This is a genomic window from Streptomyces sp. NPDC001594 (assembly GCF_042893675.1).
Taxonomy (GTDB): Bacteria; Actinomycetota; Actinomycetes; order Streptomycetales; family Streptomycetaceae; genus Streptomyces.
The window spans coordinates 1-55,998 of sequence record NZ_JBIAVB010000018.1 but is presented as its reverse complement, the minus strand read 5'-3'; the positions used below and the strand labels follow the sequence as shown (position 1 = coordinate 55,998).

Sequence of the window (55,998 nt, the reverse complement as noted above, 5' to 3'; positions counted from 1 at the left end):
GCAGGGCGAACATCATGATCGGGAAGAAGCCGGTCATGAACTGTCCGGCGCTCGGGTCGCCGGCGAGGAAGCGGGCGATGTCGCCGCTCTTGCCGTTGTACTCGCCCGCCTGGAACCACGGGAAGGAGTTGAGCAGGTGGTGCATGCCGATCGCGATCAGACCGCGGTTGGCGACGCCGAAGATGCCCGCGCCGACGGCGCCGGAACCGACGAGCCACTCACCGAGGTTGTGCAGGCCGGTGCCGAGGACGGGCCAGATGAGACCGAAGACGATGCCGATCAGCAGGCCGGCGAAGGCCGAGAGGATCGGGACGAGACGGCGGCCGCCGAAGAAGCCCGCCCACTCGGGCAGCTTGGTCCGGTAGTACTTCTGGTAGATGAGGGCCACTACGAGGCCCATCACGACGCCGCCGAGCACCTTGGCGTCCACCGGGGCCTCGACCATGACGACCTTGTCGTCGATCGCCTTGGCGACCTTGGGGAGGTTGGAGTCGGTGAAGGTGGCGAGCACGTTCTTGAAGACCAGGTAGCCGGTGACGGCGGCCAGGGCCGTCGAGCCGTCCGACTTCTTCGCGTAGCCGATCGCGATGCCCACGGCGAACAGCAGCGCCATGTTGTCCAGGATCGCGCCGCCGCCCGCGGACATGTAACCGGCGATCTTGTTGATGAACTCCGGCATCGAGGCCGAGCCCAGCATGTCCTTGTCGCCGAGACGGACCAGCAGTGCGGCGGCCGGCAGCACCGCGACGGGGAGCATGAGGCTCCGGCCGATGCGCTGCATGACGGCCATCACGCCAGCGCCCTTCTTCTTCGTCTCCGCAGCGGTCGCTGTGGACATGGGCTTCCTCCAGTGGGCAAGGCGCTGCCAGGGGACAGGGGAAAATGGGGTGGCGGCGTCCTCGGAAGAGACCTCTGGCTGCTCGGCAGCTGCATGGTCTACACCATTAGGTGGTGTAGACCAGTTGTAGCACGGTCGGGGTTAGATAAGGAACCTTCGATTTTGTGTGGCCTGGGCCACAGGACGAAGGGCCTCCGGATCCTCGGATCCGAAGGCCCTCGCCTGTGCCGAAAGGCGGTTCGCGCCCAAACCAGCGCGTTCGCTACGCCTTGGTGTTCTCCGCCTGCATCGCCGCGATCTCCTCGTCCGACTCCCGCCCCGGCGTCGGGATGTCGAACGCCGTGATGGCGAAGCGGAAGATGACGTAGTAGACGACCGCGAAACACAACCCGATCGGGATGATCAGCCACGGCTTCGTCGCCAGCCCCCAGTTGATGACGTAGTCGATCAGACCCGCCGAGAAGCTGAACCCGTCGTGCACCCCCAGCGCCCACGTCACCGCCATCGACACCCCCGTCAGCACCGCGTGCACCGCGTACAGCAGCGGCGCGACGAAGAGGAAGGAGTACTCCAGCGGCTCGGTGATCCCCGTGACGAACGAGGTCAGCCCCACCGACAGCATCAGCCCCCCGACCTCCTTGCGCCGCAGCGGCTTCGCGCAGTGCGTGATCGCCAGCGCCGCCGCCGGCAGCGCGAACATCATGATCGGGAAGAAGCCGCTCAGGAACAGGCCGGCGTGCGGGTCACCCGCCAGGAACATGTTGATGTCACCGTGCTTCACCTGCCCCTCCGGCGTCGTGAACGAACCGAACTGGAACCACACCGGCACGTTCAGGAACTGGTGCAGCCCGATCACCAGCAGTGCCCGGTTCGCCACCCCGAAGATCCCCGCACCCCACGACCCCAGACCGATCAGCCAGTCCGAGAAGTGCTCCAGCGCGTCACCCACCGGCGGCCAGACCCACAGGCACACCACCGCGAACGCGATCGCCACGAACGACATGATGATCGGCACCAGCCGGCGCCCGTTGAAGAAGCCCAGCCAGTCCACCAGCCTCACCCGGTGGTACCGCTGCCAGAACCACGCCGCCAGCAGCCCCATCACGATCCCGCCGAACACCCCCGGATTCTGGTACGTGTACCCCGCGAACGTGTCGGCCGAGGTCAGACAGCCCCCCGCGATGTCCCTCGTCCCCTGCGGACACCTCTTCGGGAACGCGTGCAGCACCCCCCGGTAGACGAGGAACCCCGCCACCGCCGCCAGCGCGGTCGACCCGTCCGCCTTCTTGGCCATCCCGATGGCCACGCCCACGCAGAACAGCAGCGGAAGCCCCAGGTCCGGGTCGAGCAGCGCCCCGCCCGCACCCGCCATCACCTTGGCCACCGACGCCCAGTCCAGCCCGTCCTTGCCGAACACGTCCGGCTGCCCCAGCCGGTTGAGGATGCCCGCCGCCGGCAGCACCGCGATCGGCAGTTGCAGACTGCGCCCCATCTTCTGCAGCCCCGGGTAGAGACCGCTCCACCACTTCGGCTGCGGTGCCGCCTCGGCACTGCTCGCGCTCATCCGCGTCCTCCCTGGACCGGCCCGTTTTGGCAGCCGCACCACGTACGGCACACTGGTGTAGACCAGTTGTGGGGCAGGGTGCTGCTGATCGTCATCATTCGGCAGGCCCCGGACCCGTGCTCGCGTAGATAGGCCAACCGTGAGCTACCGTGACGAAGCGGACGCAGCTGGCTACGGCCGCCGAGACTCGTTCTTCGCCACACTCAGGGAGAAACACATGGCCACCAAGGCTGAGAAGATCGTCGCCGGGCTCGGCGGAATCGAGAACATCGAAGAGGTCGAGGGCTGCATCACCCGCCTGCGCACCGAGGTCCTCAACCCCGACCTCGTCGACGAGGCCGCCCTCAAGGCCGCCGGCGCCCACGGCGTCGTCCGCATGGGCACCGCCGTCCAGGTCGTCATCGGCACCGACGCCGACCCGATCGCCGGCGAGATCGAAGACATGATGTGATCCGCCCCCGCGGAGCATGACCAGGACCCCGTACCGGCGCGACCGGACGGGGTCCACCCGTATCCCCCGCCCCGCCCCCTAGCCTCTCCCCGCCCGTCACCCGGCCCGCCCCGGCAGCGACTAGGCTCACAGCCATGTCTCGCATCGACGGCCGCACGCCCGAACAGCTCCGCCCGGTCACCATCGAACGCGGATGGAGCAAGCACGCCGAGGGCTCCGTCCTCATCTCCTTCGGAGACACCAAGGTCTTCTGCACCGCCTCCTTCACCGAAGGCGTCCCGCGCTGGCGCAAGGGCAGCGGCGAGGGCTGGGTCACCTCCGAGTACTCGATGCTCCCGCGCTCCACCAACACCCGCGGCGACCGCGAATCCGTCCGCGGCAAGATCGGCGGGCGGACCCACGAGATCTCCCGCCTCATCGGCCGCTCCCTGCGCGCCGTCATCGACTACAAGGCCCTCGGCGAGAACACCGTCGTCCTGGACTGCGACGTCCTCCAGGCCGACGGCGGCACCCGCACCGCCGCCATCACCGGCGCCTACGTCGCCCTCGCCGACGCCATCGCCTGGGGCCAGAAGAAGAAGCTCGTCAAGGCCGGCCGCAAGCCGCTGACCGGCACCGTCGCCGCCGTCAGCGTCGGCATCGTCGACGGCGTCCCCCTCCTCGACCTCTGCTACGAGGAGGACGTCCGCGCCGAGACCGACATGAACGTCGTCTGCACCGGCGACGGCCGCTTCGTCGAGGTCCAAGGCACCGCCGAGGGCGAGCCCTTCGACCGCAAGGAGCTCAACGCCCTCCTCGACCTCGCCGCCGGCGGCTGCGCCGACCTCGAGGCCCTCCAGCTCGGCGCCCTGGACCTCCAGCTCCCGTAGCAACCGCGCGCGGCGGGCCCGCGTCTACGCCGGTACGGGCGCACGGTCTCACGGCCGCGCGCCCGTACCCGTACCCACACCCTCGGGGGGACCGAATGAACCGCACCACCCAGCCCCGACGCCGCCTGGCCGCCGTCGCCCTCACCGCCGCCCTCGCCGTCCCGGCCCTCACCTCCTGCGACGCCATATCCACCGCGATGGACTGCGCCAACACGGCCGTCGCCATCACCAACGGCGTCAGCAACCTCCAGCAGGCCGTCTCCAACGCCGGCAACAGCGTCCAGGACACCCAGAACGCGCTGAACCAGATCGACACCGACCTGAAGAAGATCAAGGACCAGACCGGCAACGCCGACCTCGGCAAGGCCGTCGACTCCATGACCACGGCCGTCCAGAACGTCCGCACCTCCGTGGAGCAGGGCAACACCGCCCCCGACATCAAGCCGGTCGCGGACGCCGCCGCGGAGATCTCCAAGGTCTGCACCCCCGGCTGACGGCCCGCCCCGGCCGGGATAATGGCGGCATGACCCGCCTGATCCTCGCCACCCGCAACGCGGGCAAAGTCACCGAACTCCGCGCCATCCTCGCCGACGCCGGCCTGCCGCACGAGCTGGTCGGCGCCGACGCGTACCCCGAGGTCCCGGACGTCAAGGAAACCGGCGTCACCTTCGCCGAGAACGCCCTGCTCAAGGCCCACGCCCTGGCCCAGGCCACCGGCTACCCCGCCATCGCCGACGACTCCGGCCTGTGCGTCGACGTCCTGAACGGCGCCCCCGGCATCTTCTCGGCCCGCTGGGCCGGCGCCCACGGCGACGACCGCGCCAACCTGGAGCTGCTCCTCAACCAGCTCGGCGACATCGCCGACGAACACCGGGGCGCCCACTTCTTCTGCGCGGCCGCCCTGGCCCTCCCGGACGGCACCGAACGCGTGGTCGAAGGCCGCCTCCTGGGCACCCTCCGCCACACCCCGTCGGGCGGCGGCGGCTTCGGCTACGACCCGATCCTCCAGCCCCTGAACGACACCCGCACCTGCGCGGAACTCACGCCCGCGGAAAAGAACGCCATCTCCCACCGAGGCCAGGCCTTCCGCGCCCTGATCCCGATCCTCCGGGAACTGCTGGGCTGAGACCCTGCCCGCCGAACAGCCCGAAGGCCCCGCACGCGGCTGCGTGCGGGGCCTTCGGTGTGGTGCGGCCGGGGGGATTCGAACCCCCACGGGATTTCTCCCACGGCGTTCTAAGCGCCGCTCGGCTGCCTGTTACGACACGGCCGCGAGATGCTGCCATGGTAGCGGCCAACCATCCGACGCGGTGAAGGACTCCTCAGACGGACCGACGGCGTCCCCCTCTGCACCAGGTGGTGGTGATCGCGTGGCAGTTGGGGCAGAGCAGCCGAAGGTTTTCGCGGCGGTCGTCCCTCCAGTCGCCGTTGATGTGATCCACCTCGAGGGTCATGGCAAGCCCCAGCCACTCCGGGCCGGTTCCGCACTCGGCGCAGCACTCAGGCACGCCGATCGCGCGAAGGGCGCGGCGCAAGAGCTCGGTTTTCGTGCGCCGCGCTGCGGTGTGGAGCACGAGGACTTCCTCTGGGGGCTTGAGCGGAACGGTGCCGGGTTTGCCGCGTTGATGCGCCTGCCCCAGGAAATGGGAGGTCGAGAGTCCCTGCTCGTGCACCCATGCCCGCAGCCTTGCCCGTTGCCCGCCGGAGTCCGGCAGAGACAGCCGCCGCAGTGTCTCGGCCAGGGACCGGGACTCGGCGACCGCGTCGCGTATCGCCGCGGGGTCCGGCCGGGATCGGCTGCCGCGTCGGCGGGGCTGCTCGGAACGGGAGCCGTTCACGCCGTCCGCCGCTTGGCCCGGCCTCGGTACGAGTCCGTCGTGGAGTGGCAGTTCGGGCACAGCAGGCGAAGGTTCTCCAGCCGGTTGTTCCGCCAGTCGCCGTCGATGTGGTCCACCTCGAGGGGGAGCGGGTAGCCGCGCCACATCCCTTCAGTGCCGCACTTCGAGCAGCGCTCCGGCACCCCGCAGGACCCCATGGCGCGCTTGAGCCGGTCACCCGGGACGCGGCGTGCGCTGCCCGGTTCCTGCACCACCAGCAGGGTCTCCGGAGTCCGCCGGGTCTTGGGCCGACCGGCCGGCGAAGGGATGGTGAAGTGCGAGGTGTCTATGGCCTGCGCCCGCACACGCCGACTGATGTACGTATGGTGGCCACCCACGACGTCCAGGCCCAGTCGCCGCAGTACGTCGCACATGTTCGACGAGGCCGCGACCGCTTCGGCCAAGACCTCCTTGGTCCACTTCACCCCCTCCCTCTCGAAGTGGGAGATCTCGATGCCGAGCCTGCGCATGCGGTCGCGCACGTAGCGGCGGGATGTGCCGCGTGGTTCCACCCCCAGCAGTTCCAACGCCTCGCTCAGCGTCCGGGCCGCGCCCGCCGCCTCCGCGAGGCGTTCCTTCGTGTACGGACTGACCGGCATCGCCGCCACCTCCCGTTCTCGGCCACGCGTGCGGCCCTCGCATGGAGTAACGAACCGGTGGCCGGACGGTTGCGGCGGGATTCGTCCGATAAGCGGAGCGGCCCGCACCGGGAGGGTGCGGGCCGTTTCGTGGGGGTGGGGCGGGGTCAGATGGCCAGGTCCTTGATGATCTTCGCTACGTGGCCCGTCGCCTTGACGTTGTAGAAGGCGTGCTCGACCTTGCCCTCCTCGTCCACGACCACCGTGGAGCGGATGACCCCGGTCACCGTCTTGCCGTACAGCTTCTTCTCGCCGAAGGCCCCGTACGCCGCCAGGACCTCCTTCTCCGGGTCGCCGACCAGGGTGACCTTCAGGTTCTCCTGCTCGCGGAACTTCGCCAGCTTCTCCGGCTTGTCCGGGGAAACGCCGATGACGTCGTAGCCGGCCGTGGCCAGGACGTCCAGGTTGTCCGTGAAGTCGCAGGCCTGCTTCGTGCAGCCCGGGGTCAGGGCCGCCGGGTAGAAGTACACGATCACCTTGCGGCCCTTGTGGTCGGCCAGCGAGACCTCGTTGCCGTCCGCGTCGGGCAGGGTGAAGGCGGGGGCGGTGTCGCCCGGCTGGAGTCGCTCGCTCATGTCAGTGCTCTCCTCGGGAGGGGATCCGTACGGCATGAGCCTAAGCTGACTTAGCTGACAGACTGTCCATGACGGATCAAGCCCACAAGACGAGACACGACGACGGAGGCAGCGCGGTGCCGGAAGCCAGGACCCCCGCACAGATCGAGGCGGACATCGTCCGCCGCCGCGAGCAGCTCGCCGAGACGCTCGACGAGATCGGCGTGCGCATGCATCCGCAGACGATCATCGGGGACGCGAAGGCCAGGGTCGCCTCGACGGTCGACCACACCGCCGGGCGCGCCGTCGCGGCCGTCAACCGGCTGATCACCGACGTGAAGGACGGCCTGCGCCACGAGGACGGCGCCCCGCGCCTCGAGCGGATCGCCCCCGTCGCGCTGCTCGCGGTCGGCGTGGTCGGGCTGCTCGTGGTCTCCGCGCGCCGCAAGCGGTGACGTCCGCGGTGATGGCGACCCTCAGGGGTGCGCGGCGCGCGGGGGCAGGTAGGTTCGGGGCGTGAGCGAGAACACCACCCACGACAAGCTGCCCATCCGCATGCTCCACGACCGCGTGCTCGTGAAGTCCGACACCCCCGAGGGCGAGCGGCGCTCGGGCGGCGGGATCCTGATCCCGGCGACGGCCGCGGTGGGCAAGCGGCTCGCCTGGGCCGAGGTGGTCGCGGTCGGGCAGAACGTACGGAGCGTGGAGCCCGGCGACCGCGTGCTGTACGACCCCGAGGACCGTGCCGAGGTCGAGGTGCGCGGGGCGACGTACGTGCTGATGCGCGAGCGGGACCTGCACGCCGTGGCGGCGGAGCGGCTGGAGGGGTCGAAGGACTCCACCGGGCTGTACCTCTAGGGAGGGAAGGAAGGGCTGGTGACCATGGTCACCGGCCCTTTTGCCTGCCCTTTGCTACGGTGGTGGGGAACCGCCCCGACGAGACGCGCCGTACCGGGTAGCTGGACGCAAAGACGACGCACCCCGTTCGCTCTCGTTCCGGAGGTGCCGTCATGGCCTGGGTTCTTCTTCTCGTCGCCGGTCTGCTCGAGGTCGGCTGGTCGATCGGCATGAAGTTCACGGACGGCTTCACCCGGCTGTGGCCGTCCCTCTTCACCGGTGCCGGGATCGTCGCCAGCATGGTGCTGCTGTCCTACGCGGCCAAGACCCTGCCCATCGGTACGGCGTACGGGGTGTGGGTGGGCATCGGTGCGGCCGGTGCGGCGGTGCTCGGCATGGCGGTGCTGGGGGAGCCCGTCACCGCCGCCCGGATCTTCTTCATCTGCCTGCTGCTGGTCGCGGTGGTGGGGCTGAAGGCCACCTCCGGGCACTGACCGTCATTCGAGGAACACCGACGGCGGGCGGCGGCGCGGGGCGAGGCCGCCGCCGTTGGTCTGGCCGCCGGTGGTTTCGCCGCCGCCGCCCGTGGTGTCGCCGCCGTTGGTCTGGCCCCCGTTCGTCTGGCCTCCGTTGGTCTGCCCGCCGTTGGTCTGGCCCCCGTTCGTCTGGCCTCCGTTGGTCTGGCCGCCGTTCGTCTGGCCGCCCGTGTTCTGGCCGCCGTTCGTCTGGCCGCCGTTGTTCTGGCCGCCGTTCGTCTGGCCGCCGTTGTTCTGACCGCCCTGGTTCTGGCCGCCGTTGTCCTGGCCCCCGTTGGGCGGGTTGGGGCGGCCGGTCTGGTCCGGGAGCCACGGCGGGCGGCTGCCCTGGGGCTGCTGCGGGGTGGTGGGCGCGGGCGGCGGGGGCTGGGCCGCGCCCGGCTGGAGGTCCAGGTCGAAGTCGGCCGGCTCCGTCCCCTCCAGGGCCTTCTTCGTGTACGCCGCCCAGATCCGCGCCGGGTAGCCGCCGCCTCCGAGGCGCGGCTCGCCGAGGGCCCCGTAGAGGGGCTCCAGGGTGCCCGAGTCGGGGTCCTGGCCCATGATCGAGACGACCGTCACCAGGTCGGGGGTGTACGCGGCGAACCAGGCGGCGCGGTCCTGCTCGGCCGTGCCGGTCTTGCCCGCCGCCGGCCGGCCGGCCGCGAGGGCCTCGGTGCCGGTGCCGTTGTCCACCACGCTGACCAGCATGGAGGTGGTGGTGTCGGCGGCTTCGCGGCTCACGGCCTGCTGGGGGCTGCGGTCGGGCAGGTGGAGGGTGTCGTCCTCCTTGGTGATCTTCTCCACGAGGGTGTACGGGGTGCGCCGGCCGTGGTCGGCGAGGGTCGCGTACGCCTGGGTCATGTCCAGCACGCTGGCCTGCATGGTGCCGAGCGCCATGGCCGGGACGGCGTCGAAGTTCGGGGTGTCCTCGGGGAGGCCGAGGGCGATGGCCGTCTGCTTGACCTTCGCCGTGCCGACGTCGACGACCATCTGGGCGAAGACGGTGTTCACGGAGAGGTCGGTCGCTGTGTTGACGGTGATCTGGCCGTAGGACTGCTGGCCCTCGTTCTCGGGGGCGTAGGGGATGCGGGTGCCGACGACGCGGCGCCGGTTGTCCCCGTTGTAGATCGTGTTCGGGGTGATCCGGCGGCCGTCCTGGGTGCGGGAGTCGTTCTCGACGGCGGAGGCGAAGACGAACGGCTTGAAGGTGGAGGCCACCTGGTAGTCGTGCCGGGTCGCGTTGTTGACGTACTGCTTGGTGTAGTCGATGCCGCCGTACATGGCGACGACCTTGCCGGTGGCCGGGTCGATGGAGACCCCGCCGGCGCGCACCACCTTGTCGGCCGGGCGGGCCGCCGGGTCGAGCTTGTCGACCATCTGCTTCTGGACGGCGTCGACGAAGGCGTTCTCGCGGCGCTTGTCGAGGGTGGTGGTGATCCGGTAGCCGCCCTCGGCGAGGGTCTTGTCGTCGAGGATCTTGTGTTCGGTGATGTAGTCCTTGACGGCTTCGACCAGGTAGCCGCGCTGGCCGGAGAGCCCGGCGGCGGCGCGGACCTTGCCGGGCTCGGGGAAGCGGGCCGCGGCCCGTTCCCCGGGGGTCAGCCACTTCTTCTTGACCATGCCGTCGAGGACGTAGTTCCAGCGGGCGAGGGCGCGGTCGCGGCTCTGGGGGTGGGAGACGACGTCGAAGGCGCTGGGGGAGTTGAGGAGGGTGGCGAGGTAGGCGCCCTCGGGGGTGGTGAGCTTGTTGACGTCCTTGCCGTAGTAGGCCTGGGCGGCGGCCTGGATGCCGTAGGCGTTGCGGCCGAAGTAACTGGTGTTCAGATAGCCTTCGAGGATGTAGTCCTTGGACTTCTCACGACCGAGTTTGATCGCGATGAAGAACTCCTTGGCCTTCCGCTTGATGGTCTGCTCCTGGCCCAGGTAGTAGTTCTTGACGTACTGCTGGGTGATGGTGGAGCCGGACTGCGTGCCCTTGCCGGTGGCGGTGTTCCAGGCGGCGCGGATCATCGCCTTGGGGTCCACCGCCCGTTCGGAGTAGAAGTCCCGGTCCTCGGCGGCCAGTACGGCCTCCTGGACGCTGCGGGGGACCTGGGAGAGCGGCACGTTGACGCGGTTGACCTCGCCGTCGCGGGCGAGCTGGGAACCGTCGGCGTAGAGGAACACGTTGGACTGGGCGGTGGCGGCCGCGTTGGCCGGGGGGATGTCGACCAGCAGGTAGCCGGCGACGAGCGCGCCGCCGACCAGCAGCAGGAGCAGCAGGATCCCGCCCAGCACCATCCGCCAGGTGGGGACGAGGCGCCGCCATCCGGTGCGCTTGCGTTTCCCCTTGGCCTTGCCCTCGCTCGGGCCGCTGCCGCTCATCGCCGGGACTCCTCGTGACCGTGTGAAATATCCACATCCGTACCTCATGGTGTCTACCCGATGGCCGCTGGATCCGCTCCGGACGGGCGTAAAACGGTCGCGTGGCTCGCCCCTCCGCACTAAGCTCGCCCGCTTTGGCCGACGTAGGAACGACGTGGGAAACGGAGGGATACGGTGCGGCTCTATCTGGCCGTCGCGGCGGGCGGTTTCCGGCGCTTCGCGGCCTACGGCACGGCGACCGCCGCCGGGGTCTTCACCAACACCGTCTTCGGCTTCATCGTCGCGTACACGTACGTCGCCCTGTGGGACGAGCGCCCCCACCTCGGCGGCTACGACCAGGCGCAGGCCCTCACCTTCGTCTGGGTCAGCCAGTCCCTGCTGGCGGCCTGCTCGCTCATCGGGGGCGGGTTCCAGGAGGAGCTCCAAGAGCGCATCCGTACGGGTGACATCGCCGTCGATCTGTACCGCCCGGCCGACCTGCAGGCCTGGTGGCTGGCGACCGACCTCGGCCGTGCGGGCTTCCAGCTGCTGGGGCGCGGGCTGCTGCCGCTGGTGGCGGGGGCGTGCGCGTTCACCCTGGCGCTGCCGTCCGATCCGTTGCGCTGGCTGCTGTTCCTGCTGTCGGTCGCCCTCGGGCTGGTCGTCGGGTTCGGGGTGCGGTACCTGCTGGCGCTGGCGGCGTTCTGGCTGCTGGACGGGTCGGGCGTCAACATGGTGGCGACCGTCGTCACCGTCTTCTTCTCCGGGATGCTGCTGCCGCTGACCGTTTTCCCCGGCGGCTTCGGCGAGGTGGTGCGGCTGCTGCCGTGGGCGGCGATGCTCCAGGTCCCGCTGGACGTGCTGCTCGGCACCCACGCCGGGTCCGGGGGAGCGGTCCGGGCGCTGGGCTTCCAGGCCGTGTGGGCGGTGGGGCTGCTGGGTGCGGGGCGGCTGGTGCAGGCGGCGGCCACGCGGAAGGTGGTGGTCCAGGGTGGCTGAGGTGACGGTGGCGGCGCCTGCGGAGGCGGGCCGGCCCGGGCGGTACGAGCCCGCGCCGGGGCCAGCCGGCCGGCTGCGCGAGGGGCTGCGCGGCTACGGGCTGATCGTGGGGATGTGGATCCGCTCGACGATGACGTACCGGATGTCGTTCCTGCTGGCCACCTTCGGGAACGCGGCGATCACGGTGCTGGACTTCGTCGCGATCGCCGTCATGTTCTCCCACGTGGGCGCGCTCGGCGGTTTCACGCTGCCCGAGATCGCCCTGCTGTACGGGGCCTGCTCCGCCTCCCTCGGGCTGGCGGACCTGTTGCTCGGCAACACCGAGCGGGTCGGCGCCCGGATCCGCGACGGCTCCCTCGACACCATGCTGGTACGGCCCGTGCCGCTGCTCGCGCAGGTGGCCGCGGACCGGTTCGCGCTGCGGCGGCTGGGGCGGATCGCGCAGGGGCTGGGGGTGCTGGGCTGGGCGCTGGCGGTGCTCGACGTGCACTGGACGCCGGGGAAGGTGCTGCTGGTGCCGGTCATGGTGGTGGCCGGGGCGGGGATCTTCGGCGGGGTGCTGGTGGCCGGGGCGGCCTTCCAGTTCGTCGCCGGGGAGGCGGCGGAGGTGCAGAACTCCTTCACGTACGGGGGCTGCACGATGCTCCAGTACCCGCCGACGGTGTTCGCGAAGGAGCTGCTGCGCGGGGTGACCTTCGTGGTCCCGCTGGCCTTCGTCAACTGGCTGCCCGCGCTGCACGTGCTGGGGCGGCCCGATCCGCTGGGGCTGCCGGGGTGGGTCGCGTACCTGAGCCCGCTGGTGGCCTTCGCGGTGTTCCTGCCCGCGTCGCTGGCCTGGCGCGCGGGGGTCCGTTCGTACCGAAGCACGGGGAGCTAGTCGTGTCGGATGTCCTCGTCTCTCTGGAGGCGGTCGAGAAGGTCTTCGAGGTCCGGCGCCGGGTGGGGCTGATGCGCCGGGAGAAACACCAGGTCAGGGCGGTGGACGGGATCAGCTTCGAGGTCGCGCGGGGTGAGGTGGTCGGATACATCGGGCCCAACGGCGCGGGGAAGTCCACCACGATCAAGATGCTGACGGGCATCCTCACCCCGAGCGGCGGCCGGCTGCGGGTGGCGGGCATCGACCCGTCGCGGGAGCGGATGCGTCTCGCGCACCGGATCGGGGTGGTCTTCGGGCAGCGGACCACCCTGTGGTGGGACCTGCCGCTGAAGGACTCGTACGGGCTGATGCGCCGGATGTACCGGATCCCGGAGGCCCGGTTCCGGGAGAACCTGGACCGCTGCGTGGACCGGCTGGAACTCGGGGCGCTGCTGGACGTGCCGGTGCGGCAGCTGTCGCTGGGGCAGCGGATGCGCGGGGACATCGCGGCGGCGCTGCTGCACGACCCGGAGGTGCTGTACCTGGACGAGCCGACGATCGGGCTGGACGTGGTCGGCAAGGCGCGGGTGCGGAGCTTCCTGCGGCAGCTGAACGAGGAGCTCGGGACGACGGTGCTGCTGACGACGCACGACCTCCAGGACATCGAGCAGTTGTGCGAACGGGTGATGGTCATCGACCACGGCCGGCTGATGTACGACGGGGCGCTGGGCGGTCTGCACGCCCTGGGGGAGGGCGGCGAACGGACCCTGGTGGTGGACCTGGAGCGGGAGCTGCCCCCGCTGGAGGTGGCGGGGGCGCGGGTGGTGCGGGTGGAGGGGGCGCGGCAGTGGCTGGCCTTCCCGGCCCGGGAGTCGGCGGCGCCGCTGGTGGCGGCGGTGGCGGCGGAGTACCCGCTGCTGGACCTGTCGGTGCGGGAGCCGGACATCGAGGACGTCATCGCACGGATGTACGCGGGGCGGGGGTGAGGGGGGCAGGGGTCAGGGGCCCGGGGTCTGGCGCCTGGGGTCAGGGGTAAATCAGGGGCGCGGTCGGGGTCCGGCCCGGGGTCCTGCCCGTTCAACTGCCAGCCTTCTCTGCATAGTCTGACCGCATGAGTGACGAGCGCCCGGAGCAGGCGACGCCGGAGAAGACCTCCCTGGAGAAGGCCCCTCAGCAGCAGCCCCGGGCGGCGGCCGCCGCGTCCATGAGGGCGTCGGACGCCGACCGCGAGCGGGTCGTCGAACGCCTGCGGGACGCGGTCGCCGAGGGCCGGCTCGACATGGCGGAGTTCGAGGAGCGGCTGGAGGCGGCGTACAAGTCCCGTACGTACGCCGAGCTCGAACCCCTGACCGGCGACCTCCCGGCCCCCGAGTCCTCCTCGGCCTTCTCCTACGCCCCCGGAGCCGTCTCCGCCACCTCCTCGTCCTGGCAGTCCCGCATCGGCGGTACGTCGGCCTCCTCGTCGGCGGTCGCGATCATGTCGGGGTTCCAGCGCAAGGGGCACTGGACGGTGCCCGCGCAGTTCAACGCCGTGGCCTTCTGGGGCGGCGGCGAGCTCGACCTGCGCGAGGCCGACTTCGCGGCGCCCGAGGTCGTCATCACCTGCGTGGCCATCATGGGCGGCATCGAGATCACCGTCCCGCCGGGCGTCGAGGTCGACGTACGGGGTATCGGCGTCATGGGCGGCTTCGACCAGGGAAGGTCCCTGGAGAACCGCCCGGAACCGGGGGCTCCGCGGGTGATCGTCAACGGTCTCGCCTTCTGGGGCGGGGTGGCGGTCAAGGTCAAGGCGCCGAAGCCGCCGAAGCGGCCCAAGGGCGGCAAGGACCTGGACGGCGGCGAGTCCCGCAAGGAGCTCTGACGGGACCCGGACGGGACCCGGACGGGACCCGGACGGGACCCGGACGGGACCGGGCGGGACCCGGGCGGGACCCGGTCGGCGGCGCGCCGGGAACTCCCCGGCCCTCCCGGGAGTCGGATGCTATGCAGACAAAACCGGCCATCGGGGGAAGGCAGGAGCACCACATGAAGGAACCCGCACCGCCCCGACCGCCCGGAGCGACTCCGGGCCCGGCCGCCCGTGGCGCGTTCGTCTTCAACGAGGCGGACGAGGAGCGGCGGCGCGGCGTCCGGTGGATGAAGACCACCGCGACCGGTCTGCTGATCTTCGTCGCCGTGGTCTACGTCCTGGCCACATGCGCCCGGCAGGCCTGGGGCGCGGGCGGCTGGGCCGGCTACGTCGCCGCCGCGGCGGAGGCCGGCATGGTCGGCGCGCTCGCCGACTGGTTCGCGGTGACGGCCCTCTTCCGCCACCCCCTGGGCCTGCCCATCCCCCACACGGCGATCATCCCCACGAAGAAGGACCAGTTGGGGGTCTCGCTGGGGGAGTTCGTGGGCGAGAACTTCCTCTCCGCGGACGTCGTACGCGCCCGGCTGAGCGCCCTGGGCATCGGCGGCCGCCTCGGCGCCTGGCTGGCCGATCCCGAGCACGCCGACCGGGTCACGGCGGAACTGGCCACGGCGCTGCGCGGCGCCCTGACCGTCCTGCGGGACTCCGACGTCCAGGCCGTCGTCGGCGAGGCCATCACCCGCCGGGCGGAGACGGCGGAGATCGCGCCGGGCATCGGCAAGACGCTGGAACGGGTCGTCGCCGACGGCGGGCACCGCCGGGCGGTCGACCTGATCTGCGCCAAGGCCCACGACTGGCTGGTCACCCACGGGGACTCCGTCATGGACGCGGTCCAGGGCGGCGCCCCCGGCTGGACCCCGCGCTTCGTCGACCGCAAGGTCGGCGACCGGGTGTACAAGGAGCTGCTGCGGTTCGTCACGGAGATGCGCGACATGCCGGGCCACCCGGCGCGCGGAGCGGTGGACCGCTTCCTGACCGACTTCGCGGCGGACCTCCAGTCGGACACGGACACCCGGGCCCGGGTGGAACGGCTGAAGTCGGAGATCCTGGCGCGGGGCGAGGTGCAGGACGTGATCGCGTCAACGTGGACGGCGGTCCGCTCCATGATCATCTCGGCGGCGGAGGACGAACGCAGCGAACTGCGGCTGCGCGTCCGTTCCTCCCTGTTGTCCCTGGGCACCCGCCTGGCCACGGACGGCCGCCTGCAGGCGAAGGTGGAGGGCTGGATCGAGGGGGCGCTGGTCTACGTGGTCACCACGTACCGCACGGAGATCACCTCCCTGATCACGGACACGGTGGCGGCCTGGGACGCGGAACACACCTCCCGCAAGATCGAGGCCCACATCGGCCGCGACCTCCAGTTCATCCGCATCAACGGCACGGTGGTCGGCGCCTTGGCGGGCCTCCTCATCTACACGCTCTCCCGAGCCCTGGGCGGCTAGGCCGTCTCTACCGCTGGGCGGTGCCCCCAGGTGCCGTGCGTCGGCGCCTTGGCGGGGGCCGCCGTACTGGATGCCCCGCCAAGGCGGCGAGGGTCTGGGGGCCCCTCCCAGCGGTAGCTGGGGGAGCAGGCTCCGGAAGAGACGGGCTAGGCCTCGCGGGGGTGATGGCGAGCCGCAACCACCCCCCCGTCCGCCCTCAGCCCCGGTCGGACACCGCCCAGGCCGTGGCCGCGACGACGCCCGCCGCCCCGACCACCGCCGGCCACGCGCCGACCTTCTTCGCCAGCGGGTGCGCCCCCGCGAAGCCCGCGAGGTACAGCGCCCCCAGCCCGGCCGCCGCCGGGACCCCGCCGCGGCGGTGCCACTCCCGGCCGGCCACGAGCCCGGCGGCGCCCAGCACGACCCCGCCCAGGGGGCGCTTCTTCGTCCAGCGGGCGACGGCGTAGCCGCCGACCAGCCCGGCTGCCGCCACCGCGGAACTCGGTACCCGCGCCATGTCGAACTCCCTCGTCGTGTCAGATAAGTCATGTCATGCGATGAACTACTCACGAGGCTAACGCGGACGCCTAGAACCCCGGCGGACGCCCACCGCCCCGCCACCGGCAGCGGCCTGCCCACGGCTGCTCAACGCCCGGCACCGCCGCGCGACACGCGCACCCGGCGGCCGATTTGTCGGCACACGCCGGGTTCCTCCCCTCCGCGGGTTCCGCACCCCCGTCACCTACCTTCGGTCTGCCACGCCCATCCCGCCCCCCGGAGCCGCTCGTGATCTCCTACGGCCGCGCCGTCCTCGACCTCGCGGACGAACTCCTCGACGCCTACGCCGACGTCTTCTCCGCGCCGCCCTGGAACGAAGGTGAAGAAACCATTCGCCAGTTCGCGGACCGCCTCCAGGCCGACGTCCGGCGCCGCGGATTCCGTGCCGCCTTCACCCAGTCCCCGGCGGGCGTCGACGGCTTCGCCACGGCCTGGCTGACCCAGGCCCCCTTCCCCGACGGCCGCGGCTACCCCCAGGTGGCCGCGCAGCTCGGCCCGAAGCGGGTGCGCGAGCTGCTGGTCGGGGCCCTGGAGATAGACGAACTGGCCGTACGGGCCTACGCGCGCGGCACCGGCACCGGCCGGGCGCTCCTCACCGAGATCACCGCCGACGCCCCCGAGCACCGCGCGTGGCTCCTCACCTCACGCCTGGCCGAGGACACCGTCGCCACCTACCGCCGCCTCGGCTGGCACGAGGTCCCCGCCCTCCCCGGCACCGAGACGAACGTGGTCGTCTTCCTCTCCCCGAACCACCCCGGCCGCCCCCGCTGACCCACAGCCACCCGAAAGGGACGAGTGGACCCGCCCGGCCCGGGCATACCGGGGCCATGATCACCCACAAGGCAGCCGCCCCTCCCACCGCCTCCCGCCGCCGGCTGAACCTCGCCACCCGCCACCAGCTCACCACCACCGCCGGCATCCCCCACGCCACCATCACCTCCCGCACCCGCCCCGGCGGCCCCTGGCAACGCCTCCTGCCCCGCGTCTACCTCCTCCAGACGGGCCCGCCCGACCACCGCCAACGCGCCCTGGCCGCCGTCCTGTACGCCGCCGAACCCACCGCGGACCCCCTCACCGGCGACACCGCGGCCCTCACCGGCGGAGCCGCCCTCGCGCTCCTCGGGATCCGTGACGCCCCGCCGACGCCGGCCGACGTCCTGATCCGCAGCCCGCGCCGGCTGACCGCCACCCCTCAGGTCCGCCCCGTGACGACCGCCCGCTGGCCGGGCACCCTGACCGTCTCGGGCGTGCCCAGCGCCCGGCCCGTCCGTGCCGCCGCCGACTTCGCCGCCCGCTGCCCGAGCCCCGACCGGGTCCGCTCCGTGCTGGCCCAGGTCGTCCAGTCGGGCTGGTGCCACCCGCACGACCTCCACACCGAACTCCGCAGCGCCCGCCTCCTGTCCCGCCCGGCGATCCGCGCCGCCGCCGGGGAACTCCTGGCCGGGGTCCGCTCGGTCGCCGAAGCCCAGGCCCGCGACACCCTCACCGGCACGGACCTCCCGGCCCCACTGTGGAACGTCCGCCTCTACACCCCGGACGGCACTTTCCTGGCCAGCCCGGACGCCTACTGGCCCGACGAGGGCGTGGCCCTGGAGGTCGACTCGGCGGAGTACCACTACACCCGCGACGCCTGGCACGCCACCCTCCGCCGCCGCCTCCGCCTGGAGGCCCACGGCGTCCTGGTGGTCAGCGCGACCCCGTCGATGATCCGCGACACCCCGACCGAAGTCCTGAACGCCCTCCGCACCCTCCTCACCCTCACCACCCCCCGCCCCACCCCACCCACCCTCACGGCCCGCGGCCACCAACAGCTCGCACTACCCCTCTGACCGAGGGGCGGGGTGTGCGGCCGGCCCAACTTCTGGCGGCGCGGGTGATCCAGGCGGTGGCCGCCCGTCGCGGGGTCCGGGTGACCGCCCTGTAACGGGCACGGCGCGGCCGGGGTGGGTCAGGGGGCGGGGACTCCGTGGCACTCCGCGTAGGGCTTGCCTGAGGTGCACCAGCAGGGGGACGTGGGGGTGGGGGGCCAGGGGGTGGCCTTGCCTCGGGCGGCCAGGGTGGTGGCGTATTCCGCCAGGAGGGACGGGGAGGCGGGGGAGGACTTCTCCGAGGCGGCGAAGGCCTCGTACGAGGGGACGCTGGCCGTGACGATGCCGAGGTTCGTGGTGCCCGAGGCGGCCAGGGCGCGGAGGGAGGACTCGACCTTCGCCAGGTGGGCCTCGTGGGTGGGGTACTCCGCCGCGAGGGTGGGGTAGCTGGTCAGGAGCTCGGCGAGTTCGCGGGCCGGCCAGTGGAGGATGGCCACCGGGAAGGGGCGCGAGAGGGCGGCGCGGCGGTCGCCGAGTTCGGCGCGCAGGCGGGCGATCTCGGCGCGGAGCTCCGCCGGGTCGTTGGAGCCCAGGGCCCAGATGCGCTTGGGGTCGTGGAGTTCGTCCAGCGGGATCGGGCCGATGTGGCGGGTGTCGGCGACCATGTCCCAGTCGTCGTGGGGGAGCGCGAGGAGCCTGCGGACGCGGTGGCGGCCCGTCAGGAGCGCGGTCGTGGCCTGGGTGAGGGGGGTGTCCTCCGAGGTCAGGAGGGTTGCCGCCTCGGTGAAGCACTCGTGGGAGGCTTCCAGCTCGTCGTGGGCTTCCAGGGCTTCCGCGATGACCTCCCAGGGCGCCGGGTCCGTGGGCGCGGCGGCGCGGATGCCCGAGATCAGGGCGCGGGCCTCGGCCTCGTGGCCGTACTCCCACAGGTTCGCGGCCTGGCGGGCCTTGATCAGGTGGGGGTTGGCGGGGGAGGCGGACAGCAGGCGGTCGTAGAGCGCGCTCGCGCGGTCCCGGGCGTCGCCCAGTTCGAGGTGGGCCGCGGCCTGGAGGAGGAGGGGTTCCTGGTCCTCGGGGTAGCGGGTCGCCGTGCGGATGAGGCGCTCGGCTTCGGCGATGTGCTCTGCAGGCGTGTCGGGGCGCATGGTTCACACCGTACTGCCGCTGTTCAGTTGAGGGGGGAAGTCTTAGGGTGCCGGCCGTGCGGGATCGGGTGCGTGTGGTGGTGCAGGGGCGCGGCCGGCGGGCGGGGCGGGCCGGGTTCGCGCGGTTGTTGTGGGTGGGGGCCGAGGTGATCACCACGGTGGGGGTGGTGGTGGCCCTGCTGGTGGCGCACCAAGTGTGGTGGACCAATCGGCAGGCCGCGGCCGGGGCCCAGGCGCAGGTCCGGGCTCTGGAGAGGGGATGGGCGGAAGGGGGAGGAGGAGAGGGAGGGGGAGGGGGAGAGGTGGGGGAAGGGGTGGTCGGTGAGGGGGGTGCGGGCGTGTCCGGGGGTGGCGGGGAGGTTCCGGGGGTGGTCGAGGGGGGCTCGGGCGGGGGTTCGCTGGAGGGGGCCGGTGAGGGGGCCGCGCCTTCGGCGGGGGGACGGAAGCCCGTGGCGGGGGGAGGCGGCGGGCCGGCGCGGGACGAGGCGTACGGGGTGTTGCGGATCCCCCGGCTCGGGCTGGCGGTGCCCGTCGCGGAGGGGGTCGACCGGCGGGCCGTGCTGGACAAGGGGTACGTGGGGCACTACCCGGGGACGGCGCAGCCGGGGGCGGAGGGGAACTTCGCGCTGGCGGGGCACCGGAACACGCACGGGGAGCCGTTCCGCTACCTGAACCGGCTGCGGGAGGGGGACGAGGTCTCCGTCGACCTGCGGGGGCGGCGGTACACGTACGTGGTGGGGAAGGTGCTGGCGGAGACGAGCCCGGGGGACGTGGGGGTCATCGCGCCCGTGCCGCGGAGCTCGGTCAAGGCCGGGTACGGGTACCAGAGCGCCGGGTCCTACATCACGCTGACGACCTGCACGCCGGAATACACCTCCAGGTACCGGCTGGTGGTCTGGGGGACCCTCAGGAACGTTGTCAGTGCGACCCGTTAGGGTGGGGGGCAGGTGTCGATCGTGAGTTCTGGTGAGGTGGGGGGTGGTTCGCGTGGGGCGTCGTGAGGTTCGACGGTTCAGCGTGTCCTCTTTCCTGTTCCACGAGGGCTCCCGGGCCGCCCGGCTGCTCGTCGCGCTCCTGCTGCTCGGCGGGGTGCTGGGGCTGCTGTCCGGGGAGGCCGGGCTGGCGGCCGGGGTGGTCGCGCTGGCCGCGGCGGTCGCCGTGGGCGCGGCCGTGCTGGCGGCGGCGTGCCTCGTACGGTCCGTTCCGCCGCACCGCATACGTACCGCGATCCGTGATCGCGAGCAGCGCACGGCGTTCCTGCCGCAGCGCGATCCCGACGCTTCGGGCCGGTCGCGGCCCCGGGCGCCCGGCCGTCTGGTCCTGACGGCCGCGTAGGGGCGCGCAGTGTCCGCTGCTTTCCGCTTTCCTTCTGCTGATTGATCGCTGTGTCGCCCCTCGCGGGTCGTCGCGCCGAAATGCACCTTTTCGACGTTCGACGAGACCCCTCGGAGGGCCCGCGTGTCCGTTTTCACTCATCTCGTTGCCGAGCTGGGCCGGCTCCTGGAGCCGGTACTGGCCGAGTCCGCGACCGCTGCCGCGATCGTGCTGTTCACCCTGCTCGTACGGCTCGCCCTGTTCCCGCTGTCCCGTGCCGCGTCCCGTGCGGCGACCCCGGTCGCGGGGTGTCTGCCGGTGCTGCTGCAGCTGCCGGTGTTCTACCTGATGTACCGGTCCTTCTCCTCCGGCGGTGAGCTGCTGGGGCACCGGCTGTTCGCCGCGCCCCTCGGGGCCCACTGGTCGGGGGCGCTGGAGGCGGGCGGTGTGTTCGGGCCGCAGGGGCTGGTGTTCCTCGGGCTGTTCGCCGCGATCGCGGGGGTGGCGGCGTGGAGCGCGGTGCGGGGGCGGCGGGCCGCCGCGGTCGCGCCGGCCGTGGTGCCCGTGCCGCCGTCGCGGGCGAAGGGGGCGGGCGGGGCGGTGGCGCCGAGTGCCGAACAGCTGGCCGTGATGCGCAAGCTGGGTGGCGTCCTGCCCCTGCTCTCGTTCGGGACGCTGATCACGGCGGCCGTCGTGCCGCTGGCCGCCGGGCTGTACCTGCTGACCACGACGGCCTGGTCGGTCGCCGAGCGGGCCTGGCTCCAGCGGCGGGCCGCCACCGGGGTGGCGGGACCGGCGGCGGGTGGGGCGGTCGCGGGTGGAGGGGTGCGTTCCAGTCTGTGAACAGGGTCTTGCGGATTGTTCGGACATCTTGGAGGATCGGCCAATCCTCCGATGGCCGCAACCCATCGGCCGGCCCTCGGGCGCCTCTGGCATGCCCGCGGGTCGACCACCCACGACCACGGGAGAATGCCCATGAAGCTGCTGCGTGTCGGACCCGCCGGGTCGGAGCGTCCCGCGCTGCTCGACCAGGACGGGGCCCTTCGCGATCTGTCCGGCCTGATCACGGATGTGGACGGGGCACTGCTGGCCGACGACTCCGTGCTGTCCCGCGTACGGGACGCCGCCGCGGCCGGTGAGCTCCCGGCGCTGGACGCGGAGGGGCTGCGCATCGGCTCCCCGGTCGGCCGGATCGGCAAGGTCGTGGGCATCGGCCTGAACTACTTCGGGCACGCGGCCGAGATCGGCGCGGAGCCGCCGGCCGAGCCGATCCTGTTCCTGAAGGCCGCGGACACCGTCGGCGGCCCGGACGACACCGTGCTGATCCCGCGCGGCAGCGTGAAGACCGACTGGGAGGCCGAGCTCGGCGTCGTCGTCGGCAGCACCGCCCGCTACCTGGGCTCCGCCGAGGAGGGCCTCGCGCACGTCGGCGGTTACGTCCTGGTCAACGACGTGTCGGAGCGCGAGTTCCAGATCGAGCGCGGCGGCACCTGGGACAAGGGCAAGAACTGCGAGACGTTCACCCCGCTCGGCCCCTGGCTGGTCACCGCCGACGAGATCCCGGACCCGCAGGTCCTGGACGTGAAGCTGTGGGTCAACGGCGAGCTCAAGCAGGACGGCAACACCTCGGACCAGATCTTCCCGGTGGGCGAGGTCGTGCGGTACCTGAGCCAGTTCATGACGCTCCACCCCGGTGACGTGATCGTCACGGGTACCCCGGCGGGCGTGGCCATGGGCCAGCCGGAGCCGAAGCCGTACCTGCGGGCCGGTGACGTGGTGGAGCTGGAGATCGCGGGGCTCGGCCGGCAGCGCCAGGAGTTCAAGGGCGCGTAGCCGGCGGGAGGTACGGGGAGGGGGGCGGGCAGCCCGTGGGCGGCCCGCCCCCTCCCCGTACCGGTCGGCCTTCGGCCGACGCGCGGCGGCGCCGGTTGGCCCGGGCCACGTGCCGGCCGGTCGTGCCGGCCCTCGTTCAGGAACCCGGGGTACGCCTCCTGGGTCTGCTCGCGGAGGGCCTCGACCGCGGCCGCCTTCGCCGCCGCCCCGCGGACGCCGGGACCGCGGGCCGGGTCGGCCCGGATCGCCACGACCGATGTGATCCGCTGGATCACAGGGCCACGGCCACCCCCTCTCGGGACGAAACGCGCGCGGCCTCCAGCACCGCCAGGCAGTGCGCCGCCTCGTCCGCCGTGACGGGAGCCGGTCCGCCCGTGCGCAGCGCCTCCGCGACCGCCGCGTAGTAGGCCGGGTAGTCGCCCGGGACCGTCGGCACCGGGTCGCCGCCGCCGGTCAGCGGGGACTCGCCCGAGCCGAGCCGTCCCCACAGGTGCTCCGGCTCCTCTCCCCACGCCGGCCCGCCCGTACCGCCCGGCCGCAGCCCCTCGCGCAGCGCGGCCTCCTGCGGGTCCAGGCCGTACTTGACGTAGCCCGCGCGCGAGCCGAGGACGCGGAAGCGCGGGCCGAGCTGGGCGGCGGTGGCGCTGACGTAGAGGTGGGAGCGGACGCCGTTCGCGTGCGTGATCGCGATGAACGTGTCGTCGTCGGTCTGCGCGCCCGGGCGGCGGGTGTCGGTCTCCGCGTAGACCCGTACGGCCGGCCCGAACAGCACCAGCGCCTGGTCGACGACGTGGCTGCCGAGGTCGTACAGCAGGCCGCCGATCTCCTCCGGCGCGCCGGACTCGCGCCAGCCGCCCTTGAGCTGCGGGCGCCAGCGCTCGTAGCGGGACTCGAAGCGCTGGACCTCGCCGAGTTCGCCGTCGGCGAGGAGGCGGCGCACGGTGAGGAAGTCGTTGTCCCAGCGGCGGTTCTGGAAGACGGAGAGGAAGGTGCCGGTCCGCTCGGCGAGCGCGGCGAGTTCGCGGGCCTCGGCGGCGGTGGCGGCGAGCGGCTTGTCCACGACGACGGGCAGACCGGCGGTCAGGGCGGCGGTGGCCAGCGGGACGTGGGTCTTGTTGGGGGAGGCGATGACGACCAGGTCGAGCGGGTCCTCGGCGTCGCCGGCGCGCCCCCACAGCTCGTCGGCCGAGGCGGCGACGCGGACGCCGGGGTGGGCCTCGCGGGCCTGGGCCTGCCGGCCGGGGTCGGAGGTGACGACGGTGTCGAGGACGAGGCCCTCGGTCGCGGACACGAGCGGGGCGTGAAAGACGGAGCCGGCGAGTCCGTAGCCGACAAGCGCGACGCGCAGGGGGGCGTGGGGGGAGGCGTTCATGGGTCCACTTTGGCAACAGTGTTGTCTAAGTGCAAGGAGGGTGGACAATGGGCGGGTGAACAGGGCGAACGTGAACGGGTACGGGGGCGGGGACCGTGGCCGCGGCGGAGTGAACCTGCCGGCGCTGCGCGGGCACAACGAGGCCCTGCTGCTGGACCTGCTCCGTGCCGCGGGCCCGCCCGGGCTGGGGCGCGCCGAGCTCGCCGCCCGTACGGGGCTCACCCCGCAGGCCGTCAGCAAGATCACCGCCCGGCTCGCGGCCGAGGGCCTGGTGGCCGAGGCCGGTCGCGACGCCTCGACCGGCGGCAAGCCGCGCACCCGGCTGCGGCTGGTCCCCGGCGCCCGGTACGCGGTGGGGGTGCACCTGGACCGGGACGAGCTCCGGGCCGTACGGGTCGATCTGGCGGGCGGCGTCGTCGCGCGGTTGAGCGGCCCGCTGGACTTCGGGGCCGGCCCGGAGGCGGTGGCGGAGGCTGCCGTACGGGCGGTCGGGCGGGTCTCGGCCGGGGCGGCGGCGCCTCGGCTGCTCGGGGTGGGCGTGGCCGCGCCGGGGCCGCTGGACTGGCGGACCGGGGTGCTGGGGCGGGTGACGGGGTTCCCGGAGTGGGATGGGTACCCGCTGCGGGAGGTGCTGGTGGGGCGGCTGGGGCTGGCGGTGGTGGTGGACAAGGACACCAACGCCGGGGTCGCGGCGGCGGGCCCGGGCGGACCGGGGCCGGGCGCTGTCGTGTACCTGCACTTCGGGACCGGGCTGGGGGCGGGGCTGTGGCTGGACGGGGCGGTCTACCGCGGGGCGCGGTCGGGGGCGGGGGAGTTCGGGCACCAGGTGCTGCGACTGGACGGCCCGCCCTGCCGGTGCGGGGGCCGGGGCTGCCTGGAGGTGCTCTGCCTGGAGGCGGCGGCCCGGGGTGACCTGCGGGGGGCGGCGCGGGTGCTGGGGGAGGGGGCGGCCAACCTGGTCGCGCTGCTGGACGTGGATCGTGTGCTGCTGGGGGGTCGGGTGGTGGCGGGGGCGCCGGAGGTGTTCGTGAGCGGGGTGCGCGAGGTGCTGGCCGCCCGGGCCCTGACGGCCGCCCCGCCGACGGTGGGGCTCGCACCGGCCGGGGTCGCGGAGGGCGCGGCGGAGCTGGCGGCGGGCCGGCTGTTCGGTCGCGGCTGAGGCCTGGTGGGCCCGGCCGCTCTGGTCGGCGCGGGTGGCCTGGCCGGCCCGGTCGCTCCGGGCGGCGCGGGTGGCCCGGGGAGCCCGGGTTGCCGGGCTGGTCGGGCGGGTGCCGGGGCCCGGGGCGATCCGGGCCTCGGGCCGCGTGCCTTGGGTGTCGACGGGGTGGCGCGGAGGGCCCGGGAGTCCGTGTTGCCCGGGCTGGTGGGCGGGTGTCGGGTCGCCGGGGCCATCCGGGGGTAAAGCGGGAGGAGTCGGGCGTGGGGGTGAGGTCGGGGTGTGGGGGCGTGGGAGGGTGCGGGCAGGGGCGGGGTGATTGTCACCTCGTCCGATCATCACTCGTCCGGCGAGCAGAGCAGCGAGGTCTTCCATGCGACTGCGCAACGCCCCCGCCCTCACCGCCCTCCTCCTGGCCCTCGCCGCACCCTCCGCCACCGCGGACAACGGCCCCGGCGGCGCCCCCCACCCCGGGCCCGCCCCCGCCATGCCCGCGCCGGCGCTGCCCTCCCGCGCGCGGGCGAGCTGCGGGGACGGCAAGGGCGGCGCCTTCCCGATCGGGGCCCGGATCCGGGGTGGACCGGTGGTCTACCGGGCCGGTGGCGGTCCGCAGAGCTGGCTGCTGGACCTGACCAACACCACCGGCGGCACCTGCACCGCCGTCCACCCCGTGATCGTGTTCACCGACGCCGCCCGGGCCCTGCGCCCCGCCCACCTCCGCATGGAGTTCGAAGCCCCCGGCGGCCGCTTCCCCGTCAGCCTCGAACGTAGCGACCGCGACGAGATCATCGCGGTGTTCGACGGCAAGGACGCCTTCCCCGGCTTCTCCGTGCCGGCCGGCGGCTCCACCACCGTCAAGGTGCAGCTCGCCTTCGCCCCCGACACCCCCCTCGGGGAGGTCGTCGCCGACGCCGCGCTGGTGCAGCGGAAGGGAGACGACGGGGAGTGGGTCGGCGAGGCCGGCGGGTACCGGTTCTCGGTGGAGGGCCCGGAGGAACCGCAGGACGCGGCCGCGGCGGGCTCGCTCGCGCACACCGGGCCCCGGGAGTGGGCCTACGGCGCCGGAGCCCTCGCCGCCCTGGCCGCCGGGGGCGGCTTGCTGCTCGGCGCCCGCCGCCTGCGCCGCACCCCCCGGGGCACCCGGCCCTCCCGCTGAGCGCCCGGCGCCGAGCGCCGAAGCCGCCCCTGTTCGGGCCGTCCCCCGCCGCGCGGGACCACCTCGCGACGACCTGCCCCCTGGTCCGCCGCACCGCCGCCCCGCCGCCCACCTGCCCCGCCGCCTAGGCCGTCTCTTCCGGATCTTGCTCCCCCAGCTACCGCTGGGAGGGGCCCCCAGACCCGCGCCGCCCGGCACCGCACCTCGCCGCCTTGGCAGGGCACCAAGTACGTCCAGTACGGCGGCGCCCCGCCAAGGCGCCGATGCACGGCACCGGACAACGCGGGCTTGACCGGCAAGATCCGAAAGAGACGCCCTAGCCGTGCGGGCCCACGGCAGCGCGTACCCACCGCCGGGCGTGCCCACGGCAGTGCGGGCCCACGGCAGTGCGTGCCCACCACCGGGGGGGACCGCCCCGCCCGGCCCCGCCTCGCGCCCCGCGCCCCGCCGCCCACCCGTCCGCCCGCCCCGCGTGCGGGCCTGCGGCAGTGCGTGCCCACCGCGGTGCAGGACCGCCCGGCCCTCGCGCCCGGCCCCCCTCGCGCCCCGCCCCGCCGCCCGGGCCCATGGCAGTGCGGGCCCACCGCCGGGCGGACCGCCCCACCCCGCCTCGCGCCCCCGCCCCCGCCCCCGCCCCCCAGGTCACCCCACGCCCCCCACCCACCCCTCCCGTACACCTCCCGCACGTACAGTCCGAGCGTGGAAGAACAGAACCGGCACCCCGCCCCCCACCGCCCCGGCTCGCCCGTCCGTTCCGGGATTCCCGAGCACGGCCGCATCCCCAAGTACTACGCCGTCAAGGCCCGCATCGCCGAGCTCCTCGACGAGCTCGGCGAAGGCGGGGCGCTGCCCACCGAGCGGGACCTCGCCGAGCGGTACGAGGTGGCCCGCGAGACCGTGCGCCAGGCGCTTCGGGAGCTGCTGCTGGAGGGCCGGCTCCGCCGGGCCGGCCGGGGTACCGTCGTCGCCGGGCCCAAGCTGGAGCAGCCGCTCTCCCTCGCCAGCTACACCGAGGGCGTGCGCCGCCAGGGCCGCCGGCCCGGTCGCCACCTCGTCGGCCTCGAGCGCTTCCCCTGCCCGCCCGAACTCGCCCCCGGCATCGGCGCCGAGGCCGGTGAGCCCGTCTGGCACCTGGAGCGCGTGCTGCTCGCCGACGACGAGCGCGTCGGACTGGAGAGCACGTACGTCCGCGTCGCCCGCGCGCCCCGCCTCGACGTCGATTTCCAGCCGGACTCCTCCTTCTACGGATACCTCCGCGACAGCCTCGGCATCTCCTTCGGCGACGCCGACGAGAAGCTCGAAACCGTCCTCGCCACCCCCCGCGAGGCCCTCCTGATCGGCACCCCGCCGGCCCTCCCGATGCTGCTCATCCACCGGTTCTCCCGGGACCAGGACGGCCGGCCGCTGGAGCGGGTGCGTTCGCTCTACCGTGGCGACCGGTTCAGCTTCACGACCCGCCTGCGGCCCGAGTAACCCCGGAGAACCAGAAGAAAGCCCCAAACGCGACCGGCCCAAATAACAAGACGATAACGGGTCTAGTCCAAGCGTCGAGGGCTGTTCACCGGCCCGTCGCCCACCCGACCCTCCCGGGTCAACGGCCGGCCCGAGCGTGGACGGCGTGAGAGTCATAGTCGTCGGAGGCGGCGTGGTCGGCACCATGCACGCCTGGCAAGCAGTCCAACGCGGCCACGAGGTCGTCCAGATCGAACGCGAAGCCGAGGCCCGCGGCGCCTCGTTGCGCAATTTCGGCCAGATCTGGGTCAGCGGCCGGGCCGGGGGCGAGGAGCTCGACACCGCCCTGCGGGCCCGCGAGCTCTGGGAGCGGATCGGCGCGGAGGTGCCCGGCCTGGGCTTCCGCGCCATCGGCTCCCTCACCCCCGTCCGCAACGCCCGCGAGTACGCGGTCGCCGAGGCGGCCGTCGCCCGCCCCGACGCCGCCGCCCGCGGCTACAAGCTGCTCACCGCCGCCGAGGCGCGGGCGGTCAACCCGGCCCTGCGCGGCGCCTTCGAGGCCGCCCTGTGGTGCGAGCGGGACGCGGCCGTCGAACCGCGCACCGCACAGCTCCACCTCCGCGAGGCCCTCCGCGCCTCCGGCCGCTACACCTTCCTGCCCGGGCGCGAGGTCCGCGCTCTGGCCGGCCCCGCCGCCGTCCGCGACGACCACGGCGACGTCCACCGCGGCGACGCCGTCGTCCTCGCCACCGGGGCCTGGCTCTCCGGCCTGGTCCGCGAACTCGTCCCCGACCTGCCCGTGCGCCGCGTCCGGCTCCAGATGATGCAGACCGCCCCCCTCGGCGAGCCGCTCACCACCTCCGTCGCCGACGCCGACAGCTTCCGCTACTACCCCGCGTACCAGAGCGGGGCCCTCGACGTCCTCAACGCCGAGCAGGCCCAGACCCCCGTCGCCGCCGCGCACAAGATGCAGCTGCTGATGGTCCAGCGCCCTGACGGCGGCCTGACCATCGGCGACACCCACGAGTACGAGCACCCCTTCGCGTTCGACACCCTCGAAGACCCCTACGAGCACCTCACCCAGGTCGTCGAGTCCTTCCTGGGCCGCCCGCTGCCGAAGATCAGGCACCGCTGGGCCGGCGTGTACGCGCAGTGCACCGACACCAGCCGCGTCGTCCACCGCCAGCAGGTCGGCGAAGGCGTCTGGCTCGTCACCGGACCGGGCGGCCGGGGCATGACCTGCTCGCCCGCCATCGCCGAAACCACCGCGAACGAACTGGGCTGGTGAGCCGCATGACCGACACGACCACGCACCGCAGGCTGATCGTCCTCGACATGGCCGGGACCACCGTCGCCGACGGCGGCCTCGTCGAGCGCGCCTTCGCACGCGCCGCCGACCGCCTCGGCGTCCAGCCCGGTACCCCCGACCTCGCCGAGAAGCTGCGGTACGTCCGCGACACCATGGGCGAGTCGAAGATCTCCGTCTTCCGCCACCTCTTCGGCACGGAGGAACGCGCCCAGCTCGCCAACTCCGCCTTCGAGCGGGCCTACGCCGAGCTCGTCGACGGCGGCCTCGTCTCCGAGGTCCTCGGCGCCCGCGCGGCCATCGAGGAGCTCCGGGCCCACGGCCACACCGTCGCCCTGACCACCGGCTTCGCCCGCGTCACCCAGGACGCCATCCTCGACGCCCTCGGCTGGCGGGACCTGGCCGACCTCACCCTCTGCCCCGCCGACGCGGGCGGCCGCGGCCGCCCCTACCCCGACATGGTGCTGGCCGCGTTCCTGCGCACCGGCGCCGTGGCCGACGTGCGCGAGACCGTCGTCGCCGGGGACACCGCGTACGACATGCTCAGCGGCCGCCGCGCCGGAGCGGGCGTGGTCGCCGGCGTCCTCACCGGAGCCCACAACCGCGCGACGCTCACCGGGCACGGCGCCACGCACGTCCTCGACTCCGTCGCCGAACTCCCCGCCCTCCTCGCCCGCCCCGCCCTCCTCCCGGAGTCGTCGTGAGCGGCATCCGCTTCGACTCCGTATCGGTCGCCTACCACGGCACCACCGTCCTGGACTCCCTCGACCTGACCGTCGAACCCGGCGAGGTCATGGCCCTCCTCGGCCCCTCCGGCTCCGGCAAGACCACCGCCCTGCGCGCCGTCGCCGGCTTCGTGCGGCCCGTCTCCGGACGAGTGCTGATCGGCGGCCGGGACGTCACCGCCCTGCCCCCGCACAAACGGGGCATCGGGATGGTCGTCCAGCAGTACGCCCTCTTCCCGCACCTGCGCGTCGAGGACAACGTCGCCTTCGGCCTGCGCGCCCGGAAGACCCCCAAGGCCGACATCCCCGCCCGGGTCACCGAGGCCCTGGAGATGACGGGCATGGCCGCGTACGCCAAGCGCCACCCCCGCGAGCTCTCCGGCGGCCAGCAGCAGCGGGTGGCCATCGCCCGCGCCCTCGCCATCCGCCCCGGGGTCCTCCTGCTGGACGAGCCCCTCTCCGCCCTGGACGCGCAGCTGCGCTCCGGGATGCTCGCCGAACTGGCCCGGCTGCACCGCGAACTCCCCGACGTCTCCATCCTGTACGTCACCCACGACCAGATCGAGGCCCTCACCCTGGCCGACCGGATCGCCGTCATGGACCACGCCCGCCTCCAGGACTGCGGCACCCCGCAGCAGCTGTACCGGGCCCCGCGCACCGAGTTCACCGCGTCCTTCGTCGGCAACGCCAACCTGCTCCCGGTGACGGTCGCCGACGCCGGCGCCCTCTTCGCGGGCCGCCCCCTGGACCTCGACACCGGACGCGCGGCCCCCGGCGCCACCGCCACCCTGTGCGTACGGCCGCACCTGCTGGGGCTCGGCGAGGGCCCCAACGCCCTGCGCGGCACCATCACCGAGGTGCAGTGGCGCGGCTCGACGCACCGGCTGTACGTCGACGTCGGAGGGCACCGCGTCAAGGCCGACCTTCCCGAACTGCGCGAGACCCCGGCCCTGGGCGACGAGGTCACCCTCCACTTCGAGCCCCGCGACGCGGTGCTCCTGGCGGCGGGGGTCACCGATGGCTGAGGCCCCGCGGGCGGCCCGCCGTCTGCCGCGGGCCGTCTGGGCGCTGCCCCCCGTCGCCGTGCTCGGGCTGGTCTTCCTCTACCCCCTCGCCCTGGTCGTCCGGCAGTCCCTCACCCCCGACAACGGCGGCGGCGCCTTCGACGCCTACTCCGCCGTCTTCGCCTCCCACGCCTTCCGCGAAGCACTCGGCATCACCGTCTGGCTGGCCGTCGCCGCCACCGCCGGCTGCCTGCTCCTCGGCTTCACCCTCGCCCTGGTCATCGCCTTCGTGCCCTTCCCCGGAGCCAAGGCCGTCGCCAAGTTCATCGACGTCTTCCTCTCCTTCCCCTCCTTCCTCATCACCCTCGCGCTCCTCTTCATCTACGGCACCGTCGGCATGGCCAACGGGCTCTGGACGGACCTCCTCGGCGGCGCCGAAGGCCCGTTCCACTTCCTCACCACCCCCTGGGGCGTCCTCCTCGCGGAGATCACGTACTTCACCCCCTTCGTGATGCGCCCGCTGCTCGCCGCCTTCTCCCAACTGGACACCGCCCAGCTGGAGGTGGCGGCCGGCCTCGGCGCCCGCCCCGCCAGGATCGTCCGGCAGGTGATCCTCCCCGAGGCCCTCCCCGCCCTCGCGGCGGGCGGCAGCCTCGTCCTCGTCCTGTGCCTCAACGAGTTCGGGATCGTCCTGTTCACCGGGGCCAAGGGGGTCACCACCCTCCCGATGCTCGTCTACGGCAAGGCGATCCTCGAATCCGACTACCCGGCCGCCTGCGTGGCCGCCGTCGTCAACATCGCCATATCCATCGGCCTGTTCGGCCTCTACCGGGTGGTGGGCAAGCGTGCTGGTGCATAGCAGGGGCGGCCGCTGGGCCGCCTGGATCCTCTTCGGGATCCTCTTCGTCCCCCTCTTCGCCCTGCCCCTCCTCGTGGTCGTGGCCGCCTCCTTCGCCACCCACTGGTCCGGTGCCTTCCCCTCCGGGCCGACCACCGCCAACTACGCCTCCGCCGTCCAGGGCGAGTCCCTCCAGGCCCTGACGACCTCCCTGGTCACCGCCGTGGCCGCGAGCCTCCTCGCGCTCACCGCGGGCACCTGGGCCGCCCTGGCCGCCGCCGCGCTCGGCAAGCGCGGCGAGCGGGTCCTGGACGCCCTGTTCATGCTGCCGGTGGCCGTGCCGTCCGTCGTCGTAGGCCTCGCCGTCCTCGTCGCGTTCAGCAAGCCCCCGCTGCTGCTCAACGGCACGAGCACGATCGTGGTCCTGGCGCACACCATCCTTGTCACGGCGTTCGCCTACCAGTCGGTTTCGGCCGCCATAGTGCGTCTCGACCCCGCGTACGAGCAGGCGGCCGCCTCCCTGGGGGCCCGTCCCGCGTACGTGCTGTGGCGGGTCAGGCTCCCCCTCCTGCTGCCGTCCCTCACGGCGGCCGCCGGACTCTGCTTCGCCCTGTCCATGGGCGAGCTGAGCGCCACGATGATGCTCTACCCGCCGGACTGGACGCCCCTCCCGGTCCGGATCTTCACCGCCACCGACCGCGGTTCGCTCTTCGGCGGATCCGCCGTCGCCGTGGTGCTGATGGCCACCACCCTGCTGGTCCTCCTGGCCGTCTCCCGCGTCCGCACCCGCGCCTCCTACCGCTGACACCCCCGGGCCGCCCCCCCTCCCCTTCCCCCGTAAGGAACCCCCGTGTCCAGAGCCCTCCTGCTCCGCACCGCCACCGCCGTCACCTGCGGCCTCGCCCTCGCCACCACCCTCACCGCCTGCGGCGGCTCCTCCACCGCCGCCGACTCCGGCTCCGACTCCGGCTCCAAGGGCGGCGGCGGGAAGACCGTCACCGTCTACAGCGCCGACGGCCTCAAGAGCGACAAGGGCGACGGCTGGTACGACAAGGTCTTCGCCGACTTCACCAAGAAGACCGGCATCGAGGTCAAGTACGTCGAGGGCGGCTCCGGCGAGATGGTCCAGCGCGCCGTCCGCGAGAAGACCAACACCCAGGCCGACGTGCTGATCACCCTGCCGCCCTTCATCCAGCAGGCCGACGGCAAGGGCCTCCTCCAGGCCTACGCCCCGCAGGGCTCCGACAAGGTCAACGGCGCCGACAAGTCCGCCGACTCCAAGTGGACCTCCGTCGTCAACAACTACTTCGGCTTCGTCTACAACAAGAAGGAGCTGCCCACCGCCCCCAAGACCTGGGAGGAACTCCTCGACGCCAAGTACAAGGGCAAGCTCCAGTACTCCACCCCGGGCGTCGCGGGCGATGGCACCGCCGTTCTCGTCAAGTCGATGCACGACTTCGGCGGCAAGGACCAGGCGATGGACTTCCTGAGGAAGCTCCAGACCAACAACGTCGGCCCCTCCTCCTCCACCAGCAAGCTCGCGCCGAAGACCGACAAGGGCGAGCTGCTCGTCGCCAACGGCGACGTCCAGATGAACTTCGCCCAGTCCAAGTCCATGCCGAACCTCGGCATCTGGTTCCCCGCCAAGGACGGCGGCAAGCCGACCACCTTCGCCCTGCCGTACGCGGCCGGCCTGGTCGCCAAGGCCCCGCACACCGAGAACGGCAAGAAGCTCCTCGACTACCTGCTCAGCGAGGACGCCCAGAAGCTGGTCAGCGAGGTCGGCGGCGGCTTCCCGGCCCGCGGCGACGTCAAGCCCACCGACGCCAACGCCATCGAACTCACCAAGCTGATGGGCGGAGTCGAGGTCTTCGAGCCGGACTGGTCCGACATCGACAAGAACCTCACGGGCTACGTCGACGCGTGGAAGTCCGCGACCGGCAGCTGAGCCTTAACCTCCCGGCCACCCCCACCGGGAATCATATCGAACAGATAACGGGTCTGGACCGAAACCGCACCTCGGCCCGGACCCGGCCGCATGCCGCGCGCGTCCGTCCACGCGCCCGCGGCGCCCGCACGCGCATCCACACCACACACGCCCACTTGCTCCTGGAGGAGTACGTGTCCCCTGTCCTGCGCGGACGCACCCTCGCCGTGACCGCCACCGCCACGGCCCTGCTCGCCACCACCCTCGGCCTCACCACCACGGCCACCGCCGCCCCCGGCGGCCCCGGCGACCCCCGGGCCGCGGCAGAGGCAGCGGCCAAGACCGCCGCCACCGCCGGCTCCACCACCGACAAGGTCCTCGTCATCGGCCTCGACGGCGTGGTCCTCGACCGCGTCAAGGCCGCCAACGCTCCCCACCTCAAAGGCCTGATGGCCGAAGGCCTCACCGCCCGCAGCACCCTCTACGCGAGCCCCATGGCCGCCACCTCCTCCGGCCCCGGCTGGTCCACCATCGCCGCCGGCGTCTGGCCCGACAAGCACGGCGTGAAGGACAACACCTTCACCGGCAAGAACTACGCCGCCTACCCGGACTTCCTCACCCGCGCCGAGAACGCCAAGCCCGCCCTCAACACCTACGCGGCCGCCGACTGGGAGCCCCTCACCTCCACCGACGCCGGCGGCCCGGTCTTCTCCGCCAAGGTCGACAAGCGCCTCTCCCTCAAGGGCGACCGCGACGGCTACGGCAGCGAGGACCCCAAGATCGCCACGGCCGCCTCCGCCGAACTGCGCGACGGCAACCCCGACGCCTCCTTCGTCTACTTCGGCCAGGTCGACGGCGCCGGCCACTCCTACGGCGCCGCCAGCCAGCAGTACCTCGACGCCATCGCCCGCGTCGACACCCTGGTCGGCCAGGTCCTCACTGCCGTCAAGGCCCGCCCCACGTACGCCCAGGAGAACTGGAAGATCCTGGTCACCACCGACCACGGCCACACCGACGCCGGCGGCCACGGCGGCTCCACCCTCCAGGAGCGCGGCACCTTCGTCATCGCCAAGGGCGCCGGGATCGCCGCCGGTTCGGTCCGCGACGACGTCAAGCTCGTCGACGTCGCCGCCACCGCCCTCGCCCAGGTCGGCGTCCCCACCACCGGACTCGACGGCGCCCCCCTCGACGCCCCCGACGACGACCCCTTCGACACCCTGCGCCCCGCCCTCCAGGCCCGCGCGGACGAGACCGGCATCCCGGCCGGGACGAAGGGCTTCACCCACACCCCGCCCGCCGGCTGGTCCGTGGACAACTCCAAGATGGGCACGGGCGGCGTCACCGAATGGGCCGGATGGGCCTTCGCCACCGACGAGTTCTGGAGCCAGGCCCAGCGCGACCAGTGGCGCGAGCTGAACGTCCGCTCCCGTGACGTGTTCGCCGTCGCCGACTCCGACGAGTGGGACGACAAGGCCCACACCGGCACCTTCGACTCCACCCTGATCACCCCCAAGTGGCCGGTCACCGGCGCCACCACGCGCACCCTGGCCTTCCAGACGCACTACCGCCACGAGGCCGGCCAGACCGCCCAGGTCCTCGTCTCCTACAACGGCGCCGCCCCGGTCGTCGTGAAGACCTACACCGCCGACGCGGTCGCCAAGACCGAGTCCCTCCCGCTCCAGATCCCGGCGGGAGCCATCGACGTCCAGGTCCGCTTCCGCTACAGCGGCACCAACAACTGGTTCTGGACCGTCGACGACGTCCGCCTCGGCTGAGCCGTTCGGGCTGAGCCGTCCGGGCCGTGGACGCCCCCCGCGTCCACGGCCCGCGCCCGCTAGGGTGGGTGGTACAGACCACAGACCCACAGGTCAGAGGCGACCAGAGCGGAGAGAAATCCGTGGCAGAGCGCAAGCCGATCGAATCCTGGCTCACCGACATGGACGGGGTCCTCATCCACGAGGGCACGCCGATCCCCGGCGCCGATGCCTTCATCAAGCGGCTGCGCGAGTCCGGCAAGCCCTTCCTGGTCCTCACCAACAACTCCATCTACACCCCGCGCGACCTCCAGGCCCGGCTCAGCCGCATGGGCCTGGACGTGCCCGTGGACAACATCTGGACCTCGGCCCTCGCCACCGCGAAGTTCCTCGACGACCAGCGCCCCGGCGGCACCGCGTACGTCATCGGCGAGGCGGGCCTGACCACCGCCCTGCACGACATCGGCTACGTCCTCACCGACCACGAGCCCGACTACGTGGTCCTCGGCGAGACCCGCACCTACAGCTTCGAGGCCATGACCAAGGCGGTCCGCCTGATCAACGCCGGCGCCCGCTTCATCTGCACCAACCCCGACGAGACCGGCCCCTCCACCGAGGGTCCGCTCCCGGCCACGGGCGCGGTCGCCGCGCTGATCACCAAGGCGACCGGCAAGCAGCCGTACTTCGCGGGCAAGCCCAACCCGCTGATGATGCGTACGGGCCTCAACGCCATCGGCGCCCACTCCGAGACCAGCGCGATGATCGGCGACCGGATGGACACCGACGTGCTGGCCGGCCTGGAGGCGGGCATGGAGACCTTCCTCGTGCTGACCGGCCTGACCACGGCCCTGGACACCGAGAAGTTCCCCTACCGCCCCACCCACACGGTCGACTCCATCGCGGACCTCGTCGACCTGGTGTAGCCGTCGACGCGGACGCGGATGGCTGACACGTACGGGCCAAGAGAGCGCCGCTCCGGATGCGGAGCGGCGCGCCGCGCGTGAATCTCCTAGGGAGGAGGTTCACCATGCGAAGTTCTCTGCTCGCTCTCCGTGCCGCAGCGGTGGCCGTGACCCTGGCGGCCTGCACCGCCGTGACCGCCCCCGCCGCCCTCGGATACGACGGGGACCGCGGCGGTGGCGTCTCCGTCGAACCGAACCCGGTCGAGCCCGGCGGCCGGGTCAAGGTCCGCGTGCGCGCCTGTGAGGGGGACTGGGCGGTGGCCCGTTCCCCCGTCTTCGACGGAGAGGTCCGGCTGCGCAAGGGCCACGAGGACCCGCGCACCCTCTTCGGCGAGGTCGAGATCCAGCGGCACGCCGAGCCGGGGTGGCACGAGGTCCGGGTCAGGTGCGAGGGCCGCGACGACGGCCTGCGCGGCTCCCTGGAGGTCCGCCGCGACCACCGCCCCGACCCCCACCACTCGCCGGTCTGGCCGGTCCACGCCGGCGGCGGCGCGATGGCCGCGCAGGTCGCCGAGACCACCCGGCTGGCTTCCGGCTCCGCCGCGAAGAAGAGCCACCACGGTGACGGCCCCGGCCTGCCGCAGACCGTGGTCGGCGCGGTCCTGGCCGCCGCGGCCACGCTGGTGGTCGCCGGGCGCGCCCTGACCCTGCGCCGCCGCCGCAACGGCGGATGAGCGGGCCCCGAGCCTCCGCCGGCGGCCGGCTGCTGACCTTCACGGCCTGGTCGGTGCTGGTGCTCGGGCTCTGGCTGTGGGGCAAGGAGATCACCGGGGTGCCGGGCGTTCCGGTCTCCGGGCGGGCCGGCGGGCAGGCGGGCCCGGGCCTCCCGGCGGCGCGGGCCCCGCTGACGGCGGCGATGCCCGCGCGGGTCGACGTGCCGTCGCTGGGGGTGCAGGCGCCGGTGATCGCGCGGGGCCTGGACCGACAGGGCGCGATCGAGCCGCCGCCGTACGAGCTGCCCGGCACGGTGGGGTGGTGGGGTGCGGGCCCCGCGCCGGGTGCGGTGGGGGCGGCGCTGATGGTGGGGCACGTGGACACGAAGTCCAAGCCCGCCGTGTTCTTCGGCCTGGGCTCGGTCAAGCCGGGGGAGAAGATCCGGGTGGCGCGGGCGGACGGGACGGTCGCCGAGTTCACCGTCGAGGACGTACGGGTCTACGAGCGCGCGGGCTTCGACCCCGCGAAGGCGTACGGGCCGCGGGTCGCGGGCCGCGCGGAGCTGAGGCTGGTGACCTGCGGCGGTACCTACGACAAGGCGGCCCGGCAGTACTCGGCGAACGTGGTGGTCTCGGCGTACCTGACGGGCGCGGGCGCCAGGCCGGGGGCGGCGGCGTAGCCCCGTTCCCGGCCCCTGGGGCGGAACCCTTGTGGCAGAACGAAGAAGCCCCTCGCAGCTTTCGCTGCGAGGGGCTTCTCCTCGTCTGTGCGCCGCCAGGGACTCGAACCCCGGACCCGCTGATTAAGAGTCAGCTGCTCTAACCAACTGAGCTAGCGGCGCTTGCTGACAGGGAAAACTCTACCCCACGTCCGGCGGTGCTCGTGACCAGCCGCGCCCGCGTTGTCCGATTAACCCATGTTTGAGGGGTTTGTCGTGCACGATATGTCTGGGTCGAACCGCATCTGACGCTCCGTCGGGTGCGGTCCGTGGCCCGGACCGACGACGAGCAGGAGCGATCGGGCCCGGTCGGGACCGATCAGGGGAGTGGACGGAACCGCATGACGACGCAGCCTCCGGTGCACGTGCAGATGCCGATGCCGACGCCTGTCTTCGAGGAGTACGAGCCCGCCGGCGACTGCGCCTGCCCCGGCTGCGCCCACCGCCGCAGGGTCCTCGCGGGCGGGCGGGCCATAGCGCTGCGCGACGCAGGGCTGCCGGCCGTGCGCGGCGCCCGCCGGGCGCTGGTGCTGGCCACGGCGGCCGGGGTGGTCCTGGCCACCGCCGCCCAGGCGGCCGCCGCCCTCCCGCCCCACCCCGCCCCGACGAACCCCCACCCCGCCGACCCCCTGCCGAGCCCGGCACGGGGAGCGGGGCCCGCACCCGGGGCGGGGTCCGCGCCCGGGGTGGGGTCCGCACACGGGCCGGGCTCGGCGCAGGGGCCGGGGTCCGCGCCCGCGGCCGGTTCCGCGTCTGCGGTCGGTGCCGCGCCCGCAGGCGGTTCGGCGCCCGCGGCCGGTCCCGCACGCGCGGCCGGTCCTGCACGCGCGGCCGGTCCCGCACGCGCGGCCGGTTCCGCGCCAACGGATGCTTCCGCGCCCGCAGGCGGTTCGGCGCGCGAGGCCGGTTCCGCGCCTGCGGGCGGCCCCGCACCTGCGGCTGCTTCCGCCTCCCCAGTCGGTCCCGCGCCCGCGGCCGGTTCCGCACCCGCAGGCGGTTCCACGCGCGCGGCCGGGCCTGGCCCGTCGGGCCGCCGGGACACCCCGGGCAGCCCGCAGGGTGGCCGGGCCCCGCTGCACGGCCGTCCGCGCCCCCCGGCCGCCGGGCCGGGCCGGCCGGGCGCGCCCTCCCTGGCGCGGCGCATCGACCGCGCCACGATCATCAACCGGGCGAAGCTGTGGCTGGAGGCGCAGGTCCCGTACAGCATGTCCGAGTACTGGACGGACGGATACCGGCAGGACTGCTCCGGCTACGTCTCGATGGCCTGGAACCTCGGCACGAACGAGTGGACCGGCAGCCTCGACACCTTCGCCACGAAGATCACCAAGGAGGAGCTCCTGCCCGGGGACATGCTCCTCTTCCACAACCCGGCGGACCCCAACAAGGGCTCGCACGTGGTCCTCTTCGGCGGTTGGGTCGACGAGACCCACACGCACTACATCGCCTACGAGCAGACCCCGCCCCTCACGCGGCGGCAGGCCACGCCGTACGGGTACTGGGAGAACGGGGCCAAGTACGTCCCGTACCGCTTCAACGGGGTGACCGGCGGGATCCTCCCGGGCGACTCGGTGCCGCCCGCGAAGCAGCCCTCGGCCACCTTCCCCGGCGCGTCCAAGTTCGGCCCCGGAGCCGACAACAAGTACGTCGCCGAGCTGGGCCGGATGCTGATCGACCGGGGCGCCCTGCGGTTCTACCCCAAGGGGCCGAGCACCAAGTGGAGCGAGGCCGACCGGCAGGCCACGGAGGCGTTCCAGCTGGCGCAGGGCTGGACGGGCGCCGACGCGGACGGCATCCCGGGCCCGGACACCTGGCGGCTGCTGGTCCAGCGCCAGGGGGCGGACATCGTACCGACGGGCCGCACGGCACCCCCGCCGACCCTCGACACGGCCCCCCACCCGGCCCCCCACCCGGCTCCCGGCACGGCCCCCCACCCGGGGCCGGCCGGGGTCCCGGCCTACCCCGGACCGAGGGTCTTCCGCCCGGGCCAGTCCGATCCGGCGATCGCCGTGATGGGGCGGCAGCTGGTGAAGAAGGGCTTCGGCAAGTACTACGCGGCAGGTCCGGGCCGCACCTGGTCCGAGGCGGACCGCCGCAACGTCGAGGCCTTCCAGCGCGCGCAGGGCTGGCGCGGCGCCATGGCCGACGGCTACCCGGGCCCGGAAACCTGGCGCCGGCTGTTCGCATGACGGAGGCAACGATGTACCCCACCCGCACCACGTCCACGACGGGCACCTTCCACCCCGCCGCCTCCTTCCCCACGGGCCGCCCCCCGACGGCCGCCCCCCGACCTACGGCCGCAGCGGATCCCGCCCCGGCCCCTGCCCCTCCGGCGGACACACGGCCCCGCGCCGGGGACGCCCCACCGGCCGCCGCCTCCCACCCCGGCCCGGCCTCGGCCGCCGCCGCTACCAGGTGGGCCCACGCCGACGAACTGCCGTCGGCTGCCGCTTCCCACCCGGGGTCGGCCCCAGCCGCTGCGGCGGGCGCCGCCCCCTGGCGGCCCCGCGCCGACGAGCTGCCCCTGACCCCTAGGCCCGGGGCTGCGGCCCACGCGGAGCGGGTCGCCGCCGCGCGGTCCCGCGACGGCGAACTGCCGTCGACCGCCGCTTCCCACCCCGGCCCGGCCTCGGCCGCAGCGGGGCGGTCCCGTGACGGCGAGCTGCTCCTGGCACCCCGGCCCGACCGCATCGCGCCGGAGCCGTCGGCGTCGACCGCGGGCATTGCCGCCGGGCGGCCTCCGGTACCCCGGCCCGGAGGCCTGCTCCCGGAGCCGCCGGGAGGGGCCGACACGCCCGAGTGGCGGCGGGCGCCGCAGTCCGCACCGTCGGGTGCAACGCGGCTCACCGGCCCGGACGGTTCGGCCCCGGCCGCCGACGGCACCTCCGCCCCGCAGGGCGACGAGACCCCACGACCTCGCGCCGTTGCCCCTGCCTGGGCACCGGACCCGACGCGCGTGGTCCGGATCGGCGAGACCGCCCGGCAGGCACCGGGCCGGACCGCCGCCCCTGCCGGAGACCCGGGCCCGCGACCGGTGGCCCCGGGAACGGGACCAGGGCTCCCGCCGGGCCCGACCGGAGCCACCCGTTTCACCTCCGGCCCCGCCGTGACGGCCCGCCCGGAGTCCTCGGGGCCGTCACGTGCGGCGCACCCTGCCGGTGCGGAACCAGTGGCGCGGGCCACGTATCCGGCCGGCCCGACCGAGACGTCCCACCCGGAGCCGCACTCCTCCGTGTTGCCGCATGCGGGGCGTCCTGCCGGTGGGGACCTGCCGTCGCGGGCCGCAGGTACGGCGGTGACGGACCGTTCGGTTGCGGACTCTTCGGGGTCGGTGCGTGCGGCTTCGGCAGAACCCCCGGCCGACCCTGCCGTTACGGCCCGGCGGGAGTTTGGTTCCTCCGCGTTGCCGCACGCAGGGCACTCCACCGGCAGGGACCTGCCGTCGCAGGGCGCAGACCCGGCTGGGGCGGACCGTACGGCGGTCGAGCCCTCGGGGTCACCGCGTATGGCGCACCTGGCCGGGGGTCCGGCCGGGAGGGCCCACCCGGAGTCCCCCGTGGTGCCGCGTGCGGACCTGCCGTCGCAGGGCGCCTCCCCGGCCGGGGAGGGTCGGTCGGCGGCCGAGTCCTCGGGGTCGGCGCGTGCGGTGCCTGCCCCGGCGCCGGCCGGTCCGGCCGTGACGGCTCACCCGGAGCCCCAGCCCTCCGGGTTGCCGCACGCCACGGGTGCCGCCCGCCTGGCCCCGGCCGGGCCCCTCGCTGCGGAGGCCGAGCCCTCGCCGCGCCACCAGGTCAGCGGTACGGCCCCCGGACACACCGCCGGGGCCGACCCGGCGGCCGCCCGCGCCGGTCGGGTCGCCGAACAGCCGGAGACGGTCGGAGGCGCGGCACGTCCGCAGGCCCCGGCCCAGGCAGGGGAGGCGGCCCACCCGGCCCGGCCCGGGGTGACGGTGCCCGGGTACGCGCCCGGTGGCCCGGCGGCCCCGTCCCGCGCCGCTCACACGGCCGCGCCCCCTCCCGGCGCCGGCCACCAAGACCCCGCGCCCCAGCCCCACCCCGGTCACGAGGCCCCCGCCACCCCCTTCCGGCCCGGCCACCAGGACCCCGCGCCCCCGTCCCGACCCGGTCAGGAGGCCCCTGTGTACTCGTCCCGGGCCGGTCAGCAGGCCCCTCTCGCCTCGCCCCGCGCCGGTCACGAGGCCCCCGCCACCCCCTCCCGGCCCGGTCGCCAGGACCCCGCGCCCCCTCCCGGCGCCGGCCACCAAGACCCCGCGCCCCAGCCCCACCCCGGGCACGAGGCCCCCGCCACCCCCTCCCGGCCCGGCCACCAGGACCCCGCGCCCCAGCCCCACCCCGGTCAGGAGGCCCCTGTGTACTCGTCCCGGGCCGGTCAGCAGGCCCCTCTCACCTCGCCCCGCGCCGGGCACGAGGCCCCCGCCACCCCCTCCCGGCCAGGCCACCCGGCCGACACCGACCCCGCCCGTGAACCCGCGCCGGAGGCGGCCATCACGGAAGCCATGGCCGGCCGGGCCCGGACGGCCGGCGACGCTCCGAGGGGCCCGGCCCGCGTGGGCACGGGCGCGCCGGAGCACCCGACCGCCCCGGCCCCGCGCACCGCCCCGGACCCCCACGCCACCCGCGCGGAGCCGCAACACCCCGCCACCGGAACCGAGTTCCACCCCCCGGCCGCCCGGACGGAACCCCGGCCCGCCACCGCCCCCCAGGACACCCCCGCCACCCGCGTGGCACCCGAACCCGCGACGGCCCCCGCCCCCCGGGCGGAACACGACCCCGCGACGGCCCCGGTGCGCACCTCCTCCCCCCACACCCCCGCCACCCGCGAGGGCCACGAACCCCCGGCGCCCCCCGCGCCCCGCACCCCCGCCTCCCCGGCGGAGCCCCAAGCCCCGGGCGTCGCTGCCGAAGGCGGCGGGCAGGGGTACGCCTCCCACCCGAAGGCGCAGCCCCCCGCTCCCACCGCCCCCCAGCCCCCCGCAGGGATCCCGCATCCGCAGGGGGCCGGGGTGCCCGGGCCCGGGGTGGCCGAGATCGTCGCGCGGGCCGTCGCGCGGGGGATCGAGGGCGGGGAAGGGGCGCGGGGGGAGACCCCCGGGGGCCCCCTCGCCCGGCGCACGCCCCCGCGCGGGGCCGCCGTCACCGCGGTCCCGGTCCATCTGCCCTTCAGCGCCCGGCCCGTGACCGCCGGAACCCCCGGAACCGCCACCGGGACGGAGTCCGCGACCGCGACCGCCCCCGCCCACCGCCCCGCCGAGCGCGCGGCGTCGACAGGGCGGCGGGTGCCCCGCGGGGACGAGCGGCTGCGGGAGCACCGGGGGCCCGTGCTGCCGGGGTGGATCGCCGTCGTCGTCGGCGCCCTCGCCCTTACCGGCTGCGCGGCCGTGCTGTGGCGCGCCGGGGTGGTCCCCGCCGCCCTCGTCGCCGCCTTCGGCGTGCCGCCCCGCCCCTACCACGGGCTCCGCGCCACCCACTGGCCCCCGCTCGCCTTCCTCGGCGTCGTCACCCTCCTCGCCCTCGGCGGCCTCGGCCGCGCCCGGGCCGGCCACGCCTGGGTGCTCACCCTCTTCGGCAGCTACCGCGGCACCGTCCGCCGTACCGGCCTGACCTGGATCAGCCCCCTCCTGCTGCGCCGCCGCGTGGACGTGCGGCTGCGGCACTGGCGCAGCGAGCCCATGCCCGCCGTCGACTCCGGCGGCCTCGCCCTCCAGGTGGTCGTCCAGGTCGTCTGGCAGGTCAGGGACACCGCCCGGGCCACCCTCGCCGTCGAGGACCACATCGACTACCTCGCCGAGCAGGTCGAGTCGGCCACGACCCGCGTGCTGTCCCGGCTCCCGGCCGACGCCTTCCACGACGACGCTCCCACCCTGCGCGACGCCGAGGCCGTCGGCGAGGCGCTGACCCGGACGCTGGCCGCCGAGACCGAGGCCATCGGCATCGAGGTGTTCTCCGCCCAGCCCACCCGCATCGAGTACGCCCCGGAGGTGGCCGAGGCGATGCGCCGCCGCCGGATCGCGGCGATCGACGCCAAGCACCGGGACAGCGTCCTCACCGCCGTCGTGGACGCGGTGGACGACACCGTGCACCGGCTCACCTCGCGCGGGATCGTCGAGCTGGACGACTACGAGCGCAAGGTGCTCGTGAAGGACCTCACCGTCGCCTTCTACACCGGCAGGTCCGATCAATAACCGCCATAGCACCGCTCAACAGGGAAACGGGTGGCCGGTAATGACCGGACCACCCGTTTTCGCACGGGGATGGACAGGACCAACTGCCGTCAATACTGTGGGACTTGGTCTAGACCTAGCCTCCCGCAGCGGCCCGCACCCCGCCCCCGCGCCCGTCCCCACACGGGCACCCGCACCCGCACCCGCACCCACACACGCACGACCAGCCACGCAAGCCACACGAGCCACACAAGCCACACGCGCAGTACGAGCCCCGCCAGGCTCTCCCCCCACACCCAAGGAGCAGCATCATGCGTCCCTTCCGCATACCCGGACGCGCCGCCGGCGCCACCGCGATCGGTGCCGCCCTCCTCGCCGGCGCGACCCTGTTCACCGCCCCCACCGCCAGCGGCCACGGCTACACCGACACCCCCATCAGCCGCCAGAAGCTCTGCGCCAACAAGACCGTCCCCGACTGCGGCCCCATCCAGTGGGAGCCGCAGAGCGTCGAGGGCTACAAGGGCTTCCCGGCGGCCGGCCCCGCCGACGGGCAGATCTGTTCCGGCGGCCACGGCGAGTTCGCCCAGCTCGACGACCCCCGGGGCGGCACCTGGCCCGCGACCAAGGTGAACTCCGGCCAGCCCTTCGACTTCCGCTGGCAGTTCACCGCCAACCACTCCACCACCGACTTCAAGTACTACGTCACCAAGAACGGCTGGGACCCCACCAAGCCCCTCACCCGCGCCTCCCTCGACCCCCAGCCCTTCCTCGTCGTCCCCTACAACGGCGGCCGCCCGGACATGACCACCATCCATCGCGGTGCCATGCCCGCCGGCAAGAGCGGCCGGCACATGATCCTCGCCGTCTGGACCGTCAACGACACCGCGATGGCCTTCTACGCCTGCTCCGACGTTCAATTCTGACGCAACGTCAGTTACCCTCCGGCGGCATGCGGACGACGACCGACACCGATCCCGGCCCCGAGACCGTCGCGGAGCTCATCGCACGCCAGTGGGGCGACCACCGGCCCGGGCTGAAGTACGGCGCGGAGGCCGGGGCCGGGGCCACCCGGACGCCGGCCACCGTCCTCACCCGCCACCGGACCGCCCAGGAGGCCGCCGCCCGCGCCGCGCTGCTCGCCGACCTCCTGCCGCCCGGAGCGGAGCCGCACGTGGGGGTGCTGCTCGACAACACCCCCGAGTTCCCCTTCTGGCTCGGCGCGGCGGCCCTCGCCGGGGCCGCCGTCGCCGGGATCAACCCCACCCGCCGCGGCCCCGAGCTGGCCCGCGACATCCTCCACACCGACTGCCGCCTCCTCGTCACCGAGCCCGCCCACCTCCCGCTCCTGCGCGGCCTCGACCTGCCCGGCGTGCGGATCCTCGTCACCGGCACCGAGGAGTACGAGGCCCTGCTCGCCCCCTACGCCGCCGCCAAGCCCGGCGAGGCCCACGTCCGCCCCGGCGGCCCCCGCCCCGACACCCGGCTGCTCCTCTACTTCACCTCCGGCTCCACCGGCGCCCCCAAGGCCGCCATCTGCAGCCAGGGCCGCCTCGCCGGCGCGGGCCAAGCCCTCGCCCGCCAGTTCCGCACCACCCCCGACGACGTCCACTACGTCTGCATGCCCCTCTTCCACGGCAACGCCGTCATGGCCTGCTGGCTCCCCGCCCTCGCCGCCGGCGCCCCCGTCGCCCTGCGCCGCCGCTTCTCGGCCTCCGCCTTCCTGGACGACGTACGCGGCTACGGGGCCACCTACTTCACCTACGTCGGCCGCGCCGTCCAGTACCTCCTCGCCACCGCCCCCCGCCCCGACGACCACGAGCACACCCTGCGCCTCGGCTTCGGCACCGAGGCCGGAGCCGTGGACGCGGCCCGCTTCGAGGAACGGTTCGGGGTCCGCCTGGTCGAGGGATACGGGGCCACCGAGGGCGGCGCCTCCGTCCAGCGAACCCCCGACACCCCGCCGGGCGCCCTCGGCCGGGCCGGTGCGGGCGACGACCTGGCCGTCGTCGACCCCGAGACGGGCCGCGTCTGCCCCCCGGCCCTCCTGGACGCGCACGGCCGCCTGCGCAACGGCGACGAGGCCATAGGCGAGCTCGTCAACCGCGGCCGCGGCCGCTTCGAGGGCTACTGGCGCAACCCCGAGGCCGAGGCCGCCCGCACCCGCGCCCACTGGTACTGGACCGGCGACCTGTTCTTCCGGGACCCGGACGGCTTCCTCTACTTCGCGGGTCGCACCGACGACCGGCTGCGCGTCGACAGCGAGAACCTGGCCGCCGCGATGATCGAGAACATCCTGGCCCGCTGGGAGGCCGCCGCCGCCGTCGCCGTGTACGCGGTCCCCGACGAGGCGGCGGGGGACCAGGTGATGGCCGCCGTGGCCCTGCGCGAGGGCGCGTCCTTCGACCCGGAGGCCTTCGCCGCCTTCCTCGCCGCCCAGCCGGACCTGGGCACGAAGATGGCCCCGCGCTACGTCCGGATCCTGGGCGCCATGCCCGTCACGGCGACCAACAAGGTCCACCGGGCCGGCCTGCGCCGCACCGGCTTCCTGTGCCCCGAGCCCGTCTGGCACCGCGTCGCCGGGACCTACCGCCCGCTCGACGGGCCGGCCCTGGAAGCGCTCCTCTCGGCGTACGAGGACCGGGGGCGCCGGGACCTCCTGGAGCGCTGACCGGAACCGGAGGGGCCGCGCGGCCCTCTTCCCCGGGGAGGGGGTTTCCCATGACGACCACATCACGCACCACGCCACCCGCCGCGCCGTCCGCCGCGAAGGCCTGGACGGCCGCGGCGGCCCTGGTGCTCAGCGTGGCCCTGGCGGCCTGCGGCACCCAGGCGGCGGGCCGGGCGGCCCCGCCGCCGCCCGCCCCCCTCCCGTCCGCCACGCCCTGCGCCCCGCCCGCCGCGAACCCCCCGACGGAGGAGGACCCGGGCACCCCCCAGCCCCCGACGGACGAGGACCCCGGCACCCCGCAGCCCCCGACGGAGGAGGACCCGGGCACCCCCCAGCCCCCCACCGACGAGGACCCCGGCACCCCCCAGCCCCCGACGGACGAGGACCCCGGCACCCCGCAGCCCCCCACCGACGGTTCCGCCCGGCCCTGCTCCGTGGTGGACGGCTGGTACGACATGACCGGCGACTTCGACACGTACTACGCCCGCCACCGCACCCGCGCCGACTCGCTCATGCCGCCCGGCAGCCTCAAGGAGGTCCGGGTCCGCAAGGAGGGCGGGAGCTCCGAGGCCCGGGTCGTCTTCACCACCCGCTCCGTCGGCAAGGGCCTCGGTGAGGACGCCCGCCGGGTCGCACAGGTCTTCGCGGACTGGCGCCACGAGGTCTACGGGGACACCGGCACGGTCCGGGTCCGCACCCCCGACGGCGCCGAGATCGCGGCCCTCACCTGGTGACCGCGGAACCGGTTTGGAGCACCCCTGGGGAGCAGGTAGTATTTTCTCTGTCAGCAAGCGCCGCTAGCTCAGTTGGTTAGAGCAGCTGACTCTTAATCAGCGGGTCCGGGGTTCGAGTCCCTGGCGGCGCACCTGATCTTCGGGCGGTTTCCGGTTCACCGGGAACCGCCCGAAGTGCTTTCCGGGCCGGGTCGGGCCGTGCCTGGCCGGAGCGGCCCCCCGCTCAGAGCGTGAGCGACAGCAGCAGCGGCGCGGCCTTCCGGTTCAGCTCGTCGGCCGCGGCCCGCAGCCGGTGCGCGTGCTCGACGGGCATGGACAGGGCCAGGCAGCCCACGGCCGCCCCCGCCGTGATCGGCACCGCCGCGCAGACCGTGCCCACGGCGTACTCCTGGAGGTCCAGCACGGGCACCGTGGCCGGCTGGCTGTCCAGCTTGGAGAACAGGATCCGCTCGTTCACGATCGTCTTCGACGTCAGCCGGGCGATCTTGTGGCGGGACAGGTGGTCGCGCCGGCCGTTCTGGTCGAGCTGGGTGAGCAGGCACTTGCCGACCGCGCTGGCGTGCGCCGCCGAGCGGAAGTCGACCCACTCGTGGACCTTGGGCGTGCGCGGACTGTCCGCGAACTGGGTGATCCGGACCTCGCCGTCCACGTAGCGGCTGATGTAGACGGCCGCGCCGACGGAGTCGCGTAGCCGGTCGAGGGTGTCCTGGAGCTTCTCCTGGAGGGCTTGCCGGCGGTCGGACCCGGACCCGAGCAGGACGAGGGAGTCCCCTATGGCGTAGGCACCGTCGGAGACCTGGAGCACGTATCCCTCGCGGCGCAGCATGAGCAGCATCGGGGTGAGATGGACCGCGGGCAGGCCGGTCTCACGCGCGATCTGCACGTCGGTCACACCGCCGGTGTGCCGCGAGATCGTTTCGAGTACGCGCAGGGCGTACTGCACCGAGTGGAACGGCGCGGTCGGCTCGGGCTTCAGCGCCACGGTTTCCCCCTACCAGGTTGTTACCGCTTGCTCTACCACGATAGCCATCAAGAGGCCCACGTGGAGCGTCTGTTGATGAGATTGATGGCTTAATCAAGCCCTCCTGACCTGGTCTAACCGCTTGGCATATGCCACGGTCATGGGCCTGTCCCGGTCTGCCGGGAATGCCCGGCGGGCGGTCTCCGTTCCCCTTCTCCGTACGGGCGCCCGGTGGGGCGTACGAGCCGGACGGAACGGGAGCGACGACGATGAGCGACACCGAGGCCACGGGCCCCGAGGGTAGGGGACCCGACGCGGGCGGAGCCGGCGCGACGGGGCCCGGCGCGCCCGCCCCCGGCGCACCGGAGGCCGCCCCCGCCGACCCCGTGCGCGGGACCGTCCGGGGTACGGCGCCGGTGCCGCTGTCCGTCCTCGACCTGGTCACCGTCGGCGCCGGCAGCACCGCCCACGCCTCCCTGCGCACCAGCGTGGCGATATCCCGGCTCGCGGAGTCCCGCGGCTACCACCGGCACTGGGTCGCCGAGCACCACTCCATGCCCGGGGTCGCCAGCTCCTCCCCGGCGGTGATCCTGGCCCACCTCGCCGCGCACACCTCCCGCATCCGCCTCGGCTCGGGCGGGGTCATGCTCCCCAACCACGCGCCGCTGGCCGTCGCCGAGCAGTTCGGCACCCTGGAGGCCCTCGCCCCGGGCCGGATCGACCTCGGGCTGGGCCGGGCGCCGGGCACTGACCCCCGTACGGCCGCCGCGCTGCGCGGGCCCGGACGGCTGGACGAGGCGGCGGACGAGTTCCCCCGGCGGCTCGCGGAGCTGACCCGCTTCCTCGACGACGACTTCCCCGACGGGCACCCGTACGCCCGCGTGCACGCCGTGCCCGGCCCGGTGCAGGGCCCCGCCGCCCGGCCCCCGGTCTGGCTGCTGGGCTCGTCCGGCTTCAGCGCCCGCCTCGCGGGGGAGCTCGGACTGCCGTTCGCGTACGCCCACCACTTCTCCGCCGCCGGCACCCTGCCCGCCCTCGACCTCTACCGGCAGAGCTTCCGCCCCTCGGCCGTGCTCGACGCCCCGTACGCCCTGATCGGGGTCTCGGCGCTCGCCGCCGACACGGAGGCGGAGGCCCGCGCCCAGGTGCTCACCGGGGCGCTGTCGATGCTGCGGCTGCGCAGCGGCCGGCCCGGGCTGGTGCCGACGCCCGAGGAGGCGGCCGCGTACCCCTTCACGCCGCTGGAGCGGGAGTTCACGGACGGCTGGCTCGCGAACATCGTCCACGGCACCCCCGACGAGGTCCGCTCCGGGCTCGACGCGCTGGTGAAGCGGACGGGCGCGGACGAGCTGATGCTGACCGCGAACGCGCACGGCGGGGCCGCCCGGCTGCGCTCGTACGAGCTCGTCGCAGATGCGTACGGCATGCCCGTGACCGCCTAGTTCCGGACTCGATTCCCACCGGACGGCAGGAGAACGGGGTTTGGCTGGTTTGTTGCCGAAAGCTTGCCGGAGCATGACCTAAGGCAGCCTTAAACCGCTCGTCACCCGGGGTGGCGGGCGGTTTCTGCTGTGCTGTCACGCCTCTGACGAGGGGATTTACCGCCCCAGTGGTCTAGTCCTTGTTTGGTCCAAACCATTGACTGGGGTGTGCCGTGATCGCTATCACTTCTCTCACCCGAAGCTGATGCCCTCCCCTCCCACCCCCCGGAGGCAGTTCATGCACATCCGTAAACCCCTCGTCGCGGCCGCCGCCACGGCCGCGCTGGCGGCCGGGGCCCTGGCCGCCTTCGCGGGAATCGGCACCGCCCAGGCCGCCGGTGCGACCACCGCCTCCGCAGCCGCCGCCGGCGGCGGCGTGCGGATCGCGTACTACGACCAGTGGAGCGTGTACGGCAACGCGTTCTACCCCAAGCAGCTGGACACCCGGGGCATCGCGGGCAAGCTCGACGTCATCAACTACTCGTTCGGCAACATCCACCCCACCGACCTCACCTGCTTCGAGGCGAACAAGGCGGCGGGCGACGACAACAACCCCAACGCCGGTGACGGGGCGGGTGACTCGTACGCCGACTACAGCAAGTCCTTCGGCGCCGCCGACAGCGTCAGCGGGGTCGCCGACAAGTGGGACCAGCCGATCGTGGGCGTCTTCAACCAGTTCAAGCAGCTGAAGGCCAAGTACCCCAACCTGAAGATCAACATATCGATCGGCGGCTGGACCTACTCCAAGTACTTCAGCGACGCGGCCAAGACCGACGCCTCCCGCAAGAAGTTCGTCTCCTCCTGCATCGACCAGTACATCAAGGGCAACGTTCCCAAGGCCGACGGCTACGGCGGCCCCGGCACGGCGGCCGGGATCTTCGACGGCATCGACATCGACTGGGAGTACCCCGGCTCCTCCGGCGGCCACCTCGGCAACCACTACGCCCCCGAGGACAAGCAGAACTTCACGCTGCTGCTCAAGGAGTTCCGCGACCAGCTCGACGCCTACGGGCAGGCCAACGGCGGCAAGAAGTACCTGCTGACCGCGGCCCTCCCGGCCGGCCAGGACAAGATCAAGTACATCGAGACGGACAAGATCGGTTCGTACCTCGACTACGCGAACATCATGACGTACGACATGCACGGCGCCTGGGACGGCGACGGGCCGACCTACCACCAGTCCCCGCTGCTGAACTCGGCCGCCGACCCGACCGACCCGATCGCGCCCGGCACCCAGAAGTACGGCATCAAGAACGCCATCGACTCCTGGCTCGACGGCAACCCGGCCTACGGCATCGCGGGCGGCTTCCCCGCGAACAAGCTGACCCTGGGCTACGAGTTCTACTACCGCGGCTGGAAGGGCGTCCCCGCCGGGACCACCAACGGCCTCGCCCAGCCCGCCACCGGCCCCTCCGGCGCCCGCCCGACCTCGCAGCAGGCCGGCATCGCCAACTACAAGGAGCTCGGCGGCATCGTCGACAACCCCGCCACCACCTTCTGGGACGACCAGGCCAAGGCCTCGTACTTCTACAAGGACGGCGAGTTCTTCACCGGCCTGAACCAGAAGTCCATCCAGGCCCGCGTCGACTACGGCAAGAGCCGCGGCCTCGCCGGGGCGATGATGTACTCCCTGCTCGGCCTGGACGACAAGACCACCCTGCTGAACCAGATCAACGACGCCCTCGGCGGGACCACCACGCCCCCCACCACCCCGCCGACGACGCCCCCCACCACCCCGCCCACGACGCCCCCGACCACGCCGCCGACCACGCCCCCGACCACGGGCTGCGGCAGCACCCCCGCGTACGTCGCGGGCCAGGTCTACACCGGCGGCAGCGAGGTCGCGTACAACGGCCACAAGTGGAAGGCCCAGTGGTGGACGCAGAACGAGGTGCCCGGCACCACCGGTGAATGGGGCGTCTGGAAGGACCTCGGCGCCTGCTGATCCCCCCACCCGGCGCCGAGCGCCGGCCGCCCCCGCGCCCCTTCCGGGCCGGGGGCGGCCGTGCGCCCCGGGCGTGCGGGCCTCAGAGCCCGGAGACGTCCGGCCGGGCGCTGATCATCTCGGCGATCCGCTCCGGGGCCACCGCGCGCGAGTACAGCCAGCCCTGACCGGTGTCGCAGCCCACCCGCCGCAGCCGGGCCGCCTGCCCGGCGGTCTCCACGCACTCGGCGGTCACCGTCAGCCCCAGCCGGTGCGCCAGCTGCACCAGGGCCTCCACGATCGTCTCGTCCGCCGGGTTCGGGTGCGTGCCCCCCTCGTAGCGGAAGCCGCGCACGAAGGACCCGTCCAGCTTCAGCACCGACACCGGCAGCCGCGACAGGTAGGCCAGGTTCGAGTACCCGGTGCCGAAGTCGTCGATCGCGATCCGCACGCCCATGTCGCTGAGCGCCTGGAGCGCCTGCAGGGGCCGCCCCGCCGAACCCATCACCGCAGACTCCGTCAGCTCCAGCTGGAGCAGCTGCGGGGCCAGCCCGGTCTCGGCGAGGATCTCCGCCACGTCCCCCACCAGGTCGGAGTCCCACACCTGGCGCACGGCCACGTTCACCGACACGAACACCGGGGAGTCGCTGGGCTGCTCGATCTGCCAGCGCCGCGCCTGCCGGCAGGCCGTGCGCAGCACCCACTGGCCCAGTTGCACGATCGACCCGTCCTCCTCGGCGATCCCGATGAACCGATTCGGCGTCAACGTGCCGAACTGCGGGTGGTTCCAGCGCACCAGGGCCTCCACCCCGCGCACCACCCCGCTCTCCAGGTCCACCAGCGGCTGGTACTCCAGCTCGAACTCCCCGCCCTCCACGGCCGGGCGCAGCGAACTGGAGAGCGCCTGCCGCGTCATCCGGTGCGCGTTGCGCTCGGGGTCGAAGAGGGTCCAGCGGGCCTTGCCGTCGGCCTTCGCCCAGTACAGGGTCGTGTCCGCCGCCTGCATCAGCCCCGTCGCCGACGTCCCGGCGGCGTCCCGCTCCACCACGCCGATCGACGCGGACACCGAGAGCCGCTGCCCGGCCAGGTCGAAGGGCTCCTGAACGGCGGCCAGCACGCTGCGCGCGAGCTCCGCGAGCTGTTCGGTGCCGGTGGAGTCCTCGACCAGCAGCGCGAACTCGTCGCCGCCGAGCCGGGCCACGAGGTGCCCGCCCGAACGGCCGTAGCCGGACTGGTCGGCGCAGTGCGTCAGCCGGGCCGCGACGGCGGTCAGCAGCCGGTCGCCGACCCGGTGGCCCAGGGTGTCGTTGACGGCCTTGAACCCGTCGAGGTCCAGGTAGCACAGGCCGATCCGGCCCGTCCCGCCGCTGCCGTACGCGGAGGCCTCCAGGGCCGCCGAGAGCCGCTCGAAGAACAGCGCCCGGTTGGGCAGCCGGGTCACCGGGTCGTGCATCTGGAGGTGGCGCAGCCGGGCCTGGAGGTCGCGCCGGTCGCTGATGTCGGCGACGGACAGCAGCACGTCCGGGGTGCCGGGCACGGGGCCCAGGGTGACCTCGGTCCAGAGCGAGTGCCCGTCGGGATGTTTGAGGCGGCGGGTGCAGCGCAGCCGGGCCTGCCGCCCGCGCAGCACCTCCTGGTAGGCCTGCCAGGTGCGGGCCTCGGCGGCCAGGTCCACCAGGTCGGCGGCGCACTGCCCGGTGAGCTCGTGCGGCTCGCCGCCCAGCAGGGTGGCCAGCGCCCGGTTGGCGGCGATGACGTCGCCGTCGCGGCCGACGAGGGCCATGGCGAGGTGCGCCGCGTCGAAGGCGGCGCGGTAGTCCCGCGTGTCGCCCGGCGCCGCGCCGCCGATCACCCCGGCCGCCCTGACGTCGGCACCGGTGCCGGCGGCGGCCCCGGCCTCGGCCCTGACGGGGTCGCCGGCCGGGGCGGCGGCCGCGAGCCGGGCCGGCGGCGCGGACATGCCCGGCACGGCAGGCACTGCTGGGTGACGCTCCGTAAGGGCCGATCGGATGCTGTCGGCCGCCGAACCGGTTCCCTCTGAGCTTCCGTTCACCCTTGGCTCCCGCAGTGTTCGTGAGTGTCGGTGCAGGAAAGTGTGCCGATCATAGAGGCTGTCGGAGGCCCTATCCAGCGGCGTCGCCGTGTGGGGCACGGGCCGTCGCCGTGCTGACGTTCCGTCGGCCGCTCCCTGACGCTCCGTCGGACGTCGGCGGGTGACCGATTCCGCACATCCGTGAGCACGCCGGTCCCAGGTCTGATCCCGGGTGACCGGTCGTGACGTTCCGTACGTGCGTGCGTCAGTCCCGGAGGTCACCGGCTTGCCGTAGTGCTCACTCGTGTGGGGCAGGGGAACGGTGCATAAATAAGACAATCACCTCAAGGTGGATGGAACAGGACGAATCCACCACCGGAGGTCGATGTGCCGCGACAGCTGACACCCGGGGGAGTGGACCGCTCCCGCATGCGAAGTACGGCGGCCATCCTCACCTCGATGACGGCGCTCGCCGCCATGTCACTCGTCGCGGGACCCGCCGTGGCCGCGAGCCCCGCCACCGGCGGGCCCTGTGCGCTGACCCGCACGGCCGCGCACCACTCCCTCGGCCTGGACACCTGGAACCGGGCCTACCCCAAGCCGGTGCGCACGCTCAACGCGGTGATGGTCTTCCTCTCCTTCCCCGACCACCAGACCGCCGTCACGCCGAAGGAGCTGGCCGCCGACTACTTCCCGGCGACCAGCGACTTCTTCGAGCGCGCCTCCTACGGCCGCTTCCGGCTGGTCCCGCACCCGCAGCAGCAGTGGATCCGGATGCCCCGCCCGTCGACCGCCTACGGGATACAGCGCGACTGGGCCCCGGACGCCCGGGCCGCCTACCTGCGGGACGCGGTGGCCGCCGCCGACCCGTCGGTGGACTTCAGCCGGTACGACATCGTGTACTTCGTCGCCGACCCCAACGCCCCGGGCGTCGACTCCGACGCCACCAAGGTCGTCAACTTCGACCGGCCCCTGCGCGCCGACGGCACCGACCTGAGGCGGATCGTCACCGTCTTCGAGCGGCACCCGCCGGACCGCAACGTGCTGGCGCACGAGACCGGGCACGTCTTCGACCTGCCCGACCTCTACCACCGCCCGACGGACGGCAAGGGCGACTGGGACACGTACGTCGGCGACTGGGACGTCATGGGCAGCCAGTTCGGGATGGCCCCGGACCTGTTCGGCTGGCAGAAGTGGAAGCTGGGCTGGCTGGACGCCTCCCAGGTCGACTGCGTGCGCTCCGGGACCTCCCTGCACACCCTCCAGCCGCTCTCGCAGCCCCTGCGCCCCGGAGCCACCGGCGGCACCCGCCTCGCGGTGATCCGCACGGGCCCCGGCGGCGCGATCGCGGTCGAGGCGCGGGGCTCCGCCGGCAACGACGGGGACACCTGCACGGAGGGGGTCCTGGTCTACCGGGTCCGCAACGAGGCGGCCTCGGGCGGCGGCCCCATCGAGGTGCTGGACGGCCACCCCCGCACCGAGGCCTGCTGGGACCGCTCGGTCTACCCGCCGCTGGCGGACGCGCCGCTGGAGGTGGGGGAGACCTTCACCGTCCCGGGGGAGCACATCACCATCGAGGTGGCGGACCGGACGCTGTCGGGGGCGTACACGGTGAAGATCACGACCTGAGGGCGGAGGCCGGAGGCCGGAGGCCTGAGCGTGGACACGAAGAAGGCCCCCACTCGATGAGTGGGGGCCTTCTCCCGTCTGTGCGCCGCCAGGGACTCGAACCCCGGACCCGCTGATTAAGAGTCAGCTGCTCTAACCAACTGAGCTAGCGGCGCCTGCTGACGTCGTAGACATTAGCATCCGCGTCCGCCGGACCGGAAATCGATACCGGGGCCGGACCCCGCGCGGCGTGCAGGAACGCCCACAGCAGACAGTCGGGGCCGGGCAGCCAGGGCAGTCGGGTGTCCGGGGCCACCAGCCACCGGGAGGGCCCGGAGCCGGGCCGCAGCGGGGGCACGGTCACGGCGTCGCCGTGCCCGTGGCACAGCGGCGCCGGGGCCGGCGCGGCCGGCCCCCACTCCTCCCAGGCGAGCAGCGCGGGGAGCCGGTGGGCGGTACCGGGGGAGGCGAAGAGCAGCATCCGCCCCCGGTGCACGGCGGCGGGCCCCGACCCGGGCCCGCGCTCCCAGAGCAGGTCGAGCATCCGCCGGCCCAGCACGAGCGGAACGTTGACGACGTCGAAGGCGGTCCCGCACGGCAGCACGGCCTGCGCGTCGGGCCGCCCCTGCCACGCGGCGAGGGTGCTCCCCGGGTGCGCGCAGGCGGAGGCCAGCCAGGCGGCACCCTGCGGGGTGACCTGCGTGGCGGGCGCGGTGCGCGCGTCGATGCCGTCGAGGGCGGGGCGGGTGGCGGCCGTCGTCAGGATCGTCATATGCCAATGTCTACCGCGCGTAGTGTGTCGGTTCCCACGAGTTACCGAAAACCGGGACGGGAGGGGGGTGGATGCGGTATTTTGCCCGGCGCTCGGGCGGTGGTGGGGGTGGGGGTGGGGCGGTACGGGACAGCGCAGCGGTGTGGGGGAGGGGCGGGATCCCGGCGGGCGGTCTCACAGCAGGGTTGGGGCTTTCCCGGCAGTCTTCGTTTTTCCGGGGCGGGACGGTCTGTCAAGGGTGGCCGAAGGCCATCGCGAAGCGACGCGACGAAGGAGCGCCCTTGACA

At 73.7% G+C, this 55,998-nt stretch carries 51 protein-coding genes, 4 tRNA genes and 1 riboswitch (1 of these 56 only partly in view); of the genes, 40 read left to right on the top strand and 15 right to left on the bottom strand.

The genetic code is table 11. The annotated features are described in order from the left end of the window. Together ACFY0O_RS30515 and ACFY0O_RS30510 are read right to left on the bottom strand one after the other, a co-directional pair. Positions 1 to 838, bottom strand: partial view of a PTS transporter subunit EIIC gene (locus ACFY0O_RS30515; protein ID WP_388952558.1) — the 5' portion only. The gene continues 422 nt to the left of window position 1, outside the view; the window shows 838 of its 1,260 coding nt (coding positions 1–838); its start codon is at positions 836 to 838; its stop codon lies off the left edge, out of view. Between the two features lie 262 nt (positions 839 to 1,100). Continuing rightward, on the bottom strand, positions 1,101 to 2,402 hold the full coding sequence (locus ACFY0O_RS30510; protein ID WP_388952556.1) for a PTS transporter subunit EIIC: 1,302 nt from the start codon (positions 2,400 to 2,402) through the stop codon (positions 1,101 to 1,103). A gap of 139 nt (positions 2,403 to 2,541) precedes the next feature. On the opposite strand from ACFY0O_RS30510, the gene ACFY0O_RS30505 reads away from it, so the two are divergent. The 4 genes from ACFY0O_RS30505 to rdgB all read left to right on the top strand — a co-directional run bounded on the left by ACFY0O_RS30505 (position 2,542) and on the right by rdgB (position 4,848). Further along, entirely contained in the window at positions 2,542 to 2,853 is a 312-nt protein-coding gene (locus ACFY0O_RS30505) for a PTS glucose/sucrose transporter subunit IIB (protein ID WP_358895512.1), read from the top strand. Positions 2,854 to 2,987: 134 nt separating this feature from the next. Then, complete coding sequence (rph, locus tag ACFY0O_RS30500) at positions 2,988 to 3,722, top strand: ribonuclease PH (protein WP_358895513.1); 735 nt, start codon at positions 2,988 to 2,990, stop codon at positions 3,720 to 3,722. 95 nt (positions 3,723 to 3,817) lie between these two features. Continuing rightward, complete coding sequence (locus ACFY0O_RS30495; protein WP_358895514.1) at positions 3,818 to 4,216, top strand: hypothetical protein; 399 nt, start codon at positions 3,818 to 3,820, stop codon at positions 4,214 to 4,216. Between the two features lie 29 nt (positions 4,217 to 4,245). Further along, positions 4,246 to 4,848 (top strand): RdgB/HAM1 family non-canonical purine NTP pyrophosphatase, encoded by a 603-nt coding sequence (rdgB, locus tag ACFY0O_RS30490; RefSeq protein WP_388952552.1) that lies wholly within the window; start codon positions 4,246 to 4,248, stop codon positions 4,846 to 4,848. A gap of 60 nt (positions 4,849 to 4,908) precedes the next feature. On the opposite strand, the gene ACFY0O_RS30485 is transcribed toward rdgB, so the two are convergent. The 4 genes from ACFY0O_RS30485 to bcp all read right to left on the bottom strand — a co-directional run bounded on the left by ACFY0O_RS30485 (position 4,909) and on the right by bcp (position 6,812). Then, positions 4,909 to 4,995: transfer RNA gene (locus ACFY0O_RS30485), tRNA-Leu, on the bottom strand. 49 nt (positions 4,996 to 5,044) lie between these two features. Further along, positions 5,045 to 5,395 (bottom strand): HNH endonuclease, encoded by a 351-nt coding sequence (locus tag ACFY0O_RS30480; RefSeq protein WP_388952549.1) that lies wholly within the window; start codon positions 5,393 to 5,395, stop codon positions 5,045 to 5,047. A 161-nt stretch (positions 5,396 to 5,556) separates the two neighbouring features. Beyond that, a complete protein-coding gene (locus ACFY0O_RS30475; protein WP_388952546.1) occupies positions 5,557 to 6,198 on the bottom strand; it encodes an HNH endonuclease signature motif containing protein in 642 nt (213 codons plus the stop codon). A gap of 146 nt (positions 6,199 to 6,344) precedes the next feature. Beyond that, positions 6,345 to 6,812, bottom strand: a complete 468-nt coding sequence (bcp, locus tag ACFY0O_RS30470; RefSeq protein ID WP_388952543.1) for a thioredoxin-dependent thiol peroxidase — start codon at positions 6,810 to 6,812, stop codon at positions 6,345 to 6,347. A 116-nt stretch (positions 6,813 to 6,928) separates the two neighbouring features. Between bcp and ACFY0O_RS30465 the strand changes: the two genes are divergently transcribed. From ACFY0O_RS30465 to ACFY0O_RS30455, 3 genes are all read left to right on the top strand, one after another. Continuing rightward, positions 6,929 to 7,246 carry a DUF3618 domain-containing protein gene (locus tag ACFY0O_RS30465; protein WP_388952824.1) on the top strand — a complete coding sequence of 106 codons (318 nt, stop codon included), beginning with the start codon at positions 6,929 to 6,931 and terminating at the stop codon, positions 7,244 to 7,246. A gap of 61 nt (positions 7,247 to 7,307) precedes the next feature. Then, positions 7,308 to 7,649 carry a co-chaperone GroES gene (locus ACFY0O_RS30460; protein ID WP_079427293.1) on the top strand — a complete coding sequence of 114 codons (342 nt, stop codon included), beginning with the start codon at positions 7,308 to 7,310 and terminating at the stop codon, positions 7,647 to 7,649. A 56-nt stretch (positions 7,650 to 7,705) separates the two neighbouring features. Further along, positions 7,706 to 7,772: riboswitch (guanidine-III (ykkC-III) riboswitch) on the top strand. Positions 7,773 to 7,801: 29 nt separating this feature from the next. Continuing rightward, the gene (locus ACFY0O_RS30455; RefSeq protein WP_388952540.1) at positions 7,802 to 8,122 is read left to right on the top strand and encodes a DMT family transporter; all 321 of its coding nucleotides are present in this window, start codon (positions 7,802 to 7,804) and stop codon (positions 8,120 to 8,122) included. Positions 8,123 to 8,125: 3 nt separating this feature from the next. On the opposite strand, the gene ACFY0O_RS30450 is transcribed toward ACFY0O_RS30455, so the two are convergent. Then, entirely contained in the window at positions 8,126 to 10,423 is a 2,298-nt protein-coding gene (locus ACFY0O_RS30450; protein WP_388952822.1) for a transglycosylase domain-containing protein, read from the bottom strand. 258 nt (positions 10,424 to 10,681) lie between these two features. On the opposite strand from ACFY0O_RS30450, the gene ACFY0O_RS30445 reads away from it, so the two are divergent. The 5 genes from ACFY0O_RS30445 (at position 10,682) to ACFY0O_RS30425 (ending at position 15,692) form a co-directional block, all read left to right on the top strand. Beyond that, on the top strand, positions 10,682 to 11,485 hold the full coding sequence (locus tag ACFY0O_RS30445) for an ABC transporter permease (protein ID WP_388952538.1): 804 nt from the start codon (positions 10,682 to 10,684) through the stop codon (positions 11,483 to 11,485). Next, positions 11,478 to 12,362: an ABC transporter permease gene (locus ACFY0O_RS30440; RefSeq protein ID WP_388952535.1), complete on the top strand. Its 885-nt coding sequence runs from the start codon at positions 11,478 to 11,480 to the stop codon at positions 12,360 to 12,362. The genes ACFY0O_RS30445 and ACFY0O_RS30440 overlap by 8 nt, the downstream gene beginning before the upstream one ends. Before the next feature lie 2 nt (positions 12,363 to 12,364). After that, on the top strand, positions 12,365 to 13,327 hold the full coding sequence (locus ACFY0O_RS30435; RefSeq protein WP_388952533.1) for an ATP-binding cassette domain-containing protein: 963 nt from the start codon (positions 12,365 to 12,367) through the stop codon (positions 13,325 to 13,327). 125 nt (positions 13,328 to 13,452) lie between these two features. Beyond that, positions 13,453 to 14,202, top strand: coding sequence for a DUF1707 domain-containing protein (locus ACFY0O_RS30430; RefSeq protein WP_388952530.1), 750 nt, complete (start codon positions 13,453 to 13,455; stop codon positions 14,200 to 14,202). A gap of 164 nt (positions 14,203 to 14,366) precedes the next feature. Beyond that, positions 14,367 to 15,692, top strand: coding sequence for a DUF445 domain-containing protein (locus tag ACFY0O_RS30425; protein WP_388952527.1), 1,326 nt, complete (start codon positions 14,367 to 14,369; stop codon positions 15,690 to 15,692). Positions 15,693 to 15,888: 196 nt separating this feature from the next. Here the strand turns inward: ACFY0O_RS30425 and ACFY0O_RS30420 are convergent, their stop codons facing one another. After that, positions 15,889 to 16,188 (bottom strand): hypothetical protein, encoded by a 300-nt coding sequence (locus tag ACFY0O_RS30420; protein WP_358895524.1) that lies wholly within the window; start codon positions 16,186 to 16,188, stop codon positions 15,889 to 15,891. Positions 16,189 to 16,457: 269 nt separating this feature from the next. Between ACFY0O_RS30420 and ACFY0O_RS30415 the strand changes: the two genes are divergently transcribed. Next, positions 16,458 to 17,000, top strand: coding sequence for a GNAT family N-acetyltransferase (locus tag ACFY0O_RS30415; protein ID WP_388952524.1), 543 nt, complete (start codon positions 16,458 to 16,460; stop codon positions 16,998 to 17,000). A 56-nt stretch (positions 17,001 to 17,056) separates the two neighbouring features. Further along, on the top strand, positions 17,057 to 18,058 hold the full coding sequence (locus ACFY0O_RS30410) for a hypothetical protein (protein ID WP_388952522.1): 1,002 nt from the start codon (positions 17,057 to 17,059) through the stop codon (positions 18,056 to 18,058). A 119-nt stretch (positions 18,059 to 18,177) separates the two neighbouring features. On the opposite strand, the gene ACFY0O_RS30405 is transcribed toward ACFY0O_RS30410, so the two are convergent. Next, a complete protein-coding gene (locus tag ACFY0O_RS30405; RefSeq protein WP_358895529.1) occupies positions 18,178 to 19,182 on the bottom strand; it encodes an SEC-C metal-binding domain-containing protein in 1,005 nt (334 codons plus the stop codon). A 47-nt stretch (positions 19,183 to 19,229) separates the two neighbouring features. Between ACFY0O_RS30405 and ACFY0O_RS30400 the strand changes: the two genes are divergently transcribed. From ACFY0O_RS30400 to ACFY0O_RS30385, 4 genes are all read left to right on the top strand, one after another. Beyond that, complete coding sequence (locus tag ACFY0O_RS30400; RefSeq protein ID WP_388952519.1) at positions 19,230 to 20,117, top strand: class E sortase; 888 nt, start codon at positions 19,230 to 19,232, stop codon at positions 20,115 to 20,117. Between the two features lie 82 nt (positions 20,118 to 20,199). After that, positions 20,200 to 20,517 carry a DUF6412 domain-containing protein gene (locus ACFY0O_RS30395; RefSeq protein ID WP_388952517.1) on the top strand — a complete coding sequence of 106 codons (318 nt, stop codon included), beginning with the start codon at positions 20,200 to 20,202 and terminating at the stop codon, positions 20,515 to 20,517. Positions 20,518 to 20,640: 123 nt separating this feature from the next. Then, a complete protein-coding gene (locus ACFY0O_RS30390; protein ID WP_388952515.1) occupies positions 20,641 to 21,339 on the top strand; it encodes a YidC/Oxa1 family membrane protein insertase in 699 nt (232 codons plus the stop codon). Positions 21,340 to 21,471: 132 nt separating this feature from the next. Continuing rightward, positions 21,472 to 22,329, top strand: a complete 858-nt coding sequence (locus tag ACFY0O_RS30385; RefSeq protein ID WP_388952513.1) for a fumarylacetoacetate hydrolase family protein — start codon at positions 21,472 to 21,474, stop codon at positions 22,327 to 22,329. A gap of 271 nt (positions 22,330 to 22,600) precedes the next feature. On the opposite strand, the gene ACFY0O_RS30380 is transcribed toward ACFY0O_RS30385, so the two are convergent. Continuing rightward, positions 22,601 to 23,701, bottom strand: coding sequence for a Gfo/Idh/MocA family oxidoreductase (locus ACFY0O_RS30380; RefSeq protein WP_388952511.1), 1,101 nt, complete (start codon positions 23,699 to 23,701; stop codon positions 22,601 to 22,603). A 55-nt stretch (positions 23,702 to 23,756) separates the two neighbouring features. Between ACFY0O_RS30380 and ACFY0O_RS30375 the strand changes: the two genes are divergently transcribed. From ACFY0O_RS30375 to ACFY0O_RS30315, 13 genes are all read left to right on the top strand, one after another. Beyond that, a complete protein-coding gene (locus ACFY0O_RS30375; RefSeq protein WP_388952509.1) occupies positions 23,757 to 24,860 on the top strand; it encodes an ROK family protein in 1,104 nt (367 codons plus the stop codon). A 370-nt stretch (positions 24,861 to 25,230) separates the two neighbouring features. Continuing rightward, a complete protein-coding gene (locus ACFY0O_RS30370; RefSeq protein WP_388952506.1) occupies positions 25,231 to 26,013 on the top strand; it encodes a hypothetical protein in 783 nt (260 codons plus the stop codon). 699 nt (positions 26,014 to 26,712) lie between these two features. After that, entirely contained in the window at positions 26,713 to 27,486 is a 774-nt protein-coding gene (locus tag ACFY0O_RS30365) for a GntR family transcriptional regulator (protein ID WP_388952504.1), read from the top strand. Positions 27,487 to 27,631: 145 nt separating this feature from the next. After that, positions 27,632 to 28,753: a TIGR03364 family FAD-dependent oxidoreductase gene (locus ACFY0O_RS30360; protein ID WP_388952502.1), complete on the top strand. Its 1,122-nt coding sequence runs from the start codon at positions 27,632 to 27,634 to the stop codon at positions 28,751 to 28,753. 5 nt (positions 28,754 to 28,758) lie between these two features. Further along, positions 28,759 to 29,475 carry a phosphonatase-like hydrolase gene (locus tag ACFY0O_RS30355; protein WP_388952499.1) on the top strand — a complete coding sequence of 239 codons (717 nt, stop codon included), beginning with the start codon at positions 28,759 to 28,761 and terminating at the stop codon, positions 29,473 to 29,475. Further along, the gene (locus ACFY0O_RS30350) at positions 29,472 to 30,521 is read left to right on the top strand and encodes an ABC transporter ATP-binding protein (protein ID WP_388952496.1); all 1,050 of its coding nucleotides are present in this window, start codon (positions 29,472 to 29,474) and stop codon (positions 30,519 to 30,521) included. Before ACFY0O_RS30355 ends, ACFY0O_RS30350 begins: the two co-directional genes overlap by 4 nt. Further along, the gene (locus ACFY0O_RS30345; RefSeq protein ID WP_388952493.1) at positions 30,514 to 31,359 is read left to right on the top strand and encodes a 2-aminoethylphosphonate ABC transporter permease subunit; all 846 of its coding nucleotides are present in this window, start codon (positions 30,514 to 30,516) and stop codon (positions 31,357 to 31,359) included. Before ACFY0O_RS30350 ends, ACFY0O_RS30345 begins: the two co-directional genes overlap by 8 nt. Then, positions 31,346 to 32,143, top strand: a complete 798-nt coding sequence (locus tag ACFY0O_RS30340; RefSeq protein WP_388952490.1) for an ABC transporter permease — start codon at positions 31,346 to 31,348, stop codon at positions 32,141 to 32,143. The genes ACFY0O_RS30345 and ACFY0O_RS30340 overlap by 14 nt, the downstream gene beginning before the upstream one ends. A gap of 45 nt (positions 32,144 to 32,188) precedes the next feature. Then, positions 32,189 to 33,286: a 2-aminoethylphosphonate ABC transporter substrate-binding protein gene (locus ACFY0O_RS30335; RefSeq protein WP_388952488.1), complete on the top strand. Its 1,098-nt coding sequence runs from the start codon at positions 32,189 to 32,191 to the stop codon at positions 33,284 to 33,286. 173 nt (positions 33,287 to 33,459) lie between these two features. Then, positions 33,460 to 35,040: an alkaline phosphatase family protein gene (locus ACFY0O_RS30330; protein ID WP_388952485.1), complete on the top strand. Its 1,581-nt coding sequence runs from the start codon at positions 33,460 to 33,462 to the stop codon at positions 35,038 to 35,040. Between the two features lie 122 nt (positions 35,041 to 35,162). After that, complete coding sequence (locus ACFY0O_RS30325) at positions 35,163 to 35,942, top strand: HAD-IIA family hydrolase (protein WP_358895544.1); 780 nt, start codon at positions 35,163 to 35,165, stop codon at positions 35,940 to 35,942. A 104-nt stretch (positions 35,943 to 36,046) separates the two neighbouring features. Next, positions 36,047 to 36,655 carry a hypothetical protein gene (locus ACFY0O_RS30320; RefSeq protein ID WP_388952482.1) on the top strand — a complete coding sequence of 203 codons (609 nt, stop codon included), beginning with the start codon at positions 36,047 to 36,049 and terminating at the stop codon, positions 36,653 to 36,655. Beyond that, positions 36,652 to 37,314, top strand: coding sequence for a class F sortase (locus tag ACFY0O_RS30315; protein WP_388952480.1), 663 nt, complete (start codon positions 36,652 to 36,654; stop codon positions 37,312 to 37,314). The genes ACFY0O_RS30320 and ACFY0O_RS30315 overlap by 4 nt, the downstream gene beginning before the upstream one ends. Before the next feature lie 88 nt (positions 37,315 to 37,402). Here ACFY0O_RS30315 and ACFY0O_RS30310 read toward each other — a convergent pair. Continuing rightward, a tRNA-Lys gene (locus tag ACFY0O_RS30310) sits at positions 37,403 to 37,476 on the bottom strand. Positions 37,477 to 37,694: 218 nt separating this feature from the next. On the opposite strand from ACFY0O_RS30310, the gene ACFY0O_RS30305 reads away from it, so the two are divergent. The 6 genes from ACFY0O_RS30305 (at position 37,695) to ACFY0O_RS30280 (ending at position 47,064) form a co-directional block, all read left to right on the top strand. Beyond that, positions 37,695 to 39,539, top strand: coding sequence for a peptidoglycan-binding protein (locus ACFY0O_RS30305; RefSeq protein ID WP_388952478.1), 1,845 nt, complete (start codon positions 37,695 to 37,697; stop codon positions 39,537 to 39,539). A 2,180-nt stretch (positions 39,540 to 41,719) separates the two neighbouring features. Further along, positions 41,720 to 43,552 (top strand): SPFH domain-containing protein, encoded by a 1,833-nt coding sequence (locus tag ACFY0O_RS30300; protein ID WP_388952476.1) that lies wholly within the window; start codon positions 41,720 to 41,722, stop codon positions 43,550 to 43,552. 290 nt (positions 43,553 to 43,842) lie between these two features. Beyond that, a complete protein-coding gene (locus ACFY0O_RS30295; protein WP_388952473.1) occupies positions 43,843 to 44,454 on the top strand; it encodes a lytic polysaccharide monooxygenase in 612 nt (203 codons plus the stop codon). Between the two features lie 26 nt (positions 44,455 to 44,480). Beyond that, the gene (locus tag ACFY0O_RS30290) at positions 44,481 to 46,199 is read left to right on the top strand and encodes an AMP-binding protein (protein WP_388952471.1); all 1,719 of its coding nucleotides are present in this window, start codon (positions 44,481 to 44,483) and stop codon (positions 46,197 to 46,199) included. A gap of 50 nt (positions 46,200 to 46,249) precedes the next feature. Further along, a complete protein-coding gene (locus ACFY0O_RS30285) occupies positions 46,250 to 46,933 on the top strand; it encodes a hypothetical protein (RefSeq protein WP_388952469.1) in 684 nt (227 codons plus the stop codon). Positions 46,934 to 46,990: 57 nt separating this feature from the next. Next, a tRNA-Lys gene (locus tag ACFY0O_RS30280) sits at positions 46,991 to 47,064 on the top strand. Positions 47,065 to 47,156: 92 nt separating this feature from the next. On the opposite strand, the gene ACFY0O_RS30275 is transcribed toward ACFY0O_RS30280, so the two are convergent. Beyond that, positions 47,157 to 47,915: an IclR family transcriptional regulator C-terminal domain-containing protein gene (locus ACFY0O_RS30275; protein ID WP_358895552.1), complete on the bottom strand. Its 759-nt coding sequence runs from the start codon at positions 47,913 to 47,915 to the stop codon at positions 47,157 to 47,159. 248 nt (positions 47,916 to 48,163) lie between these two features. On the opposite strand from ACFY0O_RS30275, the gene ACFY0O_RS30270 reads away from it, so the two are divergent. Next, positions 48,164 to 49,336: an LLM class flavin-dependent oxidoreductase gene (locus ACFY0O_RS30270; RefSeq protein WP_388952466.1), complete on the top strand. Its 1,173-nt coding sequence runs from the start codon at positions 48,164 to 48,166 to the stop codon at positions 49,334 to 49,336. A gap of 277 nt (positions 49,337 to 49,613) precedes the next feature. Continuing rightward, complete coding sequence (locus ACFY0O_RS30265) at positions 49,614 to 51,320, top strand: glycosyl hydrolase family 18 protein (RefSeq protein WP_388952464.1); 1,707 nt, start codon at positions 49,614 to 49,616, stop codon at positions 51,318 to 51,320. Positions 51,321 to 51,402: 82 nt separating this feature from the next. Here ACFY0O_RS30265 and ACFY0O_RS30260 read toward each other — a convergent pair whose 3' ends face one another. Beyond that, positions 51,403 to 53,352, bottom strand: coding sequence for a putative bifunctional diguanylate cyclase/phosphodiesterase (locus tag ACFY0O_RS30260; protein ID WP_388952462.1), 1,950 nt, complete (start codon positions 53,350 to 53,352; stop codon positions 51,403 to 51,405). A 408-nt stretch (positions 53,353 to 53,760) separates the two neighbouring features. On the opposite strand from ACFY0O_RS30260, the gene ACFY0O_RS30255 reads away from it, so the two are divergent. After that, the gene (locus ACFY0O_RS30255; RefSeq protein ID WP_388952458.1) at positions 53,761 to 54,960 is read left to right on the top strand and encodes a M6 family metalloprotease domain-containing protein; all 1,200 of its coding nucleotides are present in this window, start codon (positions 53,761 to 53,763) and stop codon (positions 54,958 to 54,960) included. Between the two features lie 81 nt (positions 54,961 to 55,041). On the opposite strand, the gene ACFY0O_RS30250 is transcribed toward ACFY0O_RS30255, so the two are convergent. Both ACFY0O_RS30250 and ACFY0O_RS30245 read right to left on the bottom strand, forming a co-directional pair. Beyond that, positions 55,042 to 55,115, bottom strand: a tRNA-Lys gene (locus ACFY0O_RS30250). Continuing rightward, positions 55,106 to 55,711: a bifunctional DNA primase/polymerase gene (locus ACFY0O_RS30245; RefSeq protein WP_388952455.1), complete on the bottom strand. Its 606-nt coding sequence runs from the start codon at positions 55,709 to 55,711 to the stop codon at positions 55,106 to 55,108. The genes ACFY0O_RS30250 and ACFY0O_RS30245 overlap by 10 nt, the downstream gene beginning before the upstream one ends. Between the last annotated feature and the right edge of the window lie 287 nt (positions 55,712 to 55,998).

Excerpts from the sequence above, each read along its gene's own strand:
- ACFY0O_RS30345 (WP_388952493.1), top strand. The coding sequence starts at position 30,514 with ATGGCTGAGGCCCCGCGGGCGGCCCGCCGTCTGCCGCGGGCCGTCTGG.
- ACFY0O_RS30495 (WP_358895514.1), top strand. The coding sequence starts at position 3,818 with ATGAACCGCACCACCCAGCCCCGACGCCGCCTGGCCGCCGTCGCCCTC.
- bcp (WP_388952543.1), bottom strand. The coding sequence starts at position 6,812 with ATGAGCGAGCGACTCCAGCCGGGCGACACCGCCCCCGCCTTCACCCTG.
- ACFY0O_RS30265 (WP_388952464.1), top strand. The coding sequence starts at position 49,614 with ATGCACATCCGTAAACCCCTCGTCGCGGCCGCCGCCACGGCCGCGCTG.
- ACFY0O_RS30255 (WP_388952458.1), top strand. The coding sequence starts at position 53,761 with ATGCGAAGTACGGCGGCCATCCTCACCTCGATGACGGCGCTCGCCGCC.
- ACFY0O_RS30425 (WP_388952527.1), top strand. The coding sequence starts at position 14,367 with ATGAAGGAACCCGCACCGCCCCGACCGCCCGGAGCGACTCCGGGCCCG.
- ACFY0O_RS30245 (WP_388952455.1), bottom strand. The coding sequence starts at position 55,711 with ATGACGATCCTGACGACGGCCGCCACCCGCCCCGCCCTCGACGGCATC.
- ACFY0O_RS30355 (WP_388952499.1), top strand. The coding sequence starts at position 28,759 with ATGACCGACACGACCACGCACCGCAGGCTGATCGTCCTCGACATGGCC.
- ACFY0O_RS30285 (WP_388952469.1), top strand. The coding sequence starts at position 46,250 with ATGACGACCACATCACGCACCACGCCACCCGCCGCGCCGTCCGCCGCG.
- ACFY0O_RS30410 (WP_388952522.1), top strand. The coding sequence starts at position 17,057 with ATGATCACCCACAAGGCAGCCGCCCCTCCCACCGCCTCCCGCCGCCGG.
- ACFY0O_RS30370 (WP_388952506.1), top strand. The coding sequence starts at position 25,231 with ATGCGACTGCGCAACGCCCCCGCCCTCACCGCCCTCCTCCTGGCCCTC.
- ACFY0O_RS30380 (WP_388952511.1), bottom strand. The coding sequence starts at position 23,701 with ATGAACGCCTCCCCCCACGCCCCCCTGCGCGTCGCGCTTGTCGGCTAC.
- ACFY0O_RS30420 (WP_358895524.1), bottom strand. The coding sequence starts at position 16,188 with ATGGCGCGGGTACCGAGTTCCGCGGTGGCGGCAGCCGGGCTGGTCGGC.
- ACFY0O_RS30270 (WP_388952466.1), top strand. The coding sequence starts at position 48,164 with ATGAGCGACACCGAGGCCACGGGCCCCGAGGGTAGGGGACCCGACGCG.
- ACFY0O_RS30290 (WP_388952471.1), top strand. The coding sequence starts at position 44,481 with ATGCGGACGACGACCGACACCGATCCCGGCCCCGAGACCGTCGCGGAG.
- ACFY0O_RS30315 (WP_388952480.1), top strand. The coding sequence starts at position 36,652 with ATGAGCGGGCCCCGAGCCTCCGCCGGCGGCCGGCTGCTGACCTTCACG.
- ACFY0O_RS30475 (WP_388952546.1), bottom strand. The coding sequence starts at position 6,198 with ATGCCGGTCAGTCCGTACACGAAGGAACGCCTCGCGGAGGCGGCGGGC.
- ACFY0O_RS30305 (WP_388952478.1), top strand. The coding sequence starts at position 37,695 with ATGACGACGCAGCCTCCGGTGCACGTGCAGATGCCGATGCCGACGCCT.
- ACFY0O_RS30430 (WP_388952530.1), top strand. The coding sequence starts at position 13,453 with ATGAGTGACGAGCGCCCGGAGCAGGCGACGCCGGAGAAGACCTCCCTG.
- ACFY0O_RS30295 (WP_388952473.1), top strand. The coding sequence starts at position 43,843 with ATGCGTCCCTTCCGCATACCCGGACGCGCCGCCGGCGCCACCGCGATC.
- ACFY0O_RS30405 (WP_358895529.1), bottom strand. The coding sequence starts at position 19,182 with ATGCGCCCCGACACGCCTGCAGAGCACATCGCCGAAGCCGAGCGCCTC.
- ACFY0O_RS30320 (WP_388952482.1), top strand. The coding sequence starts at position 36,047 with ATGCGAAGTTCTCTGCTCGCTCTCCGTGCCGCAGCGGTGGCCGTGACC.
- rdgB (WP_388952552.1), top strand. The coding sequence starts at position 4,246 with ATGACCCGCCTGATCCTCGCCACCCGCAACGCGGGCAAAGTCACCGAA.
- ACFY0O_RS30455 (WP_388952540.1), top strand. The coding sequence starts at position 7,802 with ATGGCCTGGGTTCTTCTTCTCGTCGCCGGTCTGCTCGAGGTCGGCTGG.
- rph (WP_358895513.1), top strand. The coding sequence starts at position 2,988 with ATGTCTCGCATCGACGGCCGCACGCCCGAACAGCTCCGCCCGGTCACC.
- ACFY0O_RS30450 (WP_388952822.1), bottom strand. The coding sequence starts at position 10,423 with ATGGTGCTGGGCGGGATCCTGCTGCTCCTGCTGCTGGTCGGCGGCGCG.
- ACFY0O_RS30385 (WP_388952513.1), top strand. The coding sequence starts at position 21,472 with ATGAAGCTGCTGCGTGTCGGACCCGCCGGGTCGGAGCGTCCCGCGCTG.
- ACFY0O_RS30510 (WP_388952556.1), bottom strand. The coding sequence starts at position 2,402 with ATGAGCGCGAGCAGTGCCGAGGCGGCACCGCAGCCGAAGTGGTGGAGC.